Origin of the sequence: Acetobacter ascendens, assembly GCF_001766235.1 — a bacterium.
GTDB lineage: Bacteria > Pseudomonadota > Alphaproteobacteria > Acetobacterales > Acetobacteraceae > Acetobacter > Acetobacter ascendens.
In genome coordinates, this window is record NZ_CP015164.1 from 915,181 (window position 1) to 972,851 (window position 57,671).

General features: G+C 51.6%; 41 protein-coding genes, 6 pseudogenes and 1 riboswitch (2 of these 48 only partly in view). Of the genes and pseudogenes, 22 read left to right on the forward strand and 25 right to left on the reverse strand.

Features of this window, described 5'->3' with window-relative positions:
* The 8 genes in view from xdhC to A4S02_RS04485 are tightly spaced (at most 35 nt apart) and all read right to left on the reverse strand, a layout consistent with a single transcriptional unit that may run on beyond the window.
* Nucleotides 1–410 carry the 5' portion of a xanthine dehydrogenase accessory protein XdhC gene (gene xdhC, locus A4S02_RS04450; RefSeq protein WP_070323071.1) on the reverse strand. It extends 406 nt beyond the left edge of the window, so 410 of the gene's 816 nt are visible here — the first part of the coding sequence; it begins with the start codon at nucleotides 408–410; its stop codon lies off the left edge, out of view.
* 13 nt (nucleotides 411–423) lie between these two features.
* Nucleotides 424–2,769, reverse strand: coding sequence for a xanthine dehydrogenase molybdopterin binding subunit (gene xdhB / locus A4S02_RS04455; protein WP_070323072.1), 2,346 nt, complete (start codon nucleotides 2,767–2,769; stop codon nucleotides 424–426).
* Nucleotides 2,762–4,243 (reverse strand): xanthine dehydrogenase small subunit, encoded by a 1,482-nt coding sequence (gene xdhA, locus A4S02_RS04460; protein WP_070323073.1) that lies wholly within the window; start codon nucleotides 4,241–4,243, stop codon nucleotides 2,762–2,764. The genes xdhB and xdhA overlap by 8 nt, the downstream gene beginning before the upstream one ends.
* A 35-nt stretch (nucleotides 4,244–4,278) precedes the next feature.
* The gene (locus A4S02_RS04465; RefSeq protein ID WP_070323074.1) at nucleotides 4,279–5,739 is read right to left on the reverse strand and encodes a nucleobase:cation symporter-2 family protein; all 1,461 of its coding nucleotides are present in this window, start codon (nucleotides 5,737–5,739) and stop codon (nucleotides 4,279–4,281) included.
* Nucleotides 5,740–5,742: 3 nt separating this feature from the next.
* Nucleotides 5,743–6,075, reverse strand: a complete 333-nt coding sequence (uraH, locus tag A4S02_RS04470) for a hydroxyisourate hydrolase (RefSeq protein ID WP_019090361.1) — start codon at nucleotides 6,073–6,075, stop codon at nucleotides 5,743–5,745.
* Complete coding sequence (uraD, locus tag A4S02_RS04475; protein ID WP_082246748.1) at nucleotides 6,072–6,581, reverse strand: 2-oxo-4-hydroxy-4-carboxy-5-ureidoimidazoline decarboxylase; 510 nt, start codon at nucleotides 6,579–6,581, stop codon at nucleotides 6,072–6,074. Before uraD ends, uraH begins: the two co-directional genes overlap by 4 nt.
* A complete protein-coding gene (gene puuE, locus A4S02_RS04480; RefSeq protein WP_070323075.1) occupies nucleotides 6,578–7,471 on the reverse strand; it encodes an allantoinase PuuE in 894 nt (297 codons plus the stop codon). The genes uraD and puuE overlap by 4 nt, the downstream gene beginning before the upstream one ends.
* A 27-nt stretch (nucleotides 7,472–7,498) precedes the next feature.
* The gene (locus tag A4S02_RS04485) at nucleotides 7,499–8,917 is read right to left on the reverse strand and encodes an NAD(P)-binding domain-containing protein (protein WP_070323076.1); all 1,419 of its coding nucleotides are present in this window, start codon (nucleotides 8,915–8,917) and stop codon (nucleotides 7,499–7,501) included.
* Nucleotides 8,918–9,073: 156 nt separating this feature from the next.
* Between A4S02_RS04485 and A4S02_RS04490 the strand changes: the two genes are divergently transcribed.
* Entirely contained in the window at nucleotides 9,074–9,976 is a 903-nt protein-coding gene (locus tag A4S02_RS04490) for a LysR family transcriptional regulator (protein ID WP_003624361.1), read from the forward strand.
* A 4-nt stretch (nucleotides 9,977–9,980) separates the two neighbouring features.
* The gene (guaD, locus tag A4S02_RS04495; RefSeq protein ID WP_070323077.1) at nucleotides 9,981–11,303 is read left to right on the forward strand and encodes a guanine deaminase; all 1,323 of its coding nucleotides are present in this window, start codon (nucleotides 9,981–9,983) and stop codon (nucleotides 11,301–11,303) included.
* Here the strand turns inward: guaD and A4S02_RS04500 are convergent.
* A pseudogene (locus tag A4S02_RS04500) lies at nucleotides 11,300–11,665 on the reverse strand (gamma-glutamyltransferase); the annotation flags it as partial. The gene guaD and the pseudogene A4S02_RS04500 sit on opposite strands and share 4 nt — an antisense overlap.
* Nucleotides 11,666–11,752: 87 nt before the next feature.
* On the opposite strand from A4S02_RS04500, the gene A4S02_RS14800 reads away from it, so the two are divergent.
* Nucleotides 11,753–12,701 (forward strand): IS630 family transposase gene (locus A4S02_RS14800; protein ID WP_249023703.1). Its coding sequence is split into 2 segments (ribosomal slippage): nucleotides 11,753–12,093 and nucleotides 12,092–12,701, totalling 951 coding nucleotides; the frame shifts between segments, so codons are not numbered across the junction.
* Nucleotides 12,702–12,708: 7 nt separating this feature from the next.
* On the opposite strand, the pseudogene A4S02_RS04515 reads toward A4S02_RS14800, so the two are convergent.
* From A4S02_RS04515 to A4S02_RS04540, 6 genes and pseudogenes are all read right to left on the reverse strand, one after another.
* A pseudogene (locus A4S02_RS04515) lies at nucleotides 12,709–13,947 on the reverse strand (gamma-glutamyltransferase family protein); the annotation flags it as partial.
* Nucleotides 13,948–14,036: 89 nt separating this feature from the next.
* Entirely contained in the window at nucleotides 14,037–14,477 is a 441-nt protein-coding gene (locus tag A4S02_RS04520) for an ExbD/TolR family protein (protein WP_070323080.1), read from the reverse strand.
* A gap of 54 nt (nucleotides 14,478–14,531) precedes the next feature.
* Nucleotides 14,532–14,951, reverse strand: a complete 420-nt coding sequence (locus A4S02_RS04525; RefSeq protein ID WP_019089631.1) for an ExbD/TolR family protein — start codon at nucleotides 14,949–14,951, stop codon at nucleotides 14,532–14,534.
* A 29-nt stretch (nucleotides 14,952–14,980) separates the two neighbouring features.
* Entirely contained in the window at nucleotides 14,981–15,958 is a 978-nt protein-coding gene (locus A4S02_RS04530; RefSeq protein ID WP_082246749.1) for a MotA/TolQ/ExbB proton channel family protein, read from the reverse strand.
* Nucleotides 15,959–16,048: 90 nt separating this feature from the next.
* Nucleotides 16,049–16,759, reverse strand: a complete 711-nt coding sequence (locus tag A4S02_RS04535; RefSeq protein ID WP_082246750.1) for an energy transducer TonB — start codon at nucleotides 16,757–16,759, stop codon at nucleotides 16,049–16,051.
* Nucleotides 16,760–17,326: 567 nt separating this feature from the next.
* Nucleotides 17,327–17,602, reverse strand: coding sequence for a SelT/SelW/SelH family protein (locus A4S02_RS04540; RefSeq protein ID WP_019089400.1), 276 nt, complete (start codon nucleotides 17,600–17,602; stop codon nucleotides 17,327–17,329).
* 412 nt (nucleotides 17,603–18,014) lie between these two features.
* Between A4S02_RS04540 and A4S02_RS04545 the strand changes: the two genes are divergently transcribed.
* The 4 genes from A4S02_RS04545 to A4S02_RS04560 are packed head-to-tail and all read left to right on the forward strand — an operon-like array spanning nucleotide 18,015 to nucleotide 24,312.
* Entirely contained in the window at nucleotides 18,015–18,998 is a 984-nt protein-coding gene (locus tag A4S02_RS04545; protein ID WP_070323081.1) for an HlyD family secretion protein, read from the forward strand.
* On the forward strand, nucleotides 18,998–21,733 hold the full coding sequence (gene rbbA, locus A4S02_RS04550) for a ribosome-associated ATPase/putative transporter RbbA (protein ID WP_070323082.1): 2,736 nt from the start codon (nucleotides 18,998–19,000) through the stop codon (nucleotides 21,731–21,733). The genes A4S02_RS04545 and rbbA overlap by 1 nt, the downstream gene beginning before the upstream one ends.
* Nucleotides 21,733–22,860, forward strand: coding sequence for an ABC transporter permease (locus A4S02_RS04555; protein ID WP_019089397.1), 1,128 nt, complete (start codon nucleotides 21,733–21,735; stop codon nucleotides 22,858–22,860). The genes rbbA and A4S02_RS04555 overlap by 1 nt, the downstream gene beginning before the upstream one ends.
* Complete coding sequence (locus tag A4S02_RS04560; RefSeq protein WP_070323083.1) at nucleotides 22,861–24,312, forward strand: TolC family protein; 1,452 nt, start codon at nucleotides 22,861–22,863, stop codon at nucleotides 24,310–24,312.
* Nucleotides 24,313–24,335: 23 nt separating this feature from the next.
* On the opposite strand, the pseudogene A4S02_RS04565 reads toward A4S02_RS04560, so the two are convergent.
* Nucleotides 24,336–25,236, reverse strand: a pseudogene (locus tag A4S02_RS04565) (LysR substrate-binding domain-containing protein).
* A gap of 54 nt (nucleotides 25,237–25,290) precedes the next feature.
* Here A4S02_RS04565 and A4S02_RS04570 point away from each other — a divergent pair.
* Nucleotides 25,291–26,388 carry a YeiH family protein gene (locus tag A4S02_RS04570; protein WP_070323084.1) on the forward strand — a complete coding sequence of 366 codons (1,098 nt, stop codon included), beginning with the start codon at nucleotides 25,291–25,293 and terminating at the stop codon, nucleotides 26,386–26,388.
* A gap of 28 nt (nucleotides 26,389–26,416) precedes the next feature.
* The gene (locus A4S02_RS04575; RefSeq protein WP_070323085.1) at nucleotides 26,417–27,112 is read left to right on the forward strand and encodes a hypothetical protein; all 696 of its coding nucleotides are present in this window, start codon (nucleotides 26,417–26,419) and stop codon (nucleotides 27,110–27,112) included.
* A 74-nt stretch (nucleotides 27,113–27,186) separates the two neighbouring features.
* On the opposite strand, the gene shc is transcribed toward A4S02_RS04575, so the two are convergent.
* The 3 genes from shc to A4S02_RS04590 all read right to left on the reverse strand — a co-directional run bounded on the left by shc (nucleotide 27,187) and on the right by A4S02_RS04590 (nucleotide 30,710).
* On the reverse strand, nucleotides 27,187–29,349 hold the full coding sequence (shc, locus tag A4S02_RS04580) for a squalene--hopene cyclase (protein WP_070323086.1): 2,163 nt from the start codon (nucleotides 29,347–29,349) through the stop codon (nucleotides 27,187–27,189).
* Nucleotides 29,350–29,404: 55 nt separating this feature from the next.
* Complete coding sequence (locus A4S02_RS04585; RefSeq protein ID WP_019089391.1) at nucleotides 29,405–29,959, reverse strand: TetR/AcrR family transcriptional regulator; 555 nt, start codon at nucleotides 29,957–29,959, stop codon at nucleotides 29,405–29,407.
* Between the two features lie 169 nt (nucleotides 29,960–30,128).
* On the reverse strand, nucleotides 30,129–30,710 hold the full coding sequence (locus tag A4S02_RS04590; protein WP_070323087.1) for a TetR/AcrR family transcriptional regulator: 582 nt from the start codon (nucleotides 30,708–30,710) through the stop codon (nucleotides 30,129–30,131).
* Nucleotides 30,711–30,846: 136 nt separating this feature from the next.
* Here A4S02_RS04590 and A4S02_RS04595 point away from each other — a divergent pair, with 136 nt between their 5' ends.
* Nucleotides 30,847–32,031, forward strand: a complete 1,185-nt coding sequence (locus tag A4S02_RS04595) for an alpha/beta hydrolase (protein WP_070323088.1) — start codon at nucleotides 30,847–30,849, stop codon at nucleotides 32,029–32,031.
* A 99-nt stretch (nucleotides 32,032–32,130) separates the two neighbouring features.
* Entirely contained in the window at nucleotides 32,131–33,363 is a 1,233-nt protein-coding gene (nhaA, locus tag A4S02_RS04600) for a Na+/H+ antiporter NhaA (RefSeq protein WP_082246752.1), read from the forward strand.
* A 244-nt stretch (nucleotides 33,364–33,607) separates the two neighbouring features.
* Here nhaA and katE read toward each other — a convergent pair whose 3' ends face one another.
* On the reverse strand, nucleotides 33,608–35,746 hold the full coding sequence (gene katE / locus A4S02_RS04605) for a catalase (protein WP_070323089.1): 2,139 nt from the start codon (nucleotides 35,744–35,746) through the stop codon (nucleotides 33,608–33,610).
* A 178-nt stretch (nucleotides 35,747–35,924) separates the two neighbouring features.
* On the opposite strand from katE, the gene arfB reads away from it, so the two are divergent.
* Nucleotides 35,925–36,347: an alternative ribosome rescue aminoacyl-tRNA hydrolase ArfB gene (gene arfB, locus A4S02_RS04610; RefSeq protein ID WP_070323090.1), complete on the forward strand. Its 423-nt coding sequence runs from the start codon at nucleotides 35,925–35,927 to the stop codon at nucleotides 36,345–36,347.
* 387 nt (nucleotides 36,348–36,734) lie between these two features.
* On the opposite strand, the gene A4S02_RS04615 is transcribed toward arfB, so the two are convergent.
* The gene (locus tag A4S02_RS04615; protein ID WP_070323091.1) at nucleotides 36,735–38,120 is read right to left on the reverse strand and encodes an IS1380 family transposase; all 1,386 of its coding nucleotides are present in this window, start codon (nucleotides 38,118–38,120) and stop codon (nucleotides 36,735–36,737) included.
* A gap of 136 nt (nucleotides 38,121–38,256) precedes the next feature.
* On the opposite strand from A4S02_RS04615, the gene A4S02_RS04620 reads away from it, so the two are divergent.
* Nucleotides 38,257–38,472, forward strand: a complete 216-nt coding sequence (locus A4S02_RS04620) for a hypothetical protein (RefSeq protein ID WP_070323092.1) — start codon at nucleotides 38,257–38,259, stop codon at nucleotides 38,470–38,472.
* 51 nt (nucleotides 38,473–38,523) lie between these two features.
* Nucleotides 38,524–39,420, forward strand: a pseudogene (locus A4S02_RS04625) (cellobiose phosphorylase); the annotation flags it as partial.
* Between the two features lie 5 nt (nucleotides 39,421–39,425).
* Here A4S02_RS04625 and A4S02_RS04630 read toward each other — a convergent pair.
* Complete coding sequence (locus A4S02_RS04630) at nucleotides 39,426–40,250, reverse strand: IS5-like element IS12528 family transposase (protein ID WP_082246712.1); 825 nt, start codon at nucleotides 40,248–40,250, stop codon at nucleotides 39,426–39,428.
* Nucleotides 40,251–40,311: 61 nt separating this feature from the next.
* Between A4S02_RS04630 and A4S02_RS04635 the strand changes: the two are divergent.
* Nucleotides 40,312–45,515, forward strand: a pseudogene (locus tag A4S02_RS04635) (glucoamylase family protein); the annotation flags it as partial.
* Between the two features lie 133 nt (nucleotides 45,516–45,648).
* Here the strand turns inward: A4S02_RS04635 and A4S02_RS04640 are convergent.
* Nucleotides 45,649–46,728, reverse strand: coding sequence for an IS5 family transposase (locus A4S02_RS04640; RefSeq protein ID WP_070323094.1), 1,080 nt, complete (start codon nucleotides 46,726–46,728; stop codon nucleotides 45,649–45,651).
* Nucleotides 46,729–46,808: 80 nt separating this feature from the next.
* On the opposite strand from A4S02_RS04640, the pseudogene A4S02_RS04645 reads away from it, so the two are divergent.
* From A4S02_RS04645 to A4S02_RS04660, 4 genes and pseudogenes are all read left to right on the forward strand, one after another.
* Nucleotides 46,809–48,683 (forward strand): annotated as a pseudogene (locus tag A4S02_RS04645) (GH36-type glycosyl hydrolase domain-containing protein); the annotation flags it as partial.
* Between the two features lie 65 nt (nucleotides 48,684–48,748).
* Nucleotides 48,749–50,089: an amidohydrolase family protein gene (locus tag A4S02_RS04650; protein ID WP_070323096.1), complete on the forward strand. Its 1,341-nt coding sequence runs from the start codon at nucleotides 48,749–48,751 to the stop codon at nucleotides 50,087–50,089.
* A 353-nt stretch (nucleotides 50,090–50,442) separates the two neighbouring features.
* Nucleotides 50,443–51,648, forward strand: a complete 1,206-nt coding sequence (locus A4S02_RS04655; RefSeq protein ID WP_070323097.1) for an IS701 family transposase — start codon at nucleotides 50,443–50,445, stop codon at nucleotides 51,646–51,648.
* 227 nt (nucleotides 51,649–51,875) lie between these two features.
* Nucleotides 51,876–52,700 (forward strand): IS5-like element IS12528 family transposase, encoded by an 825-nt coding sequence (locus A4S02_RS04660; RefSeq protein WP_082246712.1) that lies wholly within the window; start codon nucleotides 51,876–51,878, stop codon nucleotides 52,698–52,700.
* Here the strand turns inward: A4S02_RS04660 and A4S02_RS04665 are convergent.
* Nucleotides 52,691–53,062: a GNAT family N-acetyltransferase gene (locus tag A4S02_RS04665; RefSeq protein WP_228142450.1), complete on the reverse strand. Its 372-nt coding sequence runs from the start codon at nucleotides 53,060–53,062 to the stop codon at nucleotides 52,691–52,693. The two genes, A4S02_RS04660 and A4S02_RS04665, sit on opposite strands and share 10 nt — an antisense overlap.
* Nucleotides 53,063–53,278: 216 nt before the next feature.
* Nucleotides 53,279–53,398, forward strand: a riboswitch (TPP riboswitch).
* Nucleotides 53,399–53,459: 61 nt separating this feature from the next.
* Here A4S02_RS04665 and thiD point away from each other — a divergent pair.
* The gene (thiD, locus tag A4S02_RS04670; protein ID WP_070323098.1) at nucleotides 53,460–54,260 is read left to right on the forward strand and encodes a bifunctional hydroxymethylpyrimidine kinase/phosphomethylpyrimidine kinase; all 801 of its coding nucleotides are present in this window, start codon (nucleotides 53,460–53,462) and stop codon (nucleotides 54,258–54,260) included.
* Between the two features lie 47 nt (nucleotides 54,261–54,307).
* Here thiD and A4S02_RS04675 read toward each other — a convergent pair whose 3' ends face one another.
* Entirely contained in the window at nucleotides 54,308–54,610 is a 303-nt protein-coding gene (locus A4S02_RS04675) for a hypothetical protein (RefSeq protein ID WP_070323099.1), read from the reverse strand.
* Between the two features lie 326 nt (nucleotides 54,611–54,936).
* Here A4S02_RS04675 and A4S02_RS04680 point away from each other — a divergent pair, with 326 nt between their 5' ends.
* Both A4S02_RS04680 and A4S02_RS04685 read left to right on the forward strand, forming a co-directional pair.
* Complete coding sequence (locus tag A4S02_RS04680) at nucleotides 54,937–55,374, forward strand: DUF2946 domain-containing protein (protein ID WP_082246861.1); 438 nt, start codon at nucleotides 54,937–54,939, stop codon at nucleotides 55,372–55,374.
* A gap of 55 nt (nucleotides 55,375–55,429) precedes the next feature.
* On the forward strand, nucleotides 55,430–57,671 hold the 5' portion of the coding sequence (locus tag A4S02_RS04685; RefSeq protein WP_070323101.1) for a TonB-dependent siderophore receptor. Its footprint extends 86 nt past the window's final position; 2,242 of the gene's 2,328 nt are visible here — the first part of the coding sequence; its start codon is at nucleotides 55,430–55,432; its stop codon lies off the right edge, out of view.

The window sequence follows — 57,671 nt, forward strand, 5'->3', positions numbered from 1 at the left end:
AAAGCATAGGCCAAGGCACGGCCAACGTGGCCAGCCCCAAACATCAGCAGTACCGGGCGTGTTTCCAGTTCTTGCCGTATGTTGTTTTCCAGTTCGCGCACAATGTCTGGCGTTACACGCTCCAGCCGCACACGTGCCCAACCTCCGCAACATTGGTTGGTATTTTGCCCACCCAGAATAAATTCATGTTCACGCAGCTTTTCGTGCTGGCATAGCATCTGGCGTGCCTGTGCTACGCATTCATGCTCCAATGCGCCACCGCCCACAGTTCCGGCCTGAAAACAGGTTCCCACCAGCATGAAGGCACCTGTTTCGCGCGGGGTGGAGCCTTTGGCTTCTGTAACGCGCACAAGAATGAGCTGTTCTGGATGGCGGTGCCAGTGTTGGAGAACCCTTGCAACCTCTCGCATGATCAGCTCCGTATTAGTGAGGCATGTCCTTTTGTTTTTTAAGCCGTTCCACTGTGCGTAAAATCTGTTCTGGTGTGGCAGGCGCATCTAGCTGAGGACAGATGCGATAGTCTGCAATACTCGCTATGGCGTCCGAGATGGCGTGTAATACCGCCAGACCATGCACAAAGGGTGGTTCCCCCACGGCCTTAGAACGGAAGATGGTTTCTTCCCGGTTGGGGGAATTTTCAAGCAACTTCACATTAAAAATCGGTGGTCTGTCTGAGCAAGCCGGAATTTTATAGGTGCTGGGGGCATGTGTGCGCAGCCGGCCTGTTTGGTCCCATACCAGCTCCTCCATTGTCAGCCACCCTGCCCCTTGTATGAAGCCCCCTTCAATTTGGCCAATATCCAGAATTGGGTTTAGGGATTGCCCGGCATCGTGCAGGATATCCACGCGCTCCATACGGTTTTCACCAGTCAGCAGGTCAACCGCAACTTCTGCACAGGCGGCTCCATAAGCAAAATAGTAAAATGGGCGACCGCGGCCGGTTTTTGGGTCCCACGAAATTTTGGGTGTTTTGTAAAAACCGGATGAGGAAAGCGAAACGCGTGCCATATAGGCGGCCTTCACCACATCCATGAAGGGAATACAGTTTTCCCCTACCTGCACGCCATTGGCTCCAAAATGCACGGTGCTTTCTGGCACCTGCCAATGTGTGGCGGCAAAGCTTATGAGCCGCTCCTTAATTTTGCTGATAGCATCCAGCACAGCCATGCCGTTTAAGTCTGCCCCACTGGATGCCGCTGTGGCGGATGTGTTGGGCACCTTGCCTGTGGTTGTGGCCGTAATGCGCACACGGTTTTCCGGTAGGCCAAATTCCCGCATGGCAATTTGCACCATTTTGGTATGCAGCCCCTGCCCCATTTCTGTGCCGCCATGGTTCACCTGTACGGAGCCATCCGTATAGACATGCACCAAAGCGCCTGCCTGATTGAAATGTGTAGCAGTGAAGGAAATACCAAATTTAACGGGCGTAAGGGCTATGCCACGGCGAATGTATTTACTGCTGCGGTTAAAGGCGCGGAGTTCCTCACGCCGTTTGCGGTAATCGCATTCCTCAGCAAGTTGTTCCATGATTTCCCGGGAAATGGAATCTTCCACGGTCATAAAATATGGCGTGATGTTTTTGTCTTGCGTGCCGTAAGTGTTGCGTAAACGCACATCCAGCGGGTCCAGCCCCGTGGCAAAGGCAATTTCTTCTACAATCCGTTCGGCGGCAGCAATGCCTTGTGGGCCACCAAAGCCCCGGAATGCTGTGTTGGATTGCGTATTGGTGCGAAAGGGTTCTGAACGCAGCCGTACATCTGGGTAGTAATAGGCGTTATCTGCATGAAACAGCGCTCTATCCGTTACGGGGCCAGACAGATCCGCTGACCATCCGCACCGTGCAGCCAACAGCATATCTACACCCTGAATATGGCCTTGCGTATCAAAGCCGACATCATAATCAATAACAAAGTCATGCCGCTTGCCTGTCATGATCATATCGTCATCACGATCAAGGCGGCATTTAGCGGGGCGCTGGGTTATTTCTGCTGCTAAGGCAGCCAGACAGGCCGGAGCATTTGCTTGTGTTTCCTTCCCCCCAAAGCCGCCGCCCATACGGCGCACTTCTACTGTTACCAAGTTGCTGGGGCGGTTAAGAATATGCGCCACCATGTGCTGGGTTTCTGTAGGATGCTGTGTAGAGGAGCATATATGCATCTCCCCTTCTTCACCCGGCGTGGCGAGTGCCGCTTGCCCTTCCAGATAAAACTGTTCCTGCCCCCCAACCGTAATGCGCCCAGAAAGCCGTTTGGGAGCGTTTTCTAGGGCCTTTTCAGTATTGCCGCGCACCATTTCGAGCGGACGGCACACCATATCTCCACCTTTTTGGCGGGCTTCTTCAACGGAAAGAACTGCTGGCTGGTCTTCATAAACAATTTTGGCTTGGCGCGCGGCTTTGCGGGCTGCCAGACGCGTTTCGGCCACAACGGCAAAAATGGGCTGACCGTAATAAAAAACCTCATCTTTGGCCAAAAGAGGCTCATCCCCCGCGCCTACGGGGCTGATCTGGTTTTCTCCTAGCGTATCTTGCGCTGTAAGAACGCATAAAACGCCGGGAAAATTCTTAACGGGCTCCAGATCCATAGAAACAATGCGAGCATGGGCCTTGGTGCTTAACCCAGGCACTACATGCACAACATTTGCGGGTGTGGGAATATCATCAATATACGTTGCCTTGCCGGAAACGTGCAAACGCCCACTTTCGTGCTTCAGGCTTTGTGTTGTGCCACCGGGAACCGTTGTGGGTGCGTTGATATGCTTTTTAAGCATGGGAAATCTCCCTCCAACCTTCCAGGCAGATAGGTTGACCGCTTCCTTGGGGTGCTGTTTCTTCAAAAAAGCGCGTTAACAGATTGGCGGATACTGTAGAGCGATACCACGTACTGCCGCGCATATCCGTTAGGGGCGTAAAGTCATCCTGTATGGCTTTGCGTGCGGCTTCTAACGCAGCAATATCCCACTTTTGGCCAACCAAAGCCTTTTCCGCCATTTTGGCGCGGCTGGGAATGCCTGCCATTCCGCCAAAAACCAGACGCGCTTCTGTTATCTCTCCATCAGCATTTATGGAAACTGCAAACGCCGCCATTATGGCGGAAATATCCTGATCAAACCGTTTGGAAACCTTGTAAGCCCGCATAACTGTTTGCGCAGATTGATCCGGTATAAATATGCCTTCTATAAATTCGGCAGGCTGCCGGCCCTGTTTTCCATATTCCAGAAAATAGTGTTCCAGCGGAAGCTGCCGCCGTGTATCGCCTTGTCGTAAATGCAGTATGGCTGCGGCAGCTATAAACAAGGGTGGTCCATCCCCAATGGGTGAGGCATTACCAATATTGCCGCAAACAGTAGCGGCGTTTCTAACTTGCGTAGAGCCAATGCGTTTTATGGTTTCCAGCGCATCTGGCAGATGGGTTGCCAAGGCAGGGAGTGCCTGTGTGTATGTTACGGCAGCACCTACCCATAAACCACCATCACGCTGTTCTAGCTTATGCAGGTTCTTGGCGGATCTTACAGAAATAACATGCGGCAAATCGCGCAAATGCTTGGTAACCCACAGGCCAACATCTGTGGCGCCTGCAACAAGAGTGGCTTGGGGGCTTTCCTGATAAACGGCGGCAAGCACATCATCATTGGCAGGTAAGGTAATGCGGCCGTGAGCGTTTTGAATATCTACACTGCTGCCATCCTGTAAGGCAGAAAGGCGCAAAATAATATTTTGTTTTTCTACATCAAAACGGTTGCCCTGCTGCACCATAATACGGCGCGCCTGCTGCATGGCGCGTATAATGGGGGCATATCCTGTGCAGCGGCATAAATTGCCAGCCAGAGCCGTATTGATGGCTTTAGGATCATCCCCCCCGCCGTTTTGCACATAAGCTACCATAGACATCACAAAGCCCGGCGTACAAAACCCGCATTGAGACCCGTGCATGTCGACCATTGCCTGCTGCATTGGATGCAGAGAGCCATCCGTGTTTTGCAAATGCTCAACAGTAAAAAGCTGTGCACCATCCAGCATCCATAAAAACTGGATACAGGCGTTTACGCTGCGCCATGTCAGTTGGCCGTTTTCAAGGCGTACAACCATAACAGTGCAGGCACCGCAGTCTCCCTCGTTACATCCTTCCTTAGTGCCGGTTTGCCCTTTCTGGTTACGCAGCCAGTCCAATACTGTGTGCGTGGGAGAAAGATCAGACACTTCGTGCAGGGTCTGACCCAGATAAAACCTTATATGGTGTCGCATTTTTTGGTCTCTGTAGAAAAAACAGTGGTCAGGATTTATCTGGAGCAGGATTTTGGAGGACGAGACCCCAGTTTATCTTCCGAGATCACAACAACATTCTTCCACATTTCTGGGTGAGTGGTTGTTGGCTGTGCGGCGGCTTCTATATCTTCTACAACAGCCTCATGTGTGCCGTGGTTGAAGATCAGGTGCAAGATAATGGCGGACATGGCCCCTAGCGTAATGCCACTGCCAAAGATGATCTGGGCCCATGCCGGAAAGTGGTCTGCAATATGGGGCTGTGCCGTAGCAAGCATGCCCAAGCCAACACTAGTGCCAACAATAATGCCGTTATTTTGGTTATCAAAATCGACCTGCGCCAAAGTTTGAATGCCCACTACGGCCACAGCGGCAAACATGGCCAAGGCCGCGCCACCCAGAACAGGCAGAGGCACGCAGGCCATAAGTACGGCCAGTTTGGGCAGGCAGCCCATAACCATCATGATAAGGGCTGCGGCAGCCACAACCCACCGGCTTTTTACGCCTGTAAGCCGCACAAGGCCTACGTTTTCAGCAAAGCAGGTGTAAGGGAAGGAGTTGAAAATGCCCCCCAGCATTGTGGCGGCCCCATCTGCCCGAATGGCGCGGGTGATATCACGCGGAGTGATCTTTTTTTCCACAATCGCACCAGTGGCAAATACATCCCCCGTTGTTTCCAGCATGGAAACCATCATCACGATAATCAGAGAGAGAATGGGCACGATATGAAAGCTGGGCATGCCAAAATACAGCGGGCGCACAATGGTTAGTAATGGAGCGGATGATACATCTCCAAAATGCGCGTCCCCCAAAATCCATGCTACCAGCGTGCCCATAATCAGTCCCACCAGCACAGCAATGGTGCCAATAAAACCTTTGAAGAAACGCTGAATAGCCAGGATGCACAGCAGTGTGCCCAAGCCATAAGCAACATTACGCAGGCTAACAGGGTTTTGCATGGTGCCCGTGCCTTGCCCATTAACAATATCATTGGCGGCGACTGGCAGCAGAGCCAACCCGATAACCAGAATGACAGACCCGGTAACAACAGGCGGAAAAAAGCGGATCAGGCGGGAGAAAAACGGTGCCATAAAGTAGGAAAAAATGCCCGCAACAATAACCGCGCCAAAAATCTGATGCAGCCCTTCAATCCCGCCCCCGGCAGCCATGCCAATGGCGATCATGGGGGTAACGGAAACAAAGGTAACACCCTGCAAGAGCGGCAGCTTTACCCCAAGCGGGCCAATACCTACGGCCTGAATAAGAGAGGCAATGCCACAGGTAAAAAGATCGGCTTCAATAAGGTGTTCCAAGGCATCGTGCGAAAGCCCAAGAGCACTGGCAAGCAGAATGGGCACAATAACAGATGCAGCATAAAATGTGAGCACATGCTGCAACCCATAAACACCCAACTGCCAGAAAGGCAGGAATTCATCTACAGGATGAACCGCTTGCGGAACATTTCTGGCAGCTTTCATCTCTCAGCTTCCCCTGTAAGTGGAATAACCATAAGGCGCGGCAAGCAGCGGCACATGGGCGTGCATGGCTTCGCCCAATCCAAAAACAATTGGCACGATGTCCAGAAACAATGGTTCTGGCAGGTTCATGCCCTGTTGCTGGAAATAGGTACCTATTTCAAACTCCAGCCGATACTTGCCGGGTTTGAGTTCAAGACTTCTGAGCTCCGCGCAGCGACCATCGGCATTTGTTAGCCCCGTAAACACAAGGGTATCGCCCGCAAAAAGGCGGATCTGCACAGCACTGGCCGGACGGCCGGAAACTGTATTGAGCACATGTGTGGAAAGAGAGCTCATGTCTGCACCTTATCCTGCAATCTTAAGGCCGCTATTGCATCAATCTGCTTTAGCGCCTCTGTAAGCTCTACCGTAAAGGAGCTTGCCAGACGTTGTTCCATAGCTTTCAGAATAACGGTTTTAGTGGCTTGCCGAACACAAATAACAAACGGCATGCCAAACTTTTTCTGGTACACCTCATTCAGATCACGCAGTTGCTTGTATTCTGCGGGTGAAAGCCGATCTAACCCAGCACTCCCCTGCTCCTGTGTTGATTCAGCGCTTAAGTCTGGGTCTATGCCTATACGGTGGCCGAGTTCCGGGTGGGCACGCACCAAAGCGAGTTTCTGGTTTGCTGGGGCCTGTTGTACTGCATCAGAAAAAGCCTGCTTCATTTGCTGCATGGAGGCAAAGGGACGGCGCGTTGCAGCCGCTTCTGCCACCCACGGAGAATGCTCGTAAATGCCCCCAAATGTTTCAACAAACTGTTGGGGAGAGAGCGTGTTTACCTCCTGCAAGAACATCATGCTGGGTGTACCTTTTGCCAATGTCGGGCTATTTCTATGCGGGTTGGTGTCCACACCCCTTCATGTTGCTGGATGTGCTGTATGAACTTGGCAACAGCCAATGTCCGTGCAGGTTTGCCAGCCAGACGGCAATGCAGGCCAACGGACATCATGCGCCCGCCTTCTTGATACAGCATGTCAAAGCAGTCTCGCAGATAACGGAAAAACTGTTCCCCTTCTGTAAAGCCGTTCAGGGCCGCAAACTTCATATCGTTTACGTCCAGCGTGTAAGGCACAATTAGCTGCGGCTTGCCGTGTGTTCTGTCATAATACGGAAGGTCATCTGCATAGGAATCAGCATCGTAAACAAAGCCGCCTTCTTCAGCCACAAGGCGCGCTGTGTTGGGGCTTGTGCGCCCCTGATACCAGCCTAGAGGCCGTTCTCCCGTAACCTGCGTATGCAGTTCTATGGCCTGTCGAATATGCTCACGTTCAACATCTTCGGCCACATGCTGATAATCAATCCAACGCAGGCCATGAGAGGCAATTTCCCACCCGCTTTTCTGCATGGCGGCAACGGCTGCCGGGTTATGTGCCATAGCTGTTGCTACGCCAAATACGGTGGGTTTGATACCTGCCTTTTCAAACAACCTGTGTAAGCGCCAGAACCCCGCGCGGCTGCCATATTCATACAGACTTTCCATCTGCATGCAGCGTTCGCCTACGATAGATGTTGTGCCGATCATTTCCGAAAGAAAGGCCTCGGACCCTTTATCTCCATGTAGGACAGAGTTTTCGGCACCTTCTTCGTAATTCACCACAAACTGCACGGCTATACGGGCAGCATTTGGCCATTGTGGATCCGGCGGGCAAGCGCCGTATCCCACCATATCGCGCGGGTAATTCTGCATTATTTCCTTACCTTCCAGAACACATCATCAAACACACTGAGGAGGTTCTAGGCTAACCAATTCATCTACATTGTAATCCAGAAGGCTTTGCAGATGTTTTTCACCATCCTGCACAAACAGATCACGCCCGATGCCGAAGGTGAGTTTTTCTACCCCAAAGCGCATGGCACTGATGGAGGAGCCAGAAAGCCCCATGCTGGGTGTGGCGGAAAATGTAAAGTTATGGATGGCCGCAAGCATGGGAGCTAGTGGATCAGACGCATTGCGCGGCAGAAACTGGAAACGTTCGCCCAGATAAGGATGGCTGCCCAGAAGCGTGCTCTGCTCATCTTCTGGTGGGGCAAAACAATCTCGCCAGAGGGCAATATGCGGTGCCAGTTTAGCCAGTTCCGGCCGCTGGGCCAGATCAATTACAAAACCGGTGCCAATAATCAGGAAGTCAAACCGCATTTCACCATGTGGTGTGGTTACAACCACTTCCTTCCCTTCCTCCTTTACGGAAAGCCACGGAGTGCCCGTGTGGAAGGCAAAGTTTTTATGGCTCCGGCAGCGCCAGAACGTATCCTGCGGGGGCGGCTGGTTGAGATCATAAATCCGCCGCATGAAGCGCCAACGCACCAGATCATCCAGTTCTGAAAAATAGCTGAGGAACCCGGCATTTTCCATCCAGCGGTAGGGATTTACAGATGGAATTTTCTTGCGGCGTAGGCACAGATCAACCTGCTTGGCACCATGTTCCAAAGCTGTTGCAGTGTTATCAAAAGCCGAGGCCCCGGCACCAAGAACGCCAATGCGTTTGCCGCGGAGTTTTTCAAAATCAATCTGTTCGCACGTATGGGCATAACGTGTTTTTGGCAGAGCTTTGGTAATGAAGTCTGGCACATGCCATGTGCCACCGCCTTCAATTCCTGTTGCCAGCACAATTTTGCGTGCCCAAACCTGTTTTTTCACGCCGCCAGCGCATGAAAAAGTCAGTTTCAGCAGATTATCCTGCCAATCAATATCTATCAGTTCATGTTCATTTTTTACGGGCAAATCCAGAACATCACGCACCCAATCCAGGTAAGTCTGCCAGTCCTGACGGGAGATTTTATCCAGCGTATGCCATGCTGCCGCTCCGTAGCGGGCTTCGTACCAAGATTGAGGCGTCAGGCTGGGGATACCTAGGTCCGGGCCGGTAACATATTTGGGCGTACGCAGTGTCAGCATACGTGCAAATGTAATCCACGGGCCTTCTCCCCCTTTGGGGGCGGTATCAAAAATACAGGTATTGGTAATGCCGCGCCGCTTCAGCCCAAAGCAGGTGGCCAAACCACCTTGCCCGCCACCAATAATAGCAACATCCAGAACACCTTCGCCATCATGCTTGTGGGGAATGCACCAATTGCCTGTTGCATACTGAATTTTTGCGAGATCATCACGCACACGTTTATTAAGCTGTTCCATGCCTGCATATCAGTCCGAAATATGCGTTGCCCGAAAACAATCTGATTCATGCCCCTGACAACGACGATAAAATCAAGCATAATGTTTCACATTCGCATCGTTCTTGTATATGACATAATTCAGCATGGTGCGTTCGCAAAATGAGAGCAAAAGCAAATGCCAGTTTTTTCCCGTTTTCTTCGTTACTTCATGGCTGTTGCTCAGCATGGCTCAATCCGTAAGGCTTCGGACGAACTGCATATTGCCGCTTCCGCTATTGATAGGCAGATTCTTCAAGGTGAAAAATTGCTGGGCACGCTGTTGTTTGAGCGCCTGCCAACAGGCCTGCGCCTGACAACCGCCGGAGAGTTGCTGCTAACATCCTGCCGCCATTGGTCGCGCGATTTAAATACGCTTAAAATCCAGCTTGATAACCTTAAAGGCTTACGGCAGGGCACGGCGGATATTCTTATCCCAGATGCGCTCACCAAAGGTTTTCTGCCAGTTCTTTTGGGGCGACTGCGTGAAAGTCACCCAGGCATTCTGGTGAGTGTGCATGTGCGCAAAAGCCAGAATATGGGGGAGCTTCTGGTAAAAGGGCATGCAGATTTTGCTTTGATGTTCAACCCAAGCCACATGCGGGAATTGACCGTGCGGGCACATAAGGAAATCCCTTTAGGGTTTATTTCTCTGCCGTCTCACCCCGTCGCGGCGTTGAGTGAGGCACGCTTTAGTGTGGCAGCGGAATATCCGGTTATTGTTCCCTCTCCTCCTCTTGCGCTTTGGCGGCCTATTGGGCTTTTGGAAGCTGAAACAGGGATAGAAATTGCCGCTGTTGCACGCGCAGATAATATTCAGATGATCAAATCTCTGGTGCTGGAAGGCACGGGAATTGGGATTTTAAGTTATTTAGATGCCTATGATGAGGTGCAAAAAAAGCAACTGGCTTTCACCCCGATTGTCCATAAAAAACTTACGCCATTATCCTTGGCTCTGTGTGTAGATCGTTCTCGCCAGCTTTCTACGGCAGCACGGTTTATTATTAGCGAAATTGAAAATTTCTTTCTGGAACAGCTATAAAATCATGCCAGTCTTTTCTGCAAAAACGGCTATTCGGGGTTGCTACATTACGTTCAAGGGTAACCCTTTTCTGGAGCCCCCAGAAGAAAGTTTGAGTGTTGAAGAAGACGGCCTGATTGTAACGGAAGCTGGCCGCATAACGGATTGTGGGCCTTACGCCGCCCTTGAGCCCAAGCTGGATAAGGCAATTCCGGTTACGCATTACCCGGATAGCATTATTTCTGCCGGGTTTATTGATACGCACGTCCATTATCCGCAAATGCCAGCTATAGCCTCATGGGGGCAGCAGCTTTTGCCGTGGTTGGAGCAGTATATTTTCCCAACCGAAGCCAAGTTTGATAATTTTGCTTACGCGGAAGCCGTTGCCAGCGCATTTTTAGACGAGCTTTTGCGCAATGGAACAACTACGGCTGCTGTGTACTGCACCGTGCATGCGCAATCTGTTGATGCGTTTTTTAGACAATCAGAAAAACGCGGAACACGCATGATTGCGGGCAAGGTGCTGATGGACCGCAATGCACCAGACAACCTGCGTGATACTGCCAAAAGTGGATATGATGCTTCAACCACTTTAATCCAATGCTGGCATAATAAAGGCCGCCAACTTTATGCAGTAACACCTCGCTTTGCCATTACAAGTACGCCAGAACAGTTAGAAATGGCAGGTGACCTGCTTACGCGCCACCCCGATGTGTTTATGCAAACGCATCTGGCGGAAAATATGGATGAAATTAAAGCCGTTTCCAGCTTGTTTCCAGAATCTGCTTCATATCTCGATGTATATGCACAAGCTGGCTTGGTTGGGGCGCGTTCTATTTTCGGACATGGTATTTATTTGCAGGAAACAGATTTTCAGCACTGTCATCATGCCGGATGCACGCTTGCGCATTGCCCCACATCCAATCTGTTCTTGGGTAGCGGCTTATTTAAGCTGTTTGATGCCATTCGCTCAGACCGGCCCGTTCATGTCGGGCTGGGGACAGATGTTGGTGCTGGCACAACTCTGTCTATGCTTGGCACAATGGGAGAAGCCTATAAAGTTTCTCTCATGGCTGGAGCAGAACGGTTGCAAGCCATTCAGGCTTTCTGGCTTGCAACGGCTGGGGCGGCAGAAGCTCTTAAACTGGATACAAAAATCGGCCGCATTGCACCCAGTATGGAGGCGGATTTTTGTATATTGGATCCGGCTGCCACACCTATGCTTGCGCAAAGAACAGCCCATTGCCAGACAGCGCAGGACATGCTTTTCCCGTTGATGATCTTGGGAGATGACCGCAGCGTAAAAGCCACATGGGTGAATGGGAAGGCTGTGTATGAGCGGCCTTAAAAAGCCGCCACACATCCATCACTGCGCGGGTCAGATGCGCCTTCCAGCATACCATTAGCATGCCGCACAATGGCGCCTGCATGCCCCATCATGTCGGAAAAAGGTGCAACACGTTCTACAGGGTGCCCTGCTTTTTCCAGCTTGGCCACAACGCCTGCATTCATGTTGCTTTCTACTTTCAGTGATTGGCTTTCACTGCCCCATGTGCGGCCCAAAAGCCAACGAGGAGCGGTAACAGCCTGCTGCAAAGGCGTGCCAAATTGTGCATATCTCGTAAAAATCGCGGCTTGTGTTTGAGGTTGGCCCTCGCCCCCCATTGTGCCGTAAACCATTACCCGGCCATCATCAAAGTGAGCTAGAGCATAATCCGATCTAATAGGTTCATTTTAAGATTCCCATACTGGTCGAAATCTGATTCATACTATGTGCCGGTATGGAGGCCGGCCCGTATGACCCGAGCCCTGTCTGCTGACCTTCGCCGCCGCACGATTGCGGCTGTTGCCTCTGGCATGACCCGTCGTGCGGCGGCGGTTCGTTTTGGTGTGTCTTCGTCGAGCGTTATCCGCTGGGTTGCTGAGTGGCAGGCCAGCGGTCGTGACCATGCGCTTAAACAGGGCGGCGATCGCCGTTCTCACCGGATTGAAGCGTGGTCAACCTTCCTGCTGGCCGCGATTGAAACAAAGGCCGATATTTCCCTTGTCGAACTGGCGGAGACACTTGCAGCGGAACACGGTGTCCGCTTTGCGCCGAGCACGATCTGGCGCTGTCTCGACCGTCACGACATGACCATCAAAAAAAACGGCGCACGCCAGCGAGCAGACACGGCCCGACGTCGCACAGCAGCGCGAGGCCTGGTTTGACAGCCAGCCTGACCTTGATCCGACCCGTCTGATCTTCATCGACGAAACAGCCGTCTCAACGAAGATGGCTCGCCTGCGGGGGCGGTCACAACGGGGCACGCGCTGTCGGATGTCCGTGCCCCACGGGCACTGGAAAACCACGACGTTCATCGGCGGGCTGCGCCTCTCCGGCATGACAGCACCGATGATGCTGGACGGCCCAATGACCGGCGAATGGTTTGCCGCCTATACCCGCAAGGTGCTCGTTCCAACCTTATCACCGGGAGACGTCGTCATTCTGGACAATCTGCCCGCCCATAAAGGAGCCGTTGCCCGCGAGGCTGTGGAGGCAGTCGGCGCCAGGTTGTTGTTCCTGCCGCCCTACAGTCCTGATTTCAACCCGATCGAAAACATCTTCGCCAAAATGAAGGCGTGGATCAGACGGGTGGCACCGCGAACCCTCGACGCTCTTCAAAATACCGTCTGTGGAGCAATTGACGATATCTCTCATCGCCAGGCCGCCGCGTGCTTCACCGCCGCTGGATATGAACCAGACTGATCGGATTATGCTCTAGCGCTGGATTGAGGGTATGGAAAGGCTTGCGCCCCGGCACAAAGGCATTCCATGCTCCCTCCTCAAGTTGGAAGGAAGCACCGCGATTTTGCCATAGAATGCCTGTTTGTGGCAGAAAAACGCCAGATCCAAACTCAAAATACAGGCTCTGTATCATGCTGACAGCAATGCCAGAGGAATCAATGGCCCCCATCCACGTTGTATCTCCAGCCTGTGAGGGCTGCGGTCAAGGGGAAGCTCGCCGCATATCAATTTTATGCGCTAGTTCGGTACAGAGTTCTTCATTGTCTAGAAAAGCCTGTGCATCTTCTGTCATCCATCGTGGGTCACCCACATGGGCATTGCGGAACAGAAAAGCCTGCTTTGTCGCTTCTACCAAGCCATGTATGTGGGCAAAGCCCTCACCTTCCTGCACACCAAGTTTTTCAAATAACCGCAAGATTGCCAAAGAAGCCACGCCTTGGGTTGGTGGAGGCGCATTATAAACGTGTGCGCCTTTCAGCTTTGCAGAAAGTGGTTTTTTAAATAGGGCTTTATGAGCCACAAAATCTTCTGCCCGCAGGGGGCTTTCGACGCGTTGCAGATCCTGCAAAAGGTTTTGCGCGGTCGCACCTGTATAAAAACTTTGTAGTCCGTTTTGGGCAAGTTGGCGCAGTGTTTGCCCTAATGCTGGGTTTTTGCGCACCATGCCATGCTGAAACAATTTGCCATCGGGCGCATAGGATTGTGCAAAATCCTGATTTTGCAAAAGCTCGTTTTGCTTGGAAGCCAGAAGTTCCGCTTCACTTTCCGAAACAACATAGCCATTTTCAGCGTACCAGATGGCTTCTTCCAACAGCATCGTCAGTGGAAGTGCGTTTTTGATAGATGCGCTCTGCTGCAAAGCAAGTTGCCAGCCAGAAACAGTGCCTGCCATTGTGTTGGCTGCCCAGCCCCCGCGCCACGGCACAGTAGTGTGGCCCGCGTTACGGTATGCATCTGCTGAACTCTGCAAAGCTCCAGCACCGCAGGCTTCAATTACTTCCACCCGACCATCTGGGTAAGAAACCAGCCAGAAAGCATCTCCTCCAATACCGGTCATGTGTGGGTAAACCGCACATAAGGTAGAGGCCATTGCTACAACGGCCTCTAGGGCTGTGCCGCCCTGTTTCAGTATTGAAAGGCCGCTCTGGCTGGCCAGATGATGCGGTGATGTCACCATCCCGCGTCCAGACTGGAATGTATGTTGCATGACAATTAACCGCTTTTCATGAAAGGAAATAATAAAAACGCTGTTTCAGATACTTAACTGTAATTTCATGGTCAAACCCGCTCCATTTTTCACTTACCGTCAGCGAACTGTTCCTGCCCGACGATTCCGAGTTTTGTAACGTCGAGGCGCTGTGCATCGGCCATGACGTGAACGACGGTTTTATAGTCTGCCAGACGGTTGGGCTGGAGATGGAATTCTGGCCGGGAGGCCTCGGGCCCGCTTGCGATCTCACGCAGATGCGCCTGCAGATCGGCCTCACCATTGATGGGCTGACCGTTCCAAGTCAGCGAGTTGTCAAAGTCCACAACCAGCGTCACCACAGGGGTTTCTTCCGTGCTGGGCGGTGGATTACCCTGTGGCAGATCAATCGAGACCGCCTGCGTCTGCAACGGGATGGTGATGATCAGCATGATCAGCAGCACCAGCATCACGTCAATCAGTGGCGTGGTGTTGATGTCTACAATGCCTTCATCTTCCGTTGTGCTCTCAGAGCCAACATTCATGCCCATGGTCTGTGCTCTCCCCCACAGGATGGGGTGGCGTGCTGCGCCACCCGCCCCTGCCTATTTCGGCTTTTCCGTAATGAAATCGATATGGCTGATGCCTGCTTCCTGACACGTGGCCACCAGACGGCCCACACTCTCATAGCGTGTGGTCACATCTCCGCGGATCTGGATCTGCGGCTGCGGCTTTTGCACCGCCGCCTTCTCCAGCCGGGCCAAAAGATCGGCCCGGTCCTTGATCGGCGTTTCATCCCAGAAGGTCTGTCCATCCGCCGTAACGGCCAAAACCACATTGCTCAGCTTGGTCTGGGTGGGCTGGTTCATGTCCTTGGGCAGTTGCACCTTGACGGTATGTGTGGCCACCGGAATGGTGATCAGGAAGATGATCAGCAGCACCAGCATCACATCCACAAGCGGTGTGGTGTTGATGGCGGAGACGACGTCGTCTTCCCCGCCACTATCGCCAATCTGCATGCCCATAAGCGCTCTCCTTGCCTTGACCTGATTGATTACCCGATGCGGTTGGATACAGTGGCTGTGGTGGGGGAGTTATCCGGACGCACCACAATCTGGTCCACAGCGGCCCCATGACGCACACCCCCGATGAGGATGGACTGCAGGTCAGAGGCAAAGTCTCGCACCAGATCCATGGCTGTCTTGTTGCGGCGCACCAGCAGGTTGTAACCCAGAACGGCTGGCACAGCGGTGGCCAGACCAATGGCTGTCATGATCAGGGATTCACCCACAGGTCCGGCCACTTTGTCGATGGAGGCCTGACCGGCAATACCGATAGCTGTTAGCGCATGGTAGATCCCCCACACCGTGCCGAACAGACCGATGAACGGAGAGGTGGACCCCACGGTGCCCAGAAACGCCAGACCCTTTTGCAGGCTGTTTTGGATGTTGTTCACCGCGCGCTGGATGGACATGCCCGTCCAGCTATGCAGGTCGATGCTTTCCTGCATCGTGCCTTCATGGTGCTCGGCAGCCACAATGCCGGTATCGGCGATGTAGCGGAACGGAGAGGTGGAGGTCAGAGCGGAAGCCCCTTCCTGAATGCTGTGCTTGGTCCAGAAGCTTTTGGTGGCTTCCTTGGCGGCGGCAAACAGGCGGGCCTGCTCGATAAACTTGGTGATCATGATATACCATGTGCCCAAAGACATGGTGAGCATGATCAGCAGCACGCCGCGGGCAATGATATCCCCATTGGACCACAGGGCGCCCAGACCGTAGGGATTGGCTTCTTCCTTGGTGTCTGCCGCAGGTGGGGCCTGTTCAGCCGGAGCGCTGGCTGTGGGGGCTGCATCCGGTGTGACTGCGGGAGCCGGCGCGGAAGATGGCGCCGCATCAGGGGCGGGCGCCGTAGCTGCAGGCGCTGTGGCGACCGCATCCTGCGCAAAGGCTGCCACAGGGGCTGCAGTGCTCATCAGCAGCGCCAGAGCCGGAGCCGCAAGACCTGACACAAAAGAACGGGGCAGTCTGGTCATCTTCCTCATAATCCTCATCATCAGGGCCCGATCCGGCGGGGTGTGGCCATTATGGGCCGGGCAATCCGTTAGTGTGTTCGTAAGCTGATCTTAATCATCTAGCCTAAAGCGAATGACATAGACCTTGTGCAGTTCCTTCACCGGAGCGCCATTGCGCGTGGCCGGGCGATAGCGGGCCTTGTGCACGTAATCCAATGCCGCCTTGGCAAAAGCCTGACCGCCGGAGACTGACTGCACCTGGCAGTTACTGGTCATGCCCGTAGGTTCCACATCGCATGCTACTGTCACACGCCCTTCAATGTTCTCTTCCTCCATTTCTGGCGGATAGACCGGCTGCACATGGTTCAGCGGTGCCGTGCCAGCCGTGGTATCCGGTGCATCGGATGGGGGTGCGCTGGCTGCAGGCTCGGTGGCGGCTGGTGGGGCCTTGGCCGTTTTGGTTTGTGGTGGCGCCGGATGTTTGGGCGGCGTTTTGGCCACATGCTTGATGGGCGGCTTGGGCGGTGGGGGCACCTTGATCTTGGGCGGCGGAATGAACGGTGGCGGTGGCTCGGCCATCACTGGCGGCGGCGGCGGCGGTGGAGGTGGTGGCGGTGGCGGCTGAGGGGGTGGCAGCACTTGGGTCTGGATAGGCGGATGCTCAACAGGCACGCTCGCCTTCGTCCCCATCCCATACATCAGCCCCCACACACCAGCTCCATGCAAAAGAAGAACCGCTATAAGCGCTCCAGCTCCAACCACGCCTCCAGCGCGAAGAACATAACGCTCCTTCCCCTCTGAATGTTGAGAGTTATCCTGCATTACGCCAGTTTCCCTCCGTTGCTTTTTTGAGAAACTTTTGGAAAAGCAACTCTAGAAAAATATTATTCCTGATAAATAGTTACTTTTTGAAGGTAAGATAAATTTTCGTTTCTTACCAAAAACAAAAAATGCACTTCCTCGTTGCCAAATAGTGATCGGGAAGGATGTATCTGTCAGAATCATAGCAGCGCATATCGGTCCTTACTTAGAATAACAAAAACGTACAGTGCATATGTAGATATGACATTTAAAATGAGTCAATTTAAAAATGACTATTTTATATAGTTATTTTGTAAAGTTTCATGACATTTCGGTAAGGCGTGCGCCCTTCTGCATGGCGTAGTTTTGCAAAAAGAACGCCAAGGCGTTTGATGAAATACGCATTCATCAAACGTGCTTTGTATTGGCTTTGGTAACGAAATTTTTGCCCTGCATGAATTGAATGAAGGGTATTTAATAGCACTGAAATTTAAACGTGCAGTTACGCTTCAAAGTCTTGATAAATATCTTTTAATAAGAATGAGATAGATACAAATATCTTCAGCGTTGTTTGGGATGAGCCTCATTTTATCGATCTATGTGACCTAGATCTTTTTCTGGATCAATGACGTTTCGTACCCTTTGCTTGAGCTCTTTAGGGTTGGGAAAGCCCCCATCCCTCTTACGTTCCCATATCACTTCATGATCAACACGGATTTCAAACTTTCCGCCAGTATCAGGGCAAAGAGCAACCTCGCCAAGCTGATTTCCAAAAGTAGAAAGAAGTTCTTGCGCCATCCATGCTGCGCGCAAAAGCCAATTGCACTGTGTGCAGTAGTGAATGGAAACGCGAGGCAAAGGCATAAGTGTGTTCCAATTTCTGAGTAGGCAAGATTAAAGACGAATGGACGCATTATAAGGTTGCGACAGTAAGATCCATTTTTAAAGTGATATAGGCGTTTTATGTAATAACTTTGTCATGGTTACGTATTCATATGCGCGATGAGATCGCATTTTTAAAAATGAACAGAATGTCAATTTATATTTTGTGCAGTTTAATGTGTTTTTGCAGTTGTCTTGATCAAGATCATTGAGGTATTTTTGGCTCTGTTTTAGACTAATTATTTCAAAAAATTATAAGCTGTATAGGTTTTATGGAAAGAACCTTGTGTGTATAAAATAATAACTTGACCAATGTGTCATGATTTAATCATATTGCCTCGTCCGCATTCTGCATTTTAACGTATCGTGATCTGTTGTTTCAGTAAGGTTTATTGTGAAAGCTCCTGCCAAAATTGCAATTATCGCTATTTCTCTCTTTGCAGTCGCGGGCGGAGCGTTCGCATGGCATGAGCGCCAAGTGGCTCAAAGTGTTCCTGATGGCATTATCTACGGCAATGGTCGGTTGGAATTTACCCGTGTGGATGTGGCCGTTAAGTATCCGGGGCGCATTACGCAATTACTTGCGCAGGAAGGCGATAATGTAATCTCCGGCCAAATTCTTGCCCAGGAAGATAAAGCAACCATTCAGGCGCAATACGATCAGGCAGGTGCGCAACAAAATCGGGCAGCAAGTGCAGCAGGTCGGGCCTCGGCTGAACTGGTGGCGCGGCAGGCAGCCTTACAGCTTGCGCGTGATGAACTGCGCCACGCCCAGAAGATGCGGCAACAAAACCTTGTTTCCGATATGGAAGTAACGCAAAGGCGCACGCAGGTTGAAACAGCTCAGGCGGCGGCAAATGCGGCCTCTCAGGCGGTGCAGGAAGCTTTGCACGCCAAAGAAGGCGCTGCAGCACAGGTCAATCAGGTTCAAACCGTGCTGGATGATATGACCATCCGCGCCCCTGTTTCTGGGCGGATCGAATACCGTGTTATTGAAACCGGCAGTGTTCTACCGCCGGGTGGCCGTGTATATTCCATGCTGGATCCGGTGGATCCTTACATGACGTTGTTTTTCCCCACAGCATCTATCAGTCATCTTAAAATAGGCGATGAAGCGCGTATCCGGTTTGATGGAATGGATACACCTGTTTCTGCAACTGTTTCCTTTATTGATAGTCAGGCTCAGTTTACCCCAAAATATGTGGAAACAGCTACCGAGCGTGAACAGCTTGTGTACCGCGTTAAACTACGTTTAACCGCAAATGAGCAAAAACGCCTAGGCACGCTATTAAAAGCCGGAATGACGGGTGAAGGTTATATCAAACAACGGCCAGATGCCGCATGGCCTAAAGCAGCACTGTCTGGCGATGCCAGATAATGGGGGCATCTGCTTCTGAAATTCGTGTTGAACACGTAAGCCATGCCTATAACGGACATGATGTTTTGCACGATATTTCTCTTACCCTTCCTGCAGGGCAAACCATTGCGTTTATTGGCCCAGATGGTGTTGGTAAATCAACACTTCTGGGGCTGATAGCCGGGGTAAGGCACCTTCAGCGCGGGGCCATTCACACGCTTGGGGTGGATATCAGCAACAGGGCTGAGAGAGAGGCTTTTCTTTCTCGCTTAGCTTTTATGCCGCAAGGGTTGGGCAAGAACCTCTACCCTACCCTTTCTGTGCGTGAGAATATCGACTTTTTTGGCCGGTTGTTTGCGCTGGATGCCACAACCCGCGCCAACCGTGTTACGCATCTGCTGGATGCTACCGGCCTTGCCCCCTTTCCTGATAGGCCAGCAGGCCACCTTTCTGGCGGTATGAAGCAAAAGGTTAGCCTGTGCTGCTCTTTGGTGCATGAGCCAGACCTGCTTATTCTGGATGAACCCACCACGGGGGTAGACCCGCTTTCCCGGCGTCAGTTCTGGGCGTTGGTGGAGCAAATGCGGGCTGAGCGCCCCTCCATGACAGTGATTGTTTCTACCGCCTACATGGATGAAGCCGAGAGGTTTTCATGGCTGGTGGCAATGAATGACGGGCGTATTCTGGCCTCTGGCCCCACAGATGAGGTGAAGAAGCAAACCCACACCACAACGGTGGAAGCTGCTTACATTTCTCTCCTGCCTGCGGCGGATCAGAAGGAAATTTCTGACTTTGCAATTCCGCCTTATCAGGATGATGGCAGCCCGCCGGTTATTGATGCTGAAAACCTGACACGTAAATTTGGATCTTTCACGGCGGTTGATCATGTCAGTTTCCGTATTCGCCGTGGTGAGATTTTCGGGTTTTTGGGTTCTAACGGCTGCGGTAAATCCACCACGATGAAAATGCTAACAGGGCTGTTGGATATTACCAGCGGCACCGCAACCCTGTTTGGCCGCCCAATAACACCGGGGGACATGAAAACGCGTATGCGTATTGGCTACATGTCTCAGGGTTTTTCTTTGTATGAAGAATTGACGGTACGCCAGAATCTGATGTTGCAGGCAGAGCTTTTTCAGCTCTCATCAACCGAGGCCAAACAGCGTGTTGAAAACATGCTCCAGAGCTTTCAGTTGGCAGATCAGGCCGATAGCCGCCCAACAGGCCTGCCCTTGGGGTTTAGGCAACGACTGCAACTTGCGGCCGCCTGCATTAACAACCCGGATATTCTTATTCTGGATGAACCAACTTCTGGTGTGGACCCAGCGGCACGAGACATGTTCTGGAAGCATCTTGTGGCGCTTTCACGCCAGAAACATGTGACCATTTTTGTTTCCACGCATTTTATGAATGAAGCCGCCCGGTGTGATCGCATCTCCCTTATGGATAAGGGCAAGGTGCTGGCCATGAGTACCCCGGCTGAGATTACGCAGGAGGAAGGTGCTTCCACTCTGGAAGATGCGTTTATTTCGTGTCTGGAAAAGGCTGGGAATTCCATAGTCGTTGCCAAACCTCAGTTGGCCGCTTCTGCAGCAACTGGCGCAATGCGGACAATACCGCCTTATATACGCTGGTTTTCGCGTTGTTGGGCCTTTGCCCGACGTGAAGCAGTGGAACTGATGCGTGACCGCCTGCGGCTGATGTTTGCCATTCTTGGCCCCACCATTCTGCTGTTAATTTCAGCTTATAGTATCTCGTTCGATATCAACACTATTCGCTACACTGTAGTGGATTACGATCATACCCACGCCAGCCGTGAGCTTGTGGAGCAGTTTCGGGGCTCTCGTTATTTTCAGGAAACCGCATTCTCGCCAGATCTCGAAACACTGGAAACACGCATACGGCATGGGCAGGTTGCAATGGGGTTGGATATTCCCCCCGATTTTGGGCGAGATGTTGCCGCAGGGCGTAACCCGGCCATTGGTGTGGTGATTGATGGCTCCATGCCCTTTTTAAGCGCCAATGTGCGCTCTTACACAGATGCCGTGCTGTTAACCTATATGGCGAATATGCAGAAAACTCTGCCAGCCTCGGTAACATCTAGCTTAATACCGGTAAGCATTGTGCCGCGCTTTGTGTACAATCAGGAATTCCGTAGCATTTACGCCATGACCCCCGGCACCATCATGCTGGCGCTTATTCTTGTTCCTACCATGCTCACAGCTCTTGGTGTTGTGCGGGAAAAGGAAATTGGTTCCATTATGAACCTGTATGCTTCCCCCGCCAGTTCCGGGCAGTATCTGGTGGGCAAGCAACTGCCTTATGTGGCGCTGGCCGTTATGGCTTATCTGGTACTGGTGGTTCTTTCTGTAACCGTTCTGGGCGTGCCGCTTAAGGGCTCTTTTATTGGACTGAGCATTGGGGCCACGCTGTATATTCTGGCAAGCACTGGGTTGGGGCTACTGATTTCCACTTTTGTAAGTTCTCAGGTGGCGGCCATTTTTGGCACAGCCATTATCTGCCTGATTATGTCTGCCAATTTTTCTGGTTTGCTGTACCCGGTTTCAACACTTACCGGATTTACCTACTATCTGGGCAAAGCCTTTCCGGCTTCGTGGTTTCAGCTTATCAGCCTTGGCAGTTTTACCAAGGGGTTAGGTATTAAATCCTTTCTTTCCATGTATCTGGCGTTAGGAGGTTTTGCCGCGCTTTACATGGTGGGGGCGCGCCTTTTCTTGAAAAAGCAGGATACGTGATGCTGCGCTGGCTCATGAATGTCGGCCTGCTGTGCCGCAAAGAATTCCACAGCCTGATGCGCGATTTTGTGCTGATGGGGCTGATTGTTTTTGCATTTTCTGTAGCCATTGTTCTTGTGGCGCATGGGGTGCGCGTGGATGTTGCAAATGCAACAGTCGCGTTTATTGATGAAGACCATTCAGCCCTTTCGCGTCAACTACGTTCTGTTGTGCTGCCGCCTTACTTCAAGCCTCCTACCCTTACCAACCGTATTGACGGCAAAACGGGCATGGATAACGGCACTTATAACTTTGTTATTGATATTCCGCCGCGTTTTGAAGCCGATGTGCTGGCTGGCCGTACGCCGCAGATACAGGAACTGATTGATGCTACGGCCATGACGCAGGCCGGGCTTGGCAGTGTTTATCTGCAACAGATTTTTCTGGGTGAAGTAGAGGCGCAGCTTCATTCCCCAGATATCAACAAGCTGATGCCGTTTCACCCAGAAAGCCGTATTCGTTTTAACCCGAATAGTGAATCCGCATGGTTTACGTCTGTTATGCAGGTTGTCACTAACGCAACAATTCTTTCCATTGTGCTGGTTGGGGCTGCGGTTATTCGTGAGCGTGAGCACGGCACCATTGAGCATTTGCTTGTTCTGCCAGTTTCTGCCAGCCAAATTGCTATTGGGAAAATTCTGGCAAATGGCGCTGTTATTTTTGTAGCCAGCATGCTTTCCCTTTGGATTATCGTGCATATCGGGCTGGCGGTGCCTATTTCTGGCTCGCCTTTACTGTTTGCTGCCTGCCTTGTTCTTTACCTGTTTTCGGTAACATCTTTGGGGATGATGCTGGCCACCATTGCGCCCACCATGCCGCAGTTTGGGCTTTTGGTGGTGCCGGTTTATGCGGTAGCCTATCTGCTTTCTGGCGCGGCTACGCCGGTGGAAAGCATGCCAGATGCTGTGCAATCCTTAGTGCGGTTTTTCCCCACCACGCAATTCGTCAAAATCTCGCAATCCATTCTATATCGCGGTGCGGGGCTGGAAAGTATCTGGCCTTCGCTGCTGGCTATTGTGTTTTCTTCTACTCTCTTTCTTGCCATGGCGCTGCTCCGCTTCCGTTCCATGCTTGCTCGCCAGGATTGAATGCTGATGTCTTTTCCTTCATCTTCTACGCGCCTATTGTTCAGCACTCTTCTTTGCACTGGCTTGGTGGCGTGCTCTCCTTTCCATACCAAACTGCCGTCTTCCCACGTGGCTGTTCCGGCGCAGTTCAGTGCCGCGCCACAGGATGCACAGCCTACGGACCTGACAAACTGGTGGACAGCATGGCAGGACCCATTGCTTGATAACCTTGTGCAAAATGCATTGGCTGCCAACCCAGAAATACGCATGGCGCAGGAGCGTGTGCAGGAATCCCGCGCCTATACCCAAATGGCCAAATCCGCCCTGTATCCCACAATTGGCGCCACAGGCGGCATGATGGGTGGTGGTGTAGATTGGCGGCACCCGGTGCCGCCCCTTATGAAAATGGCAGACCCAGATATTCAGGACCCGGCAACAGATGGGCATCTGGCTGGTATAACCATGGCGTGGGAGTCAGATATTTGGGGCCGCAACCGCGCCCGTAAACGGGCAGCGCAACATATAGCCTTGGCCGCAGCAGATGTGTTGCATGGCACGCACATGGCCATTGCCGCAGATGTGGCCGCCAATTACCTTACGGCGCGCGGGCTGCAACAACGCATTGCGTTGCTGGATCAATCTGCCCGCACGTTGCAGGAGCTTTTGCGTTATGCCACAGCCCGGTTTGATGCAGGCCAGACAACACGGGCTGATCTGGAAACCATAGCGGCTCAGGTTCATCAGGTGCAGGCGCAAAGGCCATTATTGATTGCGGCATTGGATGCGTGCCGCCACCGGTTGGCTATTCTATCCGGCCTGCCGCCCGAACAGGCGCCGGGTTTGGCTGAACCCGCTCAATATCGGGTGCCTGCACCACCCGCCACGGAATTACCTTCTACAGTGCTGGACCGCCGGCCAGATGTGCTGTTGCAAAAGAACATTGTACAAGCCAATCTGGAGCGATTGATCAGCACGAAAACAGATTTGCTGCCGCGGTTTGGATTAGAGTTTTTTGGTGGTGATGGGCGCTTGCGGTTTGATGGTATTCCGGGCGTATCCGGTTCTGGCGGGCTTATGGCTGTTAATGCCTATCTACCTATTTTTACGGCTGGGTGCATACAGGCCAAGATACGCGCGGCTGACGCTCAGCTAAAGCAGGCTGTGGCATCGTATGATCAAACCGTTCTGACAGCTTTGGCAGAAGTGGAAGATGCCTATGAAAGCCGTTCCAGCGCAGATCAGAATATTGCCAGCCTGAGCGGAGAAGTTTCATCCCTCTCGCTCGCCACAACTCAGGCACAGGGACTTTACGAAGGTGGGCAGTTTACTATGCAGGATATTCTGACAACCCGAATAAAAAAGATTTCTGCGCAGGATGAACTGGTAAGTGCCCAAACCCGGCAAGCGCTGGCAACAGTGCGCCTTGCGCGGGCACTTGGTGGCGGTTGGGATACGCAAACGACCAAACGGTAAGGCGAACATCCATTGTTGCACTTTTAGGTATGCAGTTTGCCGGATTGGGCGATTAGCTCCAATAGAGCTTCTGCTGCTGGGCTACGATAACGCTCTTTATGCCGCAAACCATAAAAAAGCGTGTACCCAAAGCTTGAGGTATGGCATGTAATGTTCCTGCCTGTACAGCTGGTGCCACACCACCAGAGCAGAAAGAGCGCCAATACCGACCCCGGCCTCAATAGCGGTGCGTACACTCTCGTTGGAGGGGAGCACGAGCGTTACATCTAATTCTGCTGGATCTATGCCATTTTGGCGCAGGGTATGTTCCAGTGTGGTGCGGGTGCCAGAGCCGGGTTCGCGCATGACCCTTTTGGCAGAACGTAACCATGCGGCATCTATGGTATTTGGCGGGCGCGCATCTGCTTGCACAATGCTCAGGCTATCTGTTGCAACGGGCCATTGCGCCAAGGCTGGATCATTCACCAGCCCTTCCACAATACCCAAATCCGCTTCACCATTTTTAACGCGGTGTGCTGCTTCTTCTGTGTTGCTGATGGCAATATCCATAACAATTTGCGGATATTGCTGGCGGAATTTTACCAAAAGAGCTGGCAGCCAATAGGCAGCAATAGTCTGGCTGGCAACAACGCGTAATGTGCCTTGCTTTAGCCCGCTAAAGGCTTCCAACATGTTCTCGGCAGCTTCTGCCTGTGCCAGAACTGTACGGGCTTCTGGCAAGAACAAGCGGCCAGCCTCTGTTAGGCTAATCCCACGCCCTACACGATGAAACAATTTTACCCCATGCTGCTCTTCCAGCGTAGCAATGGCAGCCGATACGGCTGATTGCGTAATATGCAAGGCCTTGCTGGCTGCTGTAACGTGCTCGCGCTCAGCAACAGCAATAAAGATACGCAGTTGTTCCAGTGTCATGCCTGATTTCATACCACAATCAATCATAATTTCCGATTGGAATAACCAGAATAATGAGTTGGAGTGATGGAACAGCTTTCCCTTATCTTTTGCAAAGAAAGGGACATTGCCATGCTTACAACATCTCAGGTGCAGCCATTATTTAAACAACGTATATTTGACGTTATCAGCCATAATCTTCCCGGTGTTTTGCTGTGCTTGGCGCTTACGGGTGTTGCCTATTTCTGCCAGCAGATTGAAGGGTTTTTATGCGGAAAAATCTGGCTGGAAATGCTTAATCTGGCACTTATTGCCGGTGTTGTGGTACGGGCTGCACGTAAGCCAGATCATCTGTGGCAGCCGGGTATTAGAACATGCTCCAAAACGCTTTTAAATATCGGGATTGTACTGCTTGGGGCTTCTTTTAGCATTGATGCAGCTTTTTCTGCCGGGCCGTGGCTTTTGGTAGGCGTTATGGCGCTGGTTGCGTTCAGCCTGATATTTACCAGTTGTATTGGGCGCATGATGGGGTTGCCTATGCCCCAAACTCTGCTGGTAGCTTGCGGGAATTCCATTTGCGGCAATTCGGCCATTATGGCGGCGGCCCCCACCATTCATGCCAAAGATGAGGATATTGGTGCAACAATTGCCTTTACGGCAGCGGGTGGCTTGGTACTGGTTGTGGGGTTACCACTTGTGGCTCCCTTTCTGCCGCTGGATAGCCGCACTGGCGGGGCCCTTGCCGGGCTAACGGTTTATGCCGTGCCTCAAGTTACGGCTGCGGCCTCGGCTTTTGGCCCAAGCGCTACTCATATCGGTATGCTGGTTAAACTGATGCGTGTGTTGATGTTGGGGCCTGTGTGTATTGTTCTTTCTATACTTCATGCACGGTTAAACCGGGGGCAGGTTCAGCACGCGCATCGTGCGCCTCAGATGGTGCCTTGGTACATTGTTGGCTTTATCATCATGATGATTGCGCGTTCCATGAACGTTATTCCGCATGAACTCATTATGCCTTTAAGTCTCACGGCCAATTTTTTAACCATTCTGGCTATGGCTGCGTTGGGCTTGTGCATAGATATACGTTCGGTTTTTCGGGCAGGCCGCCCTCTCCTTCTTACGGAAGGGTTTTCTCTGCTCGGGCTGATTTGTGCCAGTATGCTACTGCTTAAGGTCATGTTCTAGACAAAGCCATCAGCATCGGGAGCCCATATTGCGTAATCTAGACTTTAGTTCATGGCACAGTTTGCTGTTCACCATGATTGGGCTCTCGCTCATTACTTTAATTGGTGTGGGCATCAGACTTTTGATGATGGTACTGATTCAGCAGCGGCGGGAGCGTATGAACCGCCAGATTAATGAACGTTTGCGCACATTGATTGCAGCTTACCGCACATTGGAGGGTTCTTTTACCGGAGATCTGGCCGTAGACCCCAGACACAAACGAGATCTGCGGGGTATGACTGATACGGAGGCTGTTACAACCACTTCCATATTGGAAGATGCCAACGCATCGGACCGTGCCCGGCGGATACGTGATGCTGTAGAGGCTGCTTTACCCGATATCATTCTTCTGGGCACGGAAGAGCATGTGCGTCTGGCGGAACATGCTGCACGAGAACTGGTAGCAGGCCAGCGGGTACATACGCATGATCTGGTTGTATCCTTACGTAATTTTGTAAGGCAGGCGCTGGATCTTGCCCCTATTCCATCTGATCTGAGTATTCCAATACAAGGCCCAACCCGTGTGCAGGCTTCTGGCGGTAAAGGGAAAGATGGCGGAGCAGAAAAAGCCGGCGGCGGGGGCGGCAATGGTGGAGGTGGCGGCATGCAGGGTGGTGGTGATATGGCCATGACCGGCAGCCATACTGCGGATAATCAGGACTCAATTACCTCTGCCGGGCATTGAATTGCAGCAAAACCAGTTTGAGGAATACCTGATTATAAAGGATGCAGGAGTTTCTCCCGCATCCTTGGGGTCTTTTAGTTTCCGATTTTGATTAAACGGGAAGCACGGCTGAGTGCAATAATTGGAAAAAGCTGCCGGTAAAGATCATAACGCAGCATAAAAGCACGTGAGAGTTCGGCTCCCTGCATCAGGCGCTTTGCAATGGCTGGATCATCCAGTTTGATGGTCTGGCCCACGCCGTAGCCGGGGAAACCCGTGCCGGTGAATTCCTCTTCATGCCAGCTTCCGTCTCCTTCCTGCAAGTCAATCAGGTAGCGGCAGCCTTTGGCTATGGCATCATAATCCTGCGGACGGTTAGCGGCTATCAGCCCCATAAGGGCCCATGCCGTTTGGGATGGCGTGGTGGTACCTCGGCCAATGGAAGACACTTCCATGTAGGACGCGCAGCTTTCACCCCATCCGCCATTTTCTTGCTGGTAGTTAATCAGCCAATCGCATGCCTTGGAGATGTAAGGCTGCGTCATGTCCTCACCCAAGGCGGCCAGAGCTGGCAGAACGGCCCCCGTGCCATACAGGTAATTTACACCCCAGCGGCCAAACCAGGGTCCTGTGGGGTCTTGCTCCTTACGAATGTAAGCAAGCCCACGTTGGATACATGGCAGATCACGCGGCAAGCCCAGCAGGCCAAAAGCTTCCAGAACGTGCGCTGTTACATCCACCGATGGCGGGTCCAGCGCTTCCCCAAAATCGCAGAACGGAATTTTGGCAAGGATGCTCTTGTTGTTATCCTTATCAAAAGCGCCCCAACCACCGCAGGAGCTTTGCATGGCTACCAGCCACCGCACGCCGCGGCCAATGGCTTCTTCTACGCCTTTGGCTTTCCATTCCGGCCGGTTGCGGCAGGATGCAAGGGCAATCAGAGCAACGGCGGTATCATCTGTATCTGGGTATCTGTCATTGGCATATTCAAACGCCCAGCCACCGGGTTCTGTATTGGGGAGTTTAACAGACCAATCTCCTTTCACGCGCACTTGGCGAGAAAGCAGCCAGTCCAGAGCCTTATCCATTTCTGGCGTAAAGCGTTCTTCGGCATTGGCATCATGCAGCGCCATAAGGGAAAGCATGGTATCCCATACCGGGCTGTTGGTTGCCTGAACCCAACTGGCATCACCTTTATCATGCCGCCAACCCGGATCATTCAACGCATCCAGCGCTTTGGCCATAACAGGATGATGGAATTGGTAACCCTCACCATGCAGGGCCATCAGCCCGTATACCCATGGCGGCTGAATGCCACCCCATCCACCATCTGCGTCCTGATGCCAGATAATCCATTCCAGCACGTATTTAATGGCAGCTTCCCGCGAGGGGGCGCGCTTGAGAAAAGAGGATTGGAGCCAATGCAGGCCCTTATCAGCTAGGCGGAAGAAATCGGCAATAACATCCCGCCCCTCTTTGGTGGGCAGTTCGTAATCAAAATTTGCCCGACCTTCAGGGAAAAGGACATCCAGCCGATCTTGCGAGCGTAGCGGGCGGGATGGACGACGCGCAGACAAAATAGCCAGCGGCATCATGGTAGCGCGTGCCCATTGCGCAAAGTTGTAAATGGAAAAAACAAAGTTATCAGGAAACCAGATAATTTCTGGCGGAAGGTTAGGTGTTTTCTCCCACGGCCATTCCCCAATTAGGGCCAGCCAGTAGCGGGTGAAAACACGTACATTCTTCAGGCCGCCTTTGCTGATAATCCATGCAGCCGCTTTGCTAACAGCCGGATCATCTTCTGCGTACCCCAAAGATCTGAGCGCTGCATAGGCTTCCACAGTCGCGTTGATATCACCGTTACCAGCACCGTAATACGTGCCCCAAGAGCCATCGGGGCGCTGCATTTCAAGCAAGGCCTTGCCCAGACGCGGGCGCAGAGGGTGATCTTCCAGCCCCAAGAACCACAGGGCCAAGCACCATTCAGCTTCCATGGAGGCATTGGACCCAACAGACCCAACCCAATGGCCATCGGGCTTTTGCTGTTTCATCAGCCATTCACAGGCGGAAGACAGTGTGTGTGTTAGGCTGTTCCCCATTGCTTTAAGGGCTGACAGATCTGCCGGTACCTGTGGAGCAGATTTTTGACGCACAATATCCGAGGGCCCAGACTTCATGAGTGTATTAACGTTTGTTCCCTGAGTGTCTGAACCGGAACGCAAAATCTTCTTTAATGAAAAACGGCTTGCCATATTCATTGTGTCATACCTGCGCGAAATATCATGAAAGACTCATTGGTTCCTGTTTTAAAGATCATGGTGTTTCTGCTTGGGGCGTAATAAGCCGCAGGCAATCTGTAAACACTGTATCCCATCCAGACTGATCCATAGCGATAAAGCCGAAGCTTCTGAGAAGGAAAGCCCCTTCGGCTGCAAAAATTGCGGTACGTGCCTGACGTGCATCTTCTGAGGTGGCGTTACAATCTCCAAACCATCCAGCATACCATTCCCGTATCCGGTTGAGGTATTTGGGAGATTGCAGCAAGGTAATCAGCATGCCTACCATTCTGGCTTGCGTGGCAGCATCTATCTGACGGCAGGCCATAACATAAGCGCGCGCCCGTTCTGCCAATGATGCCTTGGGCCCTGCATATTTTTCTATTTCCAGATCAAAAGCCGCGATCCAGCGATCAATCATGGCGGTAATCAGGTCGTCCTTGTTGCCAAAGCAATATTGCAAACCGCCTTTGGTAATTCCTGCGGCCTTGGCTACGGCATCAAGTGTTAAAGCGGTGGCTCCGCCCTTCTGAACAAGCTGCTCCGCGCTGTCCAGAACACTCTCCCGATCGATGGTTCTGCGGCGGCCCATGCACCGTCCTCTATTATTTCAATCCGTCCGGATGGAATTAAAATGAGAGCGATGATTGTGCAACCGCATTATTGGAATACACGGATGCATTTTGAGAATAGCAGAAAGCAGCCTGATATAAGCGCACAATTAACAATAACATTATGATAATAAAAGTAAAAATTTCATTTTACAGCCTTAGGGCATCTTCAATAAGGGCATTCAGCGTCATCCCCTCACCTTCTCGCGTTAGCAAGGCTTCTAAAAGACCGTCTATCGCCAATACAGCCAAGCCGTGCACTCTGGCCCACAAGGCTGCGCGTGCGCCAGCACATGTATGGGCGGAATGCTGGCCTTTTAGGTCTCCTACCAATTGCGTGAGCATGGTGGATGTTTTGGCCGAAGCCGCAGCCAGATGCGGATCTTGCCTATCAATCACATCACTGCGGAACATAAGGGTGAACAGACCGGGATGTTGCATGGCAAACTGCACATAAGCCACGCCAACAGCATGTGGCCCTTTATCAAGCAGCGGCGTAAGCGTTGCTACCAGCTCTTCATACCCTATTGTTGCCAGGGCACTGAGCAAGCCTGTTAAATTTCCAAAATGCGGAATTGCTGCTGTTTGTGAGACACCCGTATGGCGCGTAATGGCCCGTAGCCCTAGGGTCATAATGCCCTGTTCCTCTAAAATAGTGCGTGCAGAACGCAAAAGAGCAGCGCGCAGATCTCCGTGATGGTAAGTTTTTTTAGGCTGCACAGGCTGGGCCATTACGTGTTTTCCAGAATATTCACGATGACCATCAGAACACTTGACATTCTTTTCCCATGCCCCATTCTTAACAGTGTTAAGTTTCAACTTATCGGGCAGTCAAACACAAGACCAATAGCCTGAGGAAGGATCCCTCTTGCGTTTTCTCTCCTCTGTTTATCATGTTTCTCGTTTGGTTGCTGGTCTTTGCCTTATGAGAGTAAGTTCCAGCGCCATTGCTGCTACGGCATCTCCTTCTGGCACGGCTGGTACGCTTACGTCGTCTCAATCTCTGCCAGATGCTTTTACGCTGCCAGATGCTGGGCGTTCCCTACGTATTACCTACCTTTCCACCAATGGCATTACGGGCAAAGGGCTTGTGCCGGTTACGGCAGAAGTTATTTTGCCCGCAGGCAAGCCGCCTGCTGGTGGGTGGCCCATTGTTGCTTGGGCACATGGTACGGTAGGTGTTGCAGACCGCTGCGCCCCTTCTAACAATCCGTGGAGCGCACGTAACAAGCGTTATCTTTCTGAATGGATGAAACGCGGCTTTGCCGTAGTAGGTACGGATTATCAGGGGTTGGGAACCTCCGGCATGCATCCGTATCTGAACACGCGTGTAGAAGCCTACAATCTGCTGGATGGCGTAAAAGCCGCTTTGGCTTCGGTGCCAGGTTTGCAGAACAAGATCATGATTGTTGGGCAATCTCAAGGTGGTGGGGCTGCTTTTGCCTCAGCAGCTTTTGCGCCAACATATGCGCCAGAACTGAATATTCGGGGCACGGTGGCCACGGGTGCGCCTTATATTACACCAGAACTGCTTAAGCAGATAGCAACGGCACCGGATAATGCGCCGTATAATCCGGTTATGGTTTATACGCTTTATCTGGCACAGGGGCTTTCTGGGTATGATAAGGGCTTTAAGCCAGAAAGCGTTTTTACAGCCAAAGCCATGCCAGCTTACCGTGCAGCAGCCAATCTGTGCGTGCATGAACTGACAGATAAGGTAAAGGAAGATGGGCTAAATTTCAGCAACTCCCTTAAGCCTGATTTTGCAAAAAATTTGGCTCCGGCTTTACAGGCCATGCAATACCCCACCATGCATCTGGCTCAACCTCTGTTCATTGGCACAGGAGAGCTTGATAAAGATGTGCCTCCGCCTCTTCAGTACGGGTTGGTAAAGGCTGCCTGCGCCGCTGGCACAGTTGTGCAGGCGCATGTTTATAAAGGGCTGAACCATGATCAGACGGTGAATGCCTCATTGCCAGATTCAGCTTCTTTCACGCAGGAGGTTATGAGCGGGCAAGTTGTTACGCCTCAGTGCACCCCCGCGCCAGAATAAAATCATCCAAATATATTCGAGTTCGATGGTAGGAAGAAAAGCGGCGGATTTACGCTTTTTTCCCTTGTGCGGGGCATGTAACGCCTTCAATATTCACGCATGACAGATACTTCTGCTGCGTGCACTCATCGCATCCATCGCTTTTTGCAATCTCCGGCAGGAGGTGCAACAGCTCTCCTTCTCGCCTCACTTGCGGGGGTTGTTCTGGCAAACTCGGCTTGGTCTGGCGGTTATGAAGCCCTAATTACAACACCAATGCGGTTGCCTTTTTTAGGGCCGCATACGCCAGATACGCTTGCAGCATGGGTATCTGATGGGTTGATGACGCTGTTTTTCCTGCTGATTATTCTGGAAATCAAGAAAGAGATGGTTTCGGGCCATCTTTCATCAATGCGCCAGATTGCCCTGCCATTGATTGGCGCATTGGGTGGTATGGCTGTGCCTGCGCTTACCTACCTTCTGGTAACGTATAAGCATGCAGAAGCAGTTCATGGATGGGCCATTCCTGTGGCTACTGATGCCGCATTTACACTGCCCGTTATTATGGCGCTGGGTACGCGTGTTTCTGCCGGGGCGCGTGCGTGGCTGATGGCGCTTGCCATTTTTGATGATGTACTGGGTATTGTTGTTATCGCCCTGTTTTACGGCTCTGCGCTTTACTGGCCCGCACTGGCTGGTGTGCTATGTGTAACCACGGCCATGATTGCTGCAAACCGGCTGGGTTGCAGATCTTTGTGGGTTTATTCTGCCTGCTGCCTGCTGCTTTGGGGTATGCTTTTATCTTCCGGCCTGCATCCAACGCTTGCCGGGGTTATAACTGGCCTGTGCCTGCCTGCCCAACCGCGAGCAACAGATACAGAACAGATTACACCGCTTGAAAAAGTATCCTCCGCATTAACACCTTTCGTAACATGGTTGGTGCTGCCCTTATTCGGTTTTATGAATGTTGGAGTTTCTCTTGCTGGTGTGCATATGGGCACGCTTCTTGCCCCCGTTCCCCTTGGCATTATGCTGGGGTTGGTGGTGGGAAAGCCCGTTGGTGTATTTGGGGCAACCATATTGTCGTTCCAACTGCGCATAGCGCCTGCCCCAGCCGCAACATCGGTAAAAATGCTTTTCGGACTTTCTTTGCTATGTGGAATTGGCTTTACCATCAGCCTGTTTATTGCCGGTCTGGCATTCAAGGACGTTGATACGATGGTATCGGCAAAGCTGGGGATATTTGCGGGGTCTGTTATTGCGGCATTGGCTGGTTGGTGCTGGCTGCGCTGTTTACCTGTTACACAGCGCAGCCAGTATTCTGCAAACCTTGCGGCTATGAGTGGCAAATAGATTTACATGTCAATTTGCTTTGTGTCCGCCAAAATAAACTCTGCAGACGCATACCCCTATTTGTCACCGCGGGTAGAATATGAATGACCGACGTGGGTAAAAACCCCTCACGCCGGTCATTCATGCGCTAAAGGATTGGGACGATAAATATGCCCATAGCCTAAAGCAGAAAAAAATAGATACCTGGTAAAAGTTGTCAGCCCTCACCTACATTCATAAACGCACGTAAGGGCTGGTTCCTATCTTAATCCAGCTTTTCACGTTGCCAGAAGCGCAGTGCGCCGCAGGTTTTTACAAACGCGTTAGTATCGTTTTTGTTGCCGAGCTTGATACAGCCTTTATCAACATCTTCTGCCAGACCGGCCTTTTTGAACAACGTGCAGGCCTCTGCAGAATAGCCAATAAATTTGCAGTGCGCGAAGGCATCGGTCAGGAAATCCTTGGCGGCAGGGTTGCCGGCCAGAACTTTTGTGCCTTCCTTGGAAGCCAGAATGGCTACGGCATCATAAAGTACAGACGGTCCCCCATCTATCTTCTGCTGTGCTGGCACTTTAGTGCCGTCCGATAGTGTAATGCCGCCAATTTTGGGGGCAACCACTTCGTAATTGGCTTTTTCCGCCTGAAGGGCAGCAATTAGCGCGTTAAAAAGATCTGCATCTACGCCATCTGTTGCCAGAATACCCATTTTTCGGCCTGCAAATGTTTTTGGCCCATTTTTAAGGATACTGAGCGCATCAGATGGTGGCAGATCGGTACGCGTAGGCTGTGTTCCCTGTGCGAGTTCAGGTAATGGCAAGCCCAGACCATCTGCTACTGTTGTTGCCAGATCCTCATCAATGTGCAGCAGATGGGATACAACGCGGGAGCGGATATCGGGCCGTTCTACCTTGCTCAGCTCAAACGTAATGGCATCTGCTATATGCTTTTGCTCAATGGGTGTCTGGCTGATGTAAAACTGCCGGGACTGGCTGTAATGGTCTGAAAAACTTTCAGGCCGCAGCCGCCGTTTGGGGCCAGTTTCCTCGCTCGCAAAACTGCGGAATCCCTGTTTGGGGTTTTCACGCGGGCCACCTGCTGCACCCCAGCTATTTGGCTCGTAATTGGCGCGGCCTACAGGGTTGTGCATAGCCATGTGCCCATCCTGCTGAAAATGCGCCATAGGGCATTTAGGAGCATTAATGGGGATATGCGTAAAATTGGGGCTGCCAAGCCGCTTTACCTGCGTATCCAGATACGAAAAATTCCGTCCCTGAAGCAGAGGATCGTTGGAGAAATCAATGCCTGGCGGCACATTCTGGGTGCAGAATGCAACCTGCTCTGTTTCGGCAAAAAAGTTATCAACAACGCGGTCCAGCACCAGACGGCCCACTATTCTTACGGGCACCAGTTCTTCAGGAATAAGTTTGGTGGGGTCTAGCACATCGAAATCGAACTTTTCGGCAAATTCTTCATCAAAGAGCTGTACGCCAAGTTCCCATTCGGGAAAATCTCCGCTGGAAATTGCACTCCAAAGGTCTCGCCGGTGGAAGTCAGGGTCTGCCCCATTGATCTTGACCGCTTCATTCCAGACAACAGACTGCAAGCCCTGCTTTGGCTTCCAATGAAACTTCACAAAGGTTGAGCGATCATTGCTGTCCAGAAAACGGAATGTATGCACCCCAAATCCTTCCATAAAACGGAAGGACCGCGGAATGCCCCGGTCTGACATCACCCACATGATCATATGGAAGCTTTCTGGGCTTAGCGAAATGAAATCCCAGAAGTTGTCATGAGCAGATTGAGCCTGCGGAAAATCGCGGTCTGGCGCTGGTTTTACGGAGTGCACCATATCAGGAAACTTGATGGCATCCTGAATGAAAAATACCGGGATATTGTTGCCAACCAGATCCCAGTTGCCTTCCTTGGTGTACAGCTTGACGGCAAAACCTCGAACATCTCGCGCAACATCAAACGAGCCTTTGGAACCCGCAACCGTGGAAAACCGAACAAAAGCAGGCGTGCGTTCCCCCACATTCTGAAAAATAGCTGCGCGGGTTACGTCTTGCAGGCTGTCTGTCAGCTCAAAATAACCATGTGCGCCATAACCGCGGGCATGCACAACGCGTTCGGGAATACGTTCATGGTCAAAATGGAAAATCTTTTCCCGGAAATGGAAATCCTCCATCAAGGCCGGACCACGCGCACCGTAGCGCAGTGTGTTTTGATCATCCGCTACGGGAATACCCTGAGCAGAGGTGAGCGTTGCAACATCATCGCCAGCTTGTTGATGTGTTTCTCCGCCGTTTCCCTGTTGTTCATTATAGCTGCTGGGTTCAAATTTATCTTTATCTGCCTTTAAACCGTTTTTGGCAGCCTTGCTTGCCGTATTTTTTTTGACAGCCATAATCTTCTCCTTGCCAGTGTTTCGGCAGGAGCGTCGTCCCTTTATATATCTAAAATCGTACACTCTAAGGTTTCGTCGCTCCCCGTATTCTAATTCTTACGCATGAAATGCAAAAAGGTTCCAGCGGCAGATTTCGGGCACATAAGCATAACAACACAAAACGCGTTATGTTGAGTTTATGGCAATCTCTATTCTCCCCAACATTTCTCTGGCCGATTCCGAACTGGAGGTCTCTTATATTCTAGCCTCTGGCCCAGGTGGACAGAATGTGAACAAGGTTGCCACGGCGGCCCAATTGCGGTTCGATGCAGCGCGTTCTGCTTCATTGCCAGACCGTGTGCGTACGCGCTTGCTGGAACTGGCGGGAAGCCGTGCTACGCGAGATGGGGTTATTGTTATTACGGCACGGCGGTTTCGCACACAGCAGCGCAACCGTGAGGATGCGATAGAGCGTTTGGCTGCATTGATACGTGAAGCCGCACATCGCCCGGCTTTTCGTGTTGCCACCCGCCCTAGCCGCGCTGCGCGCCAACAACGGTTGAAGGGAAAAGCGCATCGCGCACGTATTAAACAAGGGCGGACTGTGCGGTTTGATGATTGATATTGGAAAATAAGCCAATGTGAATGGTTTGCTATTTCCTTTAAAAATTATTTTTGGCTCTATCTTTTAAGATACAAACCGTTCTGGAACGTTCAATGCGTTCCAGCGTTGAATAACGGCTGAATACTTGGCGGTTAGAATAATATTTTATCTGTCAGGTAACTTAATTTTCTTTCTCGAAATCTACCCAAAGTACAATCGACGCGGATTTCTCACACTTGAGGCAATTTCAGGTCATTTTGTAGAGTTCAGTCATCCCACAGGAGCCCGATCTGGAATATTGACGATATTCTGCTTCTGGCGGCGGGTTCTGAACGCAGTGAGGGTGTCACGGCCTGAGAAGGCAGTGTTGGTGGAAGCTATGTGGTCTGTGCACTGTCTGTTTCTTCAGATGGCCTGCCGGAGCCTTCGCAATCGTGCATGAGCGAGGGCGAATTCATGCTGACAGGGGAACATGTCCGGCATGGACAGGACAATCCGACGGACGCTGAGCGTGACACGTGTCGCGATTTTGAGCAGTCGTGCGCGTATGGTGCCACAGGTCGCCGTCTCCAGGCTGGTCTGGCCAAGGGCCAGTCTTTGCAGAGCGGTCAGCAGGACATAGGCTGCGGCCGAGAACCACAGCCGGAGCTGGTTGGCCCGGATGGTGTGGGACGAGGTCCTGTCTGAGAACAGATCCATCTGGCATTCCTTGATGCGGTTTTCCATATCCCCGCGTGCGCAGTAAATCTGTTCGTAGAGATGGCGGGGGTCGGACATTCCCTGCGGTAGCGTGGTGACAATAAAGCGATGATAGCGGTTGCCATGGCGCCATTCGACCTTGGCCACGACCCGCCTGCGGCGCGTCCAGCTGTCCTTTGTGATCCAGTCAAAGGAGGCGAAACCGCGCGCAGCTCTGCCTGTCGTGGCGGCTTCGTCACGAACCTCAGCGGACAAAGAGGCAATCCGGTCATACAGGCGGGTGTTGCCTGCAAGCCCGAACAGGAAGTCAACGTGGTTGTCTTCGCACCATGTCATCAGACTGTCCCGGGCGAAACCGCTGTCCCCACGCACCAGGATACGCACCCGGGGCCAACGGCTCCTGATCTGCTCCACGATCCGGCGGATGTCTGCCAGTGCTTCCTTCCCCGGGTCCCTGTCTGCCGTGCGCAGGGTAGCGCTGAGGAGATGGTCCCCGCAGAAGACATACAGGGGAAGATAGCAGTTATGGCCGTAATATCCATGAAAGGCGCGGCCTTCCTGATGGCCATGGATACGGTCATCGGTGGCATCCACATCCAGAACGATCCGGGCGGGTGCGCGCTCATGCTGGTCCATGAAAAGCGTCACGAACAGGGTAGCCAGGGCCTCATGATCAGCAATGATGCGGCAGTAACGATCTGCCTGCTGCCCACTGCGCTCTAGCCGGTTCAGCGTGGATTTTCCTGCCAGTGCCGCACAGTTGGCCCGGCTTCCTGACAGACGTCCCGATACCAGACCCATGACAGGATCATGACGTAAAGCGTCATGGTCATTAAGGTCTTCATAGCCCAGTGCCAGGCCCATGATCCGCTGACGGACAAGGTCTTCAACCCGGTATTCCACAAAGGCAGGATGCCGCTCATCGCGAAAACAGGCAGCAAAACGGCGACTGAACCCCAGACTATCATCGACCTGCTTTACCAGGATGACACCGCCATCCGAACTCATGCGACCCCCGTCAAAACGGGCTACAACACGCCGTCCACAGGAGGCTGGAAATTCATACGCGCCTGCGCTACACTCTGTTTGCATCGGGTTTTCTTATAGCTTACGAAAATTTCTTTTACACAAAATAGACTTTTTCATAATCTAACCCGATGTACAACCCTTCTGTGAGATTTCCGCGTCGAAACGTCTGCGGCTGGTTTCTCTTGGATGGAGAACGAATATGCGCACTCCCTTTGTAAAGAATCAGGCTCCTTCTGCTGCACCCAAAACAAAAAAGAAGGTGGAGCAGAGGGCTGCTGATGACAAAACAGTTGGTAAAGCTGATTCGTCACTCCCCAATAAAGCAGAAAATAAACAGGTAAAAAGCCATACTTTGTTAGAAGAAAAGGCACTTTCTTCTCATACGAAAACAAGAAAAAGCCTGTTCCGGAAATAACGAATAAAGGCCGCATTTAGCTTTGTAAGGCCCTTATCAGGGAGTTGGTATATGCGTACAGAACAACCATCAGATACCGGCCCCAAAAGTGCCCATTTTTCGTTTTTGCGCCGTTTGTTTGGGGGGCATATTCATGTCAACATACAGGATGATCTCTTCCCGATAAAAAGCGAAATTTTTGGTATTGAACGTCTGGAAGCTCATGCCAGAAGTTTGGCGGCAGCACAGGCTGTTGTGCCTGCCAAGCATAATCGGCGCGGGCAACCTCTTAAGCGCCGGTTGGCTGAAAATGCCGCCCTGCTTGCTGCAGCCAATGAAACAGTTACCAAGGCAAGCCAAAGGGGCCGATTGTTGCCACCAGCAGCCCAGTGGTTGGCAGATAACTATGCCCTTATTGATATGCAGATTAGAGAAACCAGTCTGGATTTGCCAAGTGGGTATTACACGCGCCTGCCCAAGCTTGCGAATGGTCCTTTTATTGGTTTACCGCGCGTTTTTGGTATTACATGGGCTTTTGTTGCGCATACAGACAGCTACCTTCAGCCTGATTTCTTGCGTAGGTTTCTGCTTGCCTACCAAACAGTTACGCCACTTACTATGGGTGAGCTTTGGGCTGTTCCCATTACTTTACGTATTGTTTTAATAGAAAATCTGCGCCGTATTGTAAGCGCTATTATAGATAGCCATGCCAGCCAACAGGCGGCTGATCTTTTGGCCGATCAGCTTGCATCTGCCCGAAAGAGCAATGCCGCAACATTGTCTGGCATATTATCCCAAATAGACCCGCGCATTATTACGCCTGCATTTACAGCGCAGCTTGCGCATCGTTCAAGAGGAATAGATCCCGTTCTTGTATGGCTGGAACAACGTCTGGCAGATAAAAAAACTAACATTGAGAAAGGCATTCAAGAGTATTTACAAACGCAGGGTGCCTTAAGAGCCCTTTTGGAAATTCACGGATGAGCGTTTCGGCGTAGCATGAGGCTTCCCATGGCGATGTGGATCATGGCCTCTGCGACGTCGATCCGCTGTTCGTAGTCCTTCACAAGGCGACGCCAGCGGATCATCCAACCGAAGGTCCGTTCCACAACCCACCGACGCGGCAGGATTTCAAACCCTTTTGCTGTCTCTGACCGCCGGATGATCTCGACTGTGAAGTCGAGAAAAGTGGCCTTATCCATCAACTGGAGGCGGTCATAGGCTCCATCGGCAAACAGGTGCTTCACCCAAGGCCAGCGTTTGCGAATGGCATCAAGGATCATCTGTCCTCCTGCACTGTCCGAAATATCGGCTGTTGTCAGCTGGACCAGGAGAAGGCGGCCATCCGTATCAACTGCGATGTGACGTTTCCGACCGACGATCTTCTTGCCTGCGTCATAACCACGTGTCTTTGCGTGGGGTGCCTTGATACTCTGGCTATCAATGACACCACCCGATGGACTGGTTTCGCGTCCTGTCGCTTCACGATCGAGCATCAGACAGACATCATGAATGGTCTGGAACAGGAAACGGCGCATCAGCCTGCGGAACCACCAGTAAACCGTTTGCCATGGGCCAAAATGAACCGGAAGCATCTCCCAACCGCAGCCTGAGCGCACGAGATAGCGCAGAGCATTGATGATCTCACGGAAATCGGTTGTCCGTTTCCGACCACGCCGGTTCGCAGGGGGCATCAGAGGCGCTATGCGCTCCCATTCCTCATCTGTCAGATCAGACGGATAGCGTTTCGTCTTGCGTGTAATTCCGGCCATGCGGCCTCGTTGTGCTGGCGTCCACATCCTGCCTTTGAATCACGCTCAAAACCTCTTGAAAACCTATCATAGCGAATTTCCAAAAGGGCTCTTAGATGGTATCCCGGTAAAATTGCGCACAATGGTGGTTATTCCTGCCCTTCTTACCAACGTAAAAACGGTGGATGAACTTTTATCCCGGTTGGAAATTCACTATCTGGCCACTCATGATAGTGGTGTTTATTTTGCGCTTTTAACAGATTGGTCTGATCATTCAGAGGCATCTGCACCAGAAGATGATACACTTTTTCAGTTAGCTTCTGCTGGTATTCATCATCTTAACGAAAAATACGGGTCTGTGCCGGATGGTAACAGGTTTCTCCTTCTACATCGCCACAGGGTTTGGAGCGAGAGTGAAGGCGTATGGATGGGGTGGGAGCGCAAACGGGGAAAGCTGCATGAACTGAACCGCCTGTTGCGCGGTGCAACAGACACCACTTTTTTGGCAGAATGCTGCCAGAATATTCCCCAAGCCGTAAAATATATCGTCACCCTAGATGCCGATACACGCCTGCCCCTTGAAACAGTAAAAAAATTGGTGGGCAAACTGGCGCATCCTCTTAATGCGCCGCAATTCAATGCAACAACCGGGCGTGTGCAGCAGGGTTATGCCGTTCTGCAACCTCGTGTGACACCCTCTTTGCCTATCGGGCATCAGAGCACTTTGTTCCAACGTATTTTCTCAGCATCTAGCGGTATAGATGCCTATTCCTCTGCAATATCAGATCTTTATCAGGATATGTTTGGAGAAGGATCTTACGCAGGCAAAGGTATTTACGAAATTGATGCGTTTGAAGCCGCCTTGGCCGGACGTGTGCCGGAAGCCACTCTTTTAAGCCATGATCTGTTTGAAGGTATTTTTGCGCGTGCCGGATTGGTTTCTGACATTGAGGTGATAGAGGAATTTCCGACAGACTACTTGGTTGCGGCTCAAAGGCTCTATCGCTGGACACGAGGAGACTGGCAACTGCTACCTTGGATTGTTTCTGGCATATTCCGTACCCCTTCCCCGCGCGACAGTTTATCTGGAATTGCGCGTTGGAAAATGGTGGATAACCTGCGCCGCACCTTATGCGCACCCTTTACTTTGTTGGCTCTGATTATCTGCTGGGTTTTGTTGCCAGAAAACGCTGGTATCTGGACACTGTTTATACTTCTGATTATGGCTCTGCCTGCTTTTCTGCCGGTTATTCCAGATATTGCCCCGCGCCGGGAATGGATTAGTTTTCGCAGCTATTTTAATGTGTTGGGGGCATCCATTTCCAATGCCGTTGTTATGACGGCACTTAACATCACGTTTCTGGTGCATCAGGCCTGCCTATTGGGTGATGCGATTATCCGTACCCTTGGGCGTGTTTTTGTAACACGCCGATATTTGTTGCAGTGGGTGCCTGCGGCGCAAACGGCAGATCTTCTACAGTCCGGCTTGCTGCAATATTACCTGAAGATGCTTTCTGCCCCACTTATTGCAGCCATTCTTGTCATACAGGTGACCATGCAAGATGTGGGAAACCTGATTTTTATTGGCCCTTTGGCCATTCTATGGGCGTTTTCTCCCGCCATTGGGTTATGGACAAGTCGCGCGGCAATTTTAACGGCTCAATCGCGCCCGTCCCGCACAGATATTCGCACTTTGCGGCTTACAGCTCGCAATACATGGCGTTTTTTTGAAGAATTTGTAACAGCGGATGATCACATGCTTCCGCCGGACAATTTTCAGGAAGTGCCCTTTCCCGTTATCGCCAGACGCACATCTCCCACCAATATCGGGCTTTATCTTTTATGCACGGTTAGCGCCTATGATTTTGGCTGGAATGGCTTGGCTGATACAATAGAGCGGCTTGAAAACACCTTTAAAACACTAGATGCATTGGAAAAATACAAAGGGCATTTGTATAACTGGTACAGCACGGCTGATCTGGAACCGTTGGCTCCTTTATATGTTTCCACTGTAGATAGCGGTAACTTTGCTGGCCATCTTGTTGCTTTGGCACGTGCTTGCCGAGAATGGACTATACATACAACACAGCCATCCATGTGGCGTGAGGGTATATCAGATGCCATTACCCTTGCCATTACAGATCTTACTTTCCGTAATGGTGAGCGGTTGCAGAATACAAAACAGCAAAAAGTTTTGATCCGATCACTTGCACGGTTAAAAACGTCTGTTCTGAGTGCTTCTGAAGTAAAAACAGAGGCCGGATTGCTGTTGTTACTGAAACAGGCGCAAACCATAGCAGAACACGCAGCCCATCTTTATGCAGAAAGCAATGAAGCAGAAGAACAAACAGATTCAGCCCCGCTTTTCTGGTCTCTTGCGCCATTAAAAGCGATTGAAAGCCATCTGCGTGATTTAGACCATACGTATAGCACAACCTTTGACGCCCGCCTGAAAGTGCTGCAAACCAAAGCTGCCATGCTTGCATATGGTATGGACTTTGCTTTTTTGCGTGATCCTGCACGCAAACTTCTGTCTATTGGGTTTGTTGTTACCGAAGATACCCCAGATAGTAATTGTTATGATCTTCTGGCTTCTGAATCCCGGCTGGCGATCTTTTTTGCCATTGCAAAAGGAGACATTCCTGCGCGGGACTGGTTCCGCCTAGGGCGCGCCCTAACTTCTGCTGGCAGTGGAGCAGCACTGGTATCGTGGTCGGGCTCAATGTTTGAGTATCTTATGCCTTCTCTGGTTATGCGTGCGCCTATCGGCAGCCTGCTTCAGCAAACCAACGCGCTTATCGTGCTGCGGCAGATTGCTTACGGGCAATCTCATGATATTCCATGGGGTATTTCAGAATCAGCCTATAATGTGCGGGATGTAGATTACACCTATCAATACTCAAACTTTGGCATTCCGGGGCTGGGGCTCAAACGTGGCCTTGGGCAGGATAGAGTTGTGGCGCCCTATGCTACCTTGTTAGCCTCTATGGTTGATCCGCAAAAAGCCGTTGCCAATCTGTCTGTTCTGGAAAAAACAGGCGTACACGGTCGATACGGTTTTTACGAAGCTCTGGATTATACCCCAGAACGCGTGCCGGATGGGCAGGATATGGCCATTGTGCAGGCTTACATGGCGCACCATCAGGGTATGTCCATCCTTTCTGTGGCAGATGCAGTTCTTGATGGCATTATGAGAAAACGCTTTCATGATGACCCCGTAATTGCCTCGGCTGAACTGTTGTTGCAGGAACGTGCGCCCCGTACAGGCGCTGTGGCTCACCCTCTGCCAATAGAAGAATACCCTCTTCCGCGTTCGGAATTGCCGCAAGCAGCATCTGGCCGATATTACGGTACGGATTACACACCAGCACCCGTTACGCACCTTCTTTCCAATGGGCGTTATACCGTCATGCTAACAGCAGCGGGATCTGGCTACACAATGTGGCAAGGTCAGGCCGTGACGCGCTGGCGGGAAGATCCAACGCTGGATAATTTTGGATCATATCTTTACCTGAAAAACGTAAAGACCGGGAAAGTATGGTCTGCTGGCATTCAACCCTGTGGGGAGGAGCCAGATGATTATGTAAGTGTTTTCCATGAAGACCGTGCAGAGTTCACCCGGCGTGATGGCTCCTTAACCACAACAGTGGAGGTTATGGTTTCTGCCGAAGATGATGCTGATGTACGCTACCTGACCGTTTTTAATGGGGGCTATGATAGTGTTGAAATAGATATTACATCTTATGCAGAATTGGCTTTGCTTCCGCCAGATTCAGACCTCGCGCATCCGGCGTTTACCAAACTGTTTGTAGAAACAGATTATCTGCCAGAAGCCAAAGCCCTTATAGCAACCCGCAGGCGGCGCACCCCCAATGAGCCTGAAATCTGGGCTGCGCATGTGGCTGTATGTTCTACCCCCATTATGGTGGAAACAAACCGTGCGCAGTTTATTGGGCGCGACCATACAGCCCAGTCTCCCGCAGCACTGGCGGGCAAAACACAACTTTCTGGGCAAACAGGCACGGTACTAGATCCCTGCTTTGCCATTCGTAGCCGCGTAAGTATCAAGCCCGGTGCTACAGCGCGGATAACGTTCTGGACAATGGTTGCCTCATCCCGTCAGGAACTCGAACGCCTGATTGAGGTGCATCAGGATGATACAGCGCTGGATCGTGCTCGCACACTGGCCTGGACACAAGCGCAGATTCAATTCCGGCATTTTGATATTACCCCGGCAGAAGCCGATCTGTTCCAACGTTTGGCGGGTCATATTCTGTTTGCAAATGCCGCTTTGCGAGCACCATCCGCAGTGATCATACAAGGCATGGCAGCCCAGCCGACACTATGGGAACAAGGTATTTCTGGTGATCTGCCTCTGGTGGTTTTACGCGTAAAGGATACGCCAGATACAGATATTGTCCGGCAGGTTCTGCTGGCGCATGAATACTTGCGGCTTAGCAGGTTGCTGTTGATCTGGTGCTGATTAATGAGCATCCATCGTCCTACCTGCAGGATCTACAGAATACTCTTGAAAACCTTGTTCGCTCCATGCCCAAAACGGCAACAGTGGCTGGTTCCATCTGCATTTTACGGGCTGATCTGGTTTCCACACCGGTAAAGAATCTTTTGTTAGCCGCAGCTCGCGTTGTTCTTACGGCAGATAAGGGTTTGGCGGAACAACTTGATCAGGCCGATGTGATGGTGGCTCCAAAATCTGTTCTGTTCCAAACGCCGCATGTGTTTACGCCCAGTGCGTTCAAAGTGCCTGATATTCCTGAACTTGAATTTTTCAATGGTCATGGCGGGTTTGCTGATAATGGACAGGAATATGTGGTTGTGCTGGCATCTGGCCGCACAACGCCAGCCCCATGGATTAACGTTATTGCCAATGATACTGTGGGTTTTCAGGCTTCTGCCGAAGGCAGCGGCTACACATGGGCACTAAACAGCCGCGAGCACCAGATAACTCCGTGGTCCAATGACCCTGTTAGCAATCAACCGGGTGAAATTTTTTACCTACGGGATGAAGATACTAAGGTATTATGGAGCCCCACAGCAGCTATCCGTCGCGATGTAGATGCAACCTATGTTAGCCGCCACGGGCGGGGTTATACGCGGTATGATCGTATTGCGCACGGTATAGGCAGCACGTTGTTGCAATATACACCGGTAAAAGACCCTATAAAGATTTCTCGCCTTCAACTGCATAATCTTTCTGGCCATGCCCGCACGCTTTCTCTTACCGGATATGTTGAATGGGTGCTTGGCACGGCGCGCGCTAAAACAGCGTCCTTCATTACAACGGAAATAGATGGAGGGATCGAAGAACCGTTGGTTGATGCGCTTGGCTCGTGATTTCAGGCTTTTGGCGATTTGATTGACGGTTTTTGGGGTAGCTTTTGATCTGCGTTTTGAGCAGATCGGGGACTGCCGTCCCGCTGGATGACTACGCGCTCGCGTTCAACCTTTCGAGGAAGAGGAAGCGGCGCATGTTGTAGACGATATTGGCCAGCCCGATCCTCATGGTGGCCCGGGTGATACCGACAGTTCGGATGAACAACCCCGTCTGTGATTTCTGGTCGGCAAAGACGTGCTCGACGCGTGATCGGATCACGGACTTTCCAGCATTCGATTTCTGGATATGTCGGGGCATAGGCTTGAGATGCGGCTTTTTTCTGTGAACCTTTGAGACAAAACCCTCTTTGTCCATGAAGTCCTCATTCGCTTTCGAGCGATAAGCTGTATCAGCCCAAACGCTTGAGGCCGTATTGGTTTTATCTAACAGCCCCTCTCTCAATCGCGCACCATCACTGGCGGCGGCATCCGTCGTCTTCCATTTTCGGATGAACCGAAACTTCCGGTCGATGGAGACGTGGGATTTGTAGCCAAAGAACGGGATGGCGAGATCGCTCGACGGTATGGTTCCATCGTCCTGCCGCTTCGCCTTCGTGAACTTAAGTGTCCATCGTGCATGACGATCCTTATGCGACCTCTTTGCGGGCTTGTCCTGCCAGTCTTCTGGAATACGTCCTGCCCGGAGATCCGCTTTCTCAGCGTTCGTATTGCGCTGCTTTGGAGCAGCCACCAGTGTTGCATCCAGGATCTGACCAGACATCGGGAGATAACCGGCGTTCCGCAGGGTCGCGTCAAATCGGTCAAACAGCCTTTCAATGGCACCCGCCTGTGTCAAACGCTCACGAAACAGCCAGACCGTTTTGGCATCCGGCACGCGGTCCGACAGCCCCAATCCCAGAAAGCGCATGAACGACAGGCGGTCGTTGATCAGATACTCTGTCCGTTCATCAGACAAATTGTTCAACGTCTGGATGACCAGAATTTTGAACATCAGCACCGGATCAAACGGCGGACGTCCGCCTTTACTTCCGTCTGAATAGGCCAGAGCCAGCTCCAGATCAGGGCGGAACACCTCAAAATCCACAGTCCGGGAAAAGGCCTCCAGCTGATCGCCAAGCCCGCTCAGCCGAGCAAGGCGCTCTTCAACATCAAAGAAACCAGGCTGCTTCATCTTCCACCATCCCCAATCAACGCCGAAGAAATGGAATCACACAGAACAGCTCAGAACCAAAGGGTTTTTCGAACCCTCCAGATGACGCCACAGAGGCGCTATTTGCTTACAACCGTTGGAGTGCCGTTTACGGTGGCCGCGTAGCCTTTGCTGATATTGGTGGCTACGTCACAGCCTGCTCGGGGGACCGCACAACCTTTGTTGGCAGAAACGGTACATTAGATAGCCCGTATGCCCTAACACTGGCAGATACCGTGCAGGGCAGTACAGGTGCTGGGCTTGATCCATGCGGTGTTTTGCAAACCATTGTTACCCTACCGGCAGATGGACGGGTGGAAATTGTTTTCCTGCTAGGAGAAGCAGAAAACGAGGCTGAAGCCAGACAGATGATTGCCCATTACCGGACAGTTGATCTTGATACCGTTTTGGATGAGATCAAACAGCAGTGGAACCGTATTTGTGGTTCCATTCAGGTTAAAACGCCAGATCGTAGCATGGATATCATGCTGAATGGTTGGCTATTGTACCAAACACTTTCCAGCCGTGTGCGCGCCCGGGCAGGTTTTTATCAGGCCAGTGGCGCTTATGGTTTTAGAGATCAGCTGCAGGATGGCATGGCTCTTGCAGCCTCCTGCCCTGCTTTGGTGCGGGAACATCTTGTTCGTGCCGCTTCCCGACAGTTTGTAGAAGGCGATGTGCAGCATTGGTGGCTGCCGCAAACGGGGGCTGGGGTGCGCACCCATATTTCGGATGATTGCACATGGCTTGGTTACACAGTTGCACATTACGTAACCACAACGGGAGATATTGCCGTTCTGGATGAAAATATTGGTTTTCGGGAAGCCCCTCCGCTGCCCATAACCGAGCACGATAACTTTATGGTGCCAGCGCATTCGGCAGAAAGTGCAACGCTTTTTGAACATTGTGCGCGTGCGCTTGATCGGAGCCTTGCCGTGGGTGTGCATGGCCTTCCGCTCATGGGCACGGGGGACTGGAACGACGGTATGAACCGTGTGGGAGAACAGGGCCGTGGAGAAAGCGTATGGCTTGGCTGGTTCCTCTACACCACACTTGAGATATTTATCCCTATTGCCCGTGCCCGTAATGAAGATATGCGGGCGGATAAATGGCAGCAGCATACCCGCAAACTGGCCAGGGCATTGGAACATACATGGGATGGAGATTGGTACCTGCGGGCCTATTTTGATGATGGCACACCTCTTGGCTCCCACACTATGCCGGAATGTCAGATAGATGCCATTTCCCAATCATGGTCTGTGCTGTCTGGTGCTGCCATGCCGGAACGGGCCAACCATGCCATGCGCTCTGCTATTCATCGGTTAGTAAGGCAGCAGGATGGGCTTATTCTTGTACTTACGCCGCCGTTTGATAAAGCCATGCCAGACCCCGGCTATATCCGAGGGTACCCACCTGGTATACGTGAAAACGGCGGCCAGTACACCCATGCGGCTTTATGGACAGTTATGGCTATAGCGGTTTTGGGTGATGGTAATCTGACCCAAACGTTGTTCCATATGCTCAACCCCATCACCCATAGCCAGACGCCGGAACAAGCGGCACGTTACAAACTAGAGCCCTACGTTATTGCCGCAGATGTGTATTCCGAAGCCCCGCATGTTGGGCGTGGTGGATGGTCTTGGTACACAGGATCTGCCGGTTGGATGCAACGGGTGGGAACCGAGACTATTCTTGGGGTGCGCATCCATGCGGACAAGCTTTTGATAGACCCGTGTATTCCGCAGCATTGGCCGGAATTTGAGGTAACATTGCAATGGAAAACAGCGCGTTACAGTATTTTGGTAAAAAACCCAGATCATGTCTGCCGTGGTGTAAGAAAGATCAGCATAGATGGTGTGCAAACCTACATGATGCATGAAGTGAATATGCAAGATGATGGTCTTTTACATAAAGTAGAAGTGATCCTTGGTTCGTGAATATCTGATAAACATGGAGCGAATACCACTTTCTTCCCGTTCATGCCGCTATTAGGGAGATCAATATGCGTCGTATGTTTTTCATCACAACAGCTTTGTTCATGACAACTCCGGCGCTTGCAGCCTCATCACCTCCTGTTGCGCTCACGCATGTGCGTATTGTGGATGGCACAGGGGCGGCCCCCATAGAAGATGCAACACTTGTTATGCAGGGAGATCATATTCTTGCAGTGGGCAAGGGGGTGGCTATTCCCAAAGATGCCAAAGTGCTGGATCGTTCAGGAGATACGGTCTTGCCCGGCATTATCTCCGATCACAGCCATGTTGGGCAATATGAGGGTGTAACCACGGGCTCTCAATTTTATACACGTGCCAATATTATGGCGGCCCTTGGGCAGTATCGTCGCTATGGTGTCACCACGGTTACGGCATTGGGCAATAACGTGCCAGATGTGTTTGACCCACTCCGTAAGGAAGCACATGCAGGTAAAACACCGGCAGATTTGTTCGGGGTTGATCAAGGCATTGGCGTGCCCAATGGTGCATCGCCTGTAAATGTTGCCCCTAACCAGCTTTTCCGCCCCAAAACAGCCAATGAAGCCCGAGAAGCCGTGGACACAATGGCAGATGAAGGTACGGATCTGGTTAAAATCTGGGTTGATGATTTTGATGGTACGCTACCCGTTAAAATGAGCCCGGATATTATTGCTGCTGTTGTAGAGGAATCCCACAAACGCAAGCTGCGTGTGGCAGCGCATATTCATGATCTGGAAGATGCCCAGCATGTTGTTGCTGCCGGGGTGGATATTCTTGCTCATGGCGTGCGGGATAAACCCGTTACGCCAGATTTGATTGCAACGCTGAAATCCCACGGTATCTGGTATATTGCCACCCTTCAGTTGGATGAAGCCACAACAGCATGGGCTGATCGCACACAGTGGACGCAAACACCATTTGCAATAGCGGGTCTTTCTGGCCCTCTACAAAAACAGATTAACGATCCAGCATGGCAGGCACAGCACAAAGCAGGCAAACAAGCAGAGTTTGCCCGTACATCTTTAGCAATGAACCTGCAAAACCTGAAAACACTGCATGATGCTGGTGTAAAAATTGGCTTTGGCACAGATAGCGGCGCTACCCCTTTGCGGGTGCCGGGTGTGGCAGAACATCGAGAACTGGCCCTTACAGTGCAAGCGGGTCTGACACCTTTGGAGACCATTCATATCGCCACCCAGAACGCAGCAGATTTGCTGAATCTGTCTGATCGGGGCGTATTGACGCCGGGTAAACGGGCAGATGTAATGGTTGTTGCCGGTAACCCTACCACCAATATAGAAAATGCCGATAAGATTATTGAAACATGGGAAAACGGCGTAGCCATTTCTCCCCCTGTACTGCAAAAATAAAAAGCAGAATTTAAAACCCCCCGCTTTTTGCTCTAGACGCTGAAAAGGCGGGACCCTTACGTTTTATGGAAGGGAATTACTACTTACTGTGGCCGGTTTAAGCCGCACTATGCTGCATTAAAGTGGCTAAGGTTCAATTGCATAGCGCAGCGGGTTTGTTGAGGGAAACCACTTTCTACCTCATCTTGTAATACGGTCGCTAATCTTGGATTTATCAAGCTTTCAGGAAGAATTTTAAACCCAAAACGCGTATAAAAAGGCGCATTCCACGGCAGTTCCCGAAAAGTCGTAAGAGTGACTGCGCTTAGCACTACAGTTGCATTTTATGTTGAGTTCTGAATCTATGGGTAACCATGATTCAGGATATGATGAGTGGCGGTGCGTCTGTTGAAGAGACGCTAGAATTATGGGGGCGCTCGCTTCGGTCCGCCAAGGATCGGATGGCGCCGCTGTTCACGCAAAAACGTGTCGTAGATTCAGCCTGTGCTTTTCTTGATATTTTGATTGGCAATGAACCACGCAAGACGGGATGGATGCGAGCGGAAGCCGCAGGAGATCCTGGTCCATGGGGGCAGCAGGCGCTTCTGGGGCGCGGGCACTGGGATGCCGATGCCCTTCGTGATGTCGTTAGGGATTATGTGATCGAGCATCTGGGCACTGAAGAGGGCGTGCTGGTCATCGATGAGACCGGTTTTCTGAAGAAGGGTCAGGCGTCCTGCGGTGTGGGGCGGCAGTATACGGGATCTGCCGGCAAGATCACGAACTGCCAGATTGGTGTATTTGCCACCTATGTATCGGCGCGGGGCCATGCCTTTGTGGACCGCGCCCTGTATCTCCCGAAAGACTGGACATCGAACCGTGAGCGCCTGAAGCAGGCCCACGTTCCCGATGACGTGGTGTTTGCAACCAAACCGGCGTTAGCCTCGATGATGATTGAGCGGAGTATTGAGGCCGGTGTGCCCTTCCGCTGGGTTGCAGCAGACAGCGTGTATGGCGTCGGCGATGTGGAACGCACGCTTCGCCGGGCAGGAATTGGATATGTTCTTGGGGTCAAGGGCAATCACTGGTTCGGATCATGGGCAACGGAACCGCTGATTGCCGGAGAGGCGAAAGATATTGCAGCAGGACTGCCAGACCAGGCCTGGCGTCGTCTGTCAGCGGGGCACGGCACAAAAGGTGAGCGACTTTATGACTGGGCGTATCTTCCGCTTGCTGATCTGGATGCTGAAGAATTTGACAGCCCTATAGCCGGACCATGGACACGTGGCCTGTTGATCCGCCGAAACATCTCTGACGGGGACCTTGCCTATTTTACGACCTGGAGCCCGAAAGGGACAACCACGCAGGAACTCGTGAACGTTGAAGGGACGCGCTGGAGGATCGAAGAATGTTTCGAGACGGCCAAAAACGAATTTGGTCTTGATCATAACGAGACCCGCTCCTGGCATGGTTGGCATCGGCATGTCTCTCTGGTCATGCTGGCCTATGCCGTCATGGCAAGTGTCCGGTATCAGGCAAACTCATTGAAACCGAAAAAAACACAACGCAGAACACGATAATCGTCGTCCGCTGGTCCATTCAGGAAATCAGGCGCCTCGTCGTAAAACTTGCACAACGCAGACTACCCGTCCCTCACATCCTCAGATGGTCCGTCTTTCGACGAACGCATCAGGTCAGCGCTATCCGCGCTCACTCACGACACAAAATGCAACTGTAGTGTTAGAGCCCTTTTGGAAATTCGCTATGATAGGTTTTCAAGAGGTTTTGAGCGTGATTCAAAGGCAGGATGTGGACGCCAGCACAACGAGGCCGCATGGCCGGAATTACACGCAAGACGAAACGCTATCCGTCTGATCTGACAGATGAGGAATGGGAGCGCATAGCGCCTCTGATGCCCCCTGCGAACCGGCGTGGTCGGAAACGGACAACCGATTTCCGTGAGATCATCAATGCTCTGCGCTATCTCGTGCGCTCAGGCTGCGGTTGGGAGATGCTTCCGGTTCATTTTGGCCCATGGCAAACGGTTTACTGGTGGTTCCGCAGGCTGATGCGCCGTTTCCTGTTCCAGACCATTCATGATGTCTGTCTGATGCTCGATCGTGAAGCGACAGGACGCGAAACCAGTCCATCGGGTGGTGTCATTGATAGCCAGAGTATCAAGGCACCCCACGCAAAGACACGTGGTTATGACGCAGGCAAGAAGATCGTCGGTCGGAAACGTCACATCGCAGTTGATACGGATGGCCGCCTTCTCCTGGTCCAGCTGACAACAGCCGATATTTCGGACAGTGCAGGAGGACAGATGATCCTTGATGCCATTCGTAAACGCTGGCCTTGGGTGAAGCACCTGTTTGCCGATGGAGCCTATGACCGCCTCCAGTTGATGGATAAGGCCACTTTTCTCGACTTCACAGTCGAGATCATCCGGCGGTCAGAGACAGCAAAAGGGTTTGAAATCCTGCCGCGTCGGTGGGTTGTGGAACGGACCTTCGGTTGGATGATCCGCTGGCGTCGCCTTGTGAAGGACTACGAACAGCGGATCGACGTCGCAGAGGCCATGATCCACATCGCCATGGGAAGCCTCATGCTACGCCGAAACGCTCATCCGTGAATTTCCAAAAGGGCTCTAAGCTGGTATGCTTTTGCCCAACTACATGCCGTGAAAAGAAGTGCTGTTCCTATTCCCCGCCCCTGCTCTTTCTTACAAACGGACATTTCAAGAATATGAAACTCCTGTGCGTATATTCGCGCACAGAGAAAAGCGATAGGTTGACCGTTATTATCAACAGCAACCCAACTTGTGCCTGCGGTTATGGCAGAAAGATGTATATCCACCTGCAAAACAGTATGATCGGCTATCCAGCTTAATGAAGGGATCTGCCGGAAAATCTGCGCAGCAGATTGCTCAATAAGTGCAAGAACAGGCACATCCCCAATGCACGTCTTACGTATGGTGAAATCGGATTTATTCATTTTTCCATCTGCAATGTATTACGCCACAAATTCATAAGGCAACCATGCATAAGCCCCACCTTACCAGACATGCTTTGCGTATCAGGAACAAAACACCACGCATTATGATTTATACGATCAACCTGAAGATGTGGCGCAAGCCATTGCAAGGCTGAAGAATTCTACCAAACCTATATTTAATATGACGTGCATAAAAGGCCTTGTCCTGATACATTGCATATTACCGAGGGGTGCTCCGACAAGGGGCTGAGATATTGCAGAGCCAACAGGCAGCGTAATGACCCTTTGAACCTGATCCGGGTTATGCCGGCGAAGGGACAGGTTTTACCCCCCTATCCTTTTTGCTGGAATTGCGCGGCAGGGAGCCACGTTCTTGCGAAAAGGGAATTGCTTGACCATGATCGCCAATGTTTTGAGTATTGCCGGCACCGACCCAACAGGTGGCGCGGGGATTCATGCGGATATTAAAGCATTTTCGGCCATGGGGGCTTATGGCATGGCGGCCATTACGGCTGTTGTAGCCCAGAACACCCAAGGCGTACGATCCTTTGTGGCGCTAGACCCGCAATTTGTGGGCGAACAGATTGATAGCGTGTTTGATGATGTAAGGGTGGATGCCGTTAAAATTGGGATGGTCCCCAACAGCGGCATTGCCGAAGTGATTGCAGAACGTCTGCATCATCATGGTGCAAAAAATATTGTGCTTGATCCGGTTATGGTAGCCAAAAGTGGAGATCACCTTCTGGAAGGCAATGCCGTCAGGGCTCTCAGAGATCTTTTGGTGCCACTTGCAACGCTTATTACCCCCAACCTGCCAGAAGCGGGCGTTTTACTGAATGCTGATCCCACATGGACACTGGATGAAATGCGCTTACGAGTAAAAGAGTTGGCCAAGCTGGGGTCGGAATGGGTTTTGTTAAAAGGCGGACACCTTGAAGGATCAACCGAGAGTATTGATCTACTTTATGGCACAGGTGAAATTATTGAGTTTGCAGCGCCCCGTATCCACACACGTAATGATCATGGTACCGGCTGCACACTTTCTGCGGCAATAGCAGCTTTGCTACCAGCCAAGTCGGTGGAAGAGAGCGTGCGTGAAGCAAAAGTATATCTACATGGCGCACTAGCGGTAAGTGATACGCTTGATGTCGGGCATGGCCACGGCCCTCTGCACCATTTCCATCATTTGTGGAAATAATGGTTTTATCGGCATCAAACTACATGATGCCGATAAACAGAGCGGTATTAGAGTTCAATATCCACTTCACGAATACCAGCGCGCTGTGCGGCATCCGGGTGGCCTTGGTGGAAAGGCTCATCAGCAAGTAGTTTCACATCGCTCAGTTCAGACACAGCAAGGCAATCCCACTGCCCCTGAGCTGGCACACGTTTTTCATGAGTATCCACACCACGATACATCAGTACTTTTTCTACACCATCCCCTTTGCCCAAAGCGTGTGGGGACCCTACCTGCGGCTTGTCATGAAGCGTAAAAGCCACGACTTTTTTCTGTTCAATAGCAGTCCGTAAAATGCTGTAAGCTGACATGGTTTGTTTCCTCTTTGCAGGAATAACTGTCTGACCTGAATTCGGTTTCGAAATACAGGGAGCCGATAAAGACTTCATGCAGGTCTTTTATTGGGTTACGCCCCTTCATTCACAAAAGCGATAGAGTTGAGATAGGAGCAGCTATACCTGCCCTCACAACAGAACAGCCTTGTTGATCTTTGGTATGTGCCAGTTTACAGCCCGTTGTGTGAACGTGGTTCTTGTGTGTCACTTACTCTTTCTTGACAAAAGGCAAATTATCTTCCTTTAACAAGTACACAATTTGGAGAGGATTTTTGTCTAGATCAGCCACCATGCACGCAAAAATGTGCCTGTTTGCCAGCCGATGGCTGGTGGTCATTTGTGTGATGGTAGGGCTTGTTGGGCAGCTTTTCCTCCAAAGCCATGCGCAACTTGGGGAAATGCCCCGTGTTACGCTTGAACGCCTTACCGGCCTTCATATTGGTCCTGCACTTAAAAGCCCGGCATGTCCTGATATGGATGATGCTATGGTGATGCCTGTGGATGATGATGGGCATGATCCCACACACCATTCGCATGATGACAATGGGTTTTGCCCTCTTTGCCCCTTACTGCAACTGCCAGATATCGCCTTTATCGGGGTTTTTGTTGCCTTAAGCATTATGCTGCTGGCAAAGCGGCAGATCTATCATGATCGCGCACCACGGGCTCCACCTGCCGGTGTTTTTACGGGCCTTCCCCATACACGTGGGCCGCCTTCTTCCCTGTCATGTCTTTACTGACAGGAACACGTTTTTGCGGCTGCTATCTGTAATATAGCACCTGTATTCCCGCCTTATGCGGGAACCAGCCTTAAGGGCTGGATACATCAACCTGCCCTGTCAGCCTTTATGTATGACGCTGTCAGGACAGATAGGTATGTCTCGTATTTTTCGAACACTTCCATGTTTTGGGGTTATGGTAGGCGGTCTTACGCTTATCTGTGCGCCAGCTTCGGCTGCTTCGCCCCCCGCTTCTTGCACGCCAACCTCAGCCAGTGTGCCTAAAAAGTGCAGTGCTTCTGGGCCTTCATGCGGGTGTTCATCTTCGGCATATCACGCATCCGCAGAAACAACCCATCAGAATATTACTGTATACGGATCTGGCTCCCGACATTCCTACACTGCGCCAACAATAGAAGCATGGGGAAAAACGCCGGTTGCACTGAAGGATATTCCCCAGTCTGTATCCGTCATTACGCAGCAGCGTATGGAAGATTCCAACATGCTGACAATGACAGACGCTATGCGCCAGATTAACGGTATTCGGGTTATGCCGGCCTCTACAGCCAATTCAAATTTCTACTCACGCGGGTACCAGCTCACAACTTCTGTAGATGGCACGCCAAACGCTTCTGGAACGTTGAATAACGCCAGTTTTGATCTTTCCATGTATGATCGTATCGAGGTGCTGCGCGGGTCTTCTGGTCTGTTACAGGGGGCTGGTGGCGCGGGTGGCGTTGTAAATGAAGTAACTAAAAAACCGGGGCAGGATTTTGCGCTAAGCGGTGCCGCCAGTGTTGGCAGTTTTAACAATTACCGTGCTGATGTGGATATGACGGTAGCGCTCAACAAATCCAAAACCCTTCGCTTCCGCACGGCTGATCTGTTTGAAGATAATGATTACTTTTACAAATACGCCCATACCCGCAAATGGCAGACCTATGGGGTGCTGGAGTGGGATATAACCCCGCGCACCACCTTTATGGTTTCTCACGCAGCGCAACAGCAGGATAATCAGGCCCCCTATTACGGTTTGCCGCTGACAACGGCCAATACGTTATGGTCTGGCAGCCGCTCGGCAAACCCCAGCCAGAGTTGGGGGTATGCCAATTATATGACCCAACAGACCATTGCCTCGCTTAACCAGAAACTCTGGGGGGATTGGTCAGCAACTGCACGCGGCACATTTTATGATCAAAGTTACAAGACGCTTTATAACGAGCCGTGGAACCAGATAGACCCCAGCACAGGAACTCTACAGTATCAGGATCAGGGTATTGCCGCTTTTAAAGGTACGAATGAATCACGCTCTGCGGATATTTATGCCCAAGGTAGTTTCCATTTTCTAAACCGCACGCATCATGCGCTTTTCGGGTTTAACTATAATTCGTACGAACAGGTTACGCAGTATGCCAACAACAACTGTAACGCCATCTATAATGATGTGAGTATAAACAACACGGATGTTGTTAAAAAACCCGCGGCAAGCTGTTTTAACTATGCCACAAACGCCAATGGCTGGGGCACGGATGATTACGCCTATCAATGGGGATTTTATGGCCAGCTCCGGTTTGAACTTACCAAAAAACTCTCTCTTATTCTGGGCGGTCGTGCCTCACGCTATTATGAGAAACTTCGGGATATTGCCCCCGCACCAGCAACACAATGGCAGACAACATCTAACATACATGGGGAACTTACGCCTTATCTGGGAGCAGTTTACCAGATTACACCTCATATCTCCTGGTATGCCAGTTACTCCAGTATTTTCACCCCTTCTGTGGGCAAGGAAACGTATCACGGGGGCGGGCTAACGCCCCAGCGTGGCAATCAGATTGAAACAGGATTTAAAGCAGAATATTTTCATGGTCGGTTGAATATATCTTCCGCACTGTTCCGGATGGAAAGTGTGAACCAACCGGTGCAAGATCCACTGCATTCACAGTTTTACGTCACCACCGGCCCTATTCGTCGCCAAGGATGGGAAATGCAGATTGATGGGCAAATCCTGCCTAATCTGGATGTTTCCATTGGCTATACGTATCTGGATACCAAAGTTTCTAATTCCCGCGTAAGCGATTTTGGCGGTGTTTACTCCCCTCATCACATGTTCAAATCCTGGGTGCATTACACCGTGCCAGATGGACGGCTTAAAGACCTGAACATAGGGGTTGGGCTAGACGCCAATAGCAATCTGCGCGGAAGTTACGCCACCACCGTGCAAGGGGGGTACATGACGATGGACGGCATGATTGGTTACAAGATCAACCGTAATCTGCGCCTGCAACTGAATGCGTATAACCTGACAAACCGCCATT

Excerpts from the sequence above, each read along its gene's own strand:
- A4S02_RS04675 (WP_070323099.1), bottom strand. The coding sequence starts at position 54,610 with ATGTCAGCTTACAGCATTTTACGGACTGCTATTGAACAGAAAAAAGTC.
- xdhB (WP_070323072.1), bottom strand. The coding sequence starts at position 2,769 with ATGCTTAAAAAGCATATCAACGCACCCACAACGGTTCCCGGTGGCACA.
- A4S02_RS04490 (WP_003624361.1), top strand. The coding sequence starts at position 9,074 with ATGCCAGTTTTTTCCCGTTTTCTTCGTTACTTCATGGCTGTTGCTCAG.
- A4S02_RS04530 (WP_082246749.1), bottom strand. The coding sequence starts at position 15,958 with ATGACCAGACTGCCCCGTTCTTTTGTGTCAGGTCTTGCGGCTCCGGCT.
- nhaA (WP_082246752.1), top strand. The coding sequence starts at position 32,131 with ATGACAGATACTTCTGCTGCGTGCACTCATCGCATCCATCGCTTTTTG.
- A4S02_RS04535 (WP_082246750.1), bottom strand. The coding sequence starts at position 16,759 with ATGCAGGATAACTCTCAACATTCAGAGGGGAAGGAGCGTTATGTTCTT.
- uraD (WP_082246748.1), bottom strand. The coding sequence starts at position 6,581 with ATGATGTTCTTGCAGGAGGTAAACACGCTCTCTCCCCAACAGTTTGTT.
- A4S02_RS04665 (WP_228142450.1), bottom strand. The coding sequence starts at position 53,062 with ATGAATAAATCCGATTTCACCATACGTAAGACGTGCATTGGGGATGTG.
- shc (WP_070323086.1), bottom strand. The coding sequence starts at position 29,349 with ATGAATATGGCAAGCCGTTTTTCATTAAAGAAGATTTTGCGTTCCGGT.
- A4S02_RS04590 (WP_070323087.1), bottom strand. The coding sequence starts at position 30,710 with ATGGCCCAGCCTGTGCAGCCTAAAAAAACTTACCATCACGGAGATCTG.
- A4S02_RS04465 (WP_070323074.1), bottom strand. The coding sequence starts at position 5,739 with ATGAAAGCTGCCAGAAATGTTCCGCAAGCGGTTCATCCTGTAGATGAA.
- A4S02_RS04680 (WP_082246861.1), top strand. The coding sequence starts at position 54,937 with ATGTGCCTGTTTGCCAGCCGATGGCTGGTGGTCATTTGTGTGATGGTA.
- xdhA (WP_070323073.1), bottom strand. The coding sequence starts at position 4,243 with ATGCGACACCATATAAGGTTTTATCTGGGTCAGACCCTGCACGAAGTG.
- A4S02_RS04640 (WP_070323094.1), bottom strand. The coding sequence starts at position 46,728 with ATGAAGCAGCCTGGTTTCTTTGATGTTGAAGAGCGCCTTGCTCGGCTG.
- katE (WP_070323089.1), bottom strand. The coding sequence starts at position 35,746 with ATGGCTGTCAAAAAAAATACGGCAAGCAAGGCTGCCAAAAACGGTTTA.
- A4S02_RS04660 (WP_082246712.1), top strand. The coding sequence starts at position 51,876 with ATGTGGACGCCAGCACAACGAGGCCGCATGGCCGGAATTACACGCAAG.
- guaD (WP_070323077.1), top strand. The coding sequence starts at position 9,981 with ATGCCAGTCTTTTCTGCAAAAACGGCTATTCGGGGTTGCTACATTACG.
- A4S02_RS04615 (WP_070323091.1), bottom strand. The coding sequence starts at position 38,120 with ATGCAAACAGAGTGTAGCGCAGGCGCGTATGAATTTCCAGCCTCCTGT.
- A4S02_RS04630 (WP_082246712.1), bottom strand. The coding sequence starts at position 40,250 with ATGTGGACGCCAGCACAACGAGGCCGCATGGCCGGAATTACACGCAAG.
- puuE (WP_070323075.1), bottom strand. The coding sequence starts at position 7,471 with ATGCAGAATTACCCGCGCGATATGGTGGGATACGGCGCTTGCCCGCCG.
- uraH (WP_019090361.1), bottom strand. The coding sequence starts at position 6,075 with ATGAGCTCTCTTTCCACACATGTGCTCAATACAGTTTCCGGCCGTCCG.
- A4S02_RS04650 (WP_070323096.1), top strand. The coding sequence starts at position 48,749 with ATGCGTCGTATGTTTTTCATCACAACAGCTTTGTTCATGACAACTCCG.
- A4S02_RS04520 (WP_070323080.1), bottom strand. The coding sequence starts at position 14,477 with ATGGGCATGAATGTTGGCTCTGAGAGCACAACGGAAGATGAAGGCATT.
- A4S02_RS04570 (WP_070323084.1), top strand. The coding sequence starts at position 25,291 with ATGGAACAGCTTTCCCTTATCTTTTGCAAAGAAAGGGACATTGCCATG.
- A4S02_RS04585 (WP_019089391.1), bottom strand. The coding sequence starts at position 29,959 with ATGGGCCGCCGCAGAACCATCGATCGGGAGAGTGTTCTGGACAGCGCG.
- A4S02_RS04560 (WP_070323083.1), top strand. The coding sequence starts at position 22,861 with ATGCTGATGTCTTTTCCTTCATCTTCTACGCGCCTATTGTTCAGCACT.
- A4S02_RS04655 (WP_070323097.1), top strand. The coding sequence starts at position 50,443 with ATGATTCAGGATATGATGAGTGGCGGTGCGTCTGTTGAAGAGACGCTA.
- thiD (WP_070323098.1), top strand. The coding sequence starts at position 53,460 with ATGATCGCCAATGTTTTGAGTATTGCCGGCACCGACCCAACAGGTGGC.
- A4S02_RS04485 (WP_070323076.1), bottom strand. The coding sequence starts at position 8,917 with ATGGAACAGCTTAATAAACGTGTGCGTGATGATCTCGCAAAAATTCAG.
- A4S02_RS04620 (WP_070323092.1), top strand. The coding sequence starts at position 38,257 with ATGCGCACTCCCTTTGTAAAGAATCAGGCTCCTTCTGCTGCACCCAAA.
- A4S02_RS04525 (WP_019089631.1), bottom strand. The coding sequence starts at position 14,951 with ATGGGCATGCAGATTGGCGATAGTGGCGGGGAAGACGACGTCGTCTCC.
- rbbA (WP_070323082.1), top strand. The coding sequence starts at position 18,998 with ATGGGGGCATCTGCTTCTGAAATTCGTGTTGAACACGTAAGCCATGCC.
- A4S02_RS04555 (WP_019089397.1), top strand. The coding sequence starts at position 21,733 with ATGCTGCGCTGGCTCATGAATGTCGGCCTGCTGTGCCGCAAAGAATTC.
- A4S02_RS04540 (WP_019089400.1), bottom strand. The coding sequence starts at position 17,602 with ATGCCTTTGCCTCGCGTTTCCATTCACTACTGCACACAGTGCAATTGG.
- arfB (WP_070323090.1), top strand. The coding sequence starts at position 35,925 with ATGGCAATCTCTATTCTCCCCAACATTTCTCTGGCCGATTCCGAACTG.